60 protein-coding genes (1 of these 60 only partly in view) are annotated in these 54,006 nt (G+C 71.1%); 31 read left to right on the plus strand and 29 right to left on the minus strand.

Annotation, left to right across the window (positions count from 1 at the left end; all coding sequences use genetic code 11):
* Positions 1-933 (plus strand): RNA-guided endonuclease InsQ/TnpB family protein (locus ACSIH6_RS15655; RefSeq protein ID WP_435109028.1); only part of this gene is annotated, 933 nt, incomplete at its 5' end.
* Positions 934-1,206: 273 nt separating this feature from the next.
* On the opposite strand, the gene ACSIH6_RS15660 is transcribed toward ACSIH6_RS15655, so the two are convergent.
* Entirely contained in the window at positions 1,207-3,144 is a 1,938-nt protein-coding gene (locus ACSIH6_RS15660) for a hypothetical protein (RefSeq protein ID WP_435109029.1), read from the minus strand.
* Between the two features lie 118 nt (positions 3,145-3,262).
* Entirely contained in the window at positions 3,263-4,378 is a 1,116-nt protein-coding gene (locus ACSIH6_RS15665) for a winged helix DNA-binding domain-containing protein (RefSeq protein ID WP_435109030.1), read from the minus strand.
* A gap of 209 nt (positions 4,379-4,587) precedes the next feature.
* On the opposite strand from ACSIH6_RS15665, the gene ACSIH6_RS15670 reads away from it, so the two are divergent.
* Positions 4,588-5,184: a GNAT family N-acetyltransferase gene (locus ACSIH6_RS15670; RefSeq protein WP_435109031.1), complete on the plus strand. Its 597-nt coding sequence runs from the start codon at positions 4,588-4,590 to the stop codon at positions 5,182-5,184.
* Positions 5,185-5,505: 321 nt separating this feature from the next.
* The gene (locus ACSIH6_RS15675; protein WP_435109032.1) at positions 5,506-6,081 is read left to right on the plus strand and encodes a hypothetical protein; all 576 of its coding nucleotides are present in this window, start codon (positions 5,506-5,508) and stop codon (positions 6,079-6,081) included.
* Positions 6,082-6,191: 110 nt separating this feature from the next.
* Here the strand turns inward: ACSIH6_RS15675 and ACSIH6_RS15680 are convergent, their stop codons facing one another.
* Positions 6,192-8,552: a trehalase-like domain-containing protein gene (locus ACSIH6_RS15680; protein ID WP_435109033.1), complete on the minus strand. Its 2,361-nt coding sequence runs from the start codon at positions 8,550-8,552 to the stop codon at positions 6,192-6,194.
* 500 nt (positions 8,553-9,052) lie between these two features.
* Positions 9,053-9,709 (minus strand): response regulator transcription factor, encoded by a 657-nt coding sequence (locus ACSIH6_RS15685; protein WP_435109034.1) that lies wholly within the window; start codon positions 9,707-9,709, stop codon positions 9,053-9,055.
* 102 nt (positions 9,710-9,811) lie between these two features.
* Between ACSIH6_RS15685 and alr the strand changes: the two genes are divergently transcribed.
* On the plus strand, positions 9,812-11,020 hold the full coding sequence (alr, locus tag ACSIH6_RS15690) for an alanine racemase (RefSeq protein ID WP_435109035.1): 1,209 nt from the start codon (positions 9,812-9,814) through the stop codon (positions 11,018-11,020).
* Complete coding sequence (locus ACSIH6_RS15695; RefSeq protein WP_435109036.1) at positions 11,013-12,065, plus strand: D-alanine--D-alanine ligase family protein; 1,053 nt, start codon at positions 11,013-11,015, stop codon at positions 12,063-12,065. Before alr ends, ACSIH6_RS15695 begins: the two co-directional genes overlap by 8 nt.
* Positions 12,066-12,151: 86 nt before the next feature.
* Here the strand turns inward: ACSIH6_RS15695 and ACSIH6_RS15700 are convergent, their stop codons facing one another.
* Positions 12,152-12,856: a class I SAM-dependent methyltransferase gene (locus ACSIH6_RS15700; protein WP_435109037.1), complete on the minus strand. Its 705-nt coding sequence runs from the start codon at positions 12,854-12,856 to the stop codon at positions 12,152-12,154.
* Positions 12,857-13,107: 251 nt separating this feature from the next.
* Here ACSIH6_RS15700 and ACSIH6_RS15705 point away from each other — a divergent pair, with 251 nt between their 5' ends.
* The 3 genes from ACSIH6_RS15705 to hisG all read left to right on the plus strand — a co-directional run bounded on the left by ACSIH6_RS15705 (position 13,108) and on the right by hisG (position 15,318).
* A complete protein-coding gene (locus ACSIH6_RS15705) occupies positions 13,108-13,941 on the plus strand; it encodes an SDR family NAD(P)-dependent oxidoreductase (protein ID WP_435109038.1) in 834 nt (277 codons plus the stop codon).
* 183 nt (positions 13,942-14,124) lie between these two features.
* Positions 14,125-14,388, plus strand: a complete 264-nt coding sequence (locus ACSIH6_RS15710) for a phosphoribosyl-ATP diphosphatase (protein WP_013156366.1) — start codon at positions 14,125-14,127, stop codon at positions 14,386-14,388.
* A gap of 75 nt (positions 14,389-14,463) precedes the next feature.
* On the plus strand, positions 14,464-15,318 hold the full coding sequence (gene hisG / locus ACSIH6_RS15715; protein ID WP_435109039.1) for an ATP phosphoribosyltransferase: 855 nt from the start codon (positions 14,464-14,466) through the stop codon (positions 15,316-15,318).
* Positions 15,319-15,455: 137 nt separating this feature from the next.
* On the opposite strand, the gene ACSIH6_RS15720 is transcribed toward hisG, so the two are convergent.
* On the minus strand, positions 15,456-15,932 hold the full coding sequence (locus tag ACSIH6_RS15720) for a DUF6194 family protein (RefSeq protein ID WP_435109040.1): 477 nt from the start codon (positions 15,930-15,932) through the stop codon (positions 15,456-15,458).
* A 63-nt stretch (positions 15,933-15,995) separates the two neighbouring features.
* Between ACSIH6_RS15720 and ACSIH6_RS15725 the strand changes: the two genes are divergently transcribed.
* On the plus strand, positions 15,996-16,841 hold the full coding sequence (locus tag ACSIH6_RS15725; protein WP_435109041.1) for a MerR family transcriptional regulator: 846 nt from the start codon (positions 15,996-15,998) through the stop codon (positions 16,839-16,841).
* On the opposite strand, the gene ACSIH6_RS15730 is transcribed toward ACSIH6_RS15725, so the two are convergent.
* Positions 16,772-17,305 carry a MerR family transcriptional regulator gene (locus tag ACSIH6_RS15730; RefSeq protein ID WP_435109042.1) on the minus strand — a complete coding sequence of 178 codons (534 nt, stop codon included), beginning with the start codon at positions 17,303-17,305 and terminating at the stop codon, positions 16,772-16,774. The genes ACSIH6_RS15725 and ACSIH6_RS15730 overlap by 70 nt on opposite strands.
* 151 nt (positions 17,306-17,456) lie before the next feature.
* Here ACSIH6_RS15730 and ACSIH6_RS15735 point away from each other — a divergent pair, with 151 nt between their 5' ends.
* On the plus strand, positions 17,457-18,182 hold the full coding sequence (locus ACSIH6_RS15735; RefSeq protein WP_435109043.1) for a spermine/spermidine synthase domain-containing protein: 726 nt from the start codon (positions 17,457-17,459) through the stop codon (positions 18,180-18,182).
* Between the two features lie 27 nt (positions 18,183-18,209).
* On the opposite strand, the gene ACSIH6_RS15740 is transcribed toward ACSIH6_RS15735, so the two are convergent.
* From ACSIH6_RS15740 to trxA, 8 genes are all read right to left on the minus strand, one after another.
* Entirely contained in the window at positions 18,210-18,893 is a 684-nt protein-coding gene (locus tag ACSIH6_RS15740; RefSeq protein WP_435109044.1) for an HAD family hydrolase, read from the minus strand.
* A gap of 7 nt (positions 18,894-18,900) precedes the next feature.
* A complete protein-coding gene (locus tag ACSIH6_RS15745; RefSeq protein WP_435109045.1) occupies positions 18,901-19,119 on the minus strand; it encodes an EF-hand domain-containing protein in 219 nt (72 codons plus the stop codon).
* Between the two features lie 155 nt (positions 19,120-19,274).
* A complete protein-coding gene (gene pstA, locus ACSIH6_RS15750) occupies positions 19,275-20,186 on the minus strand; it encodes a phosphate ABC transporter permease PstA (RefSeq protein WP_435109046.1) in 912 nt (303 codons plus the stop codon).
* A complete protein-coding gene (pstC, locus tag ACSIH6_RS15755) occupies positions 20,183-21,190 on the minus strand; it encodes a phosphate ABC transporter permease subunit PstC (RefSeq protein ID WP_435109047.1) in 1,008 nt (335 codons plus the stop codon). Before pstC ends, pstA begins: the two co-directional genes overlap by 4 nt.
* Before the next feature lie 116 nt (positions 21,191-21,306).
* Entirely contained in the window at positions 21,307-22,488 is a 1,182-nt protein-coding gene (gene pstS, locus ACSIH6_RS15760) for a phosphate ABC transporter substrate-binding protein PstS (protein ID WP_435109048.1), read from the minus strand.
* 401 nt (positions 22,489-22,889) lie between these two features.
* Positions 22,890-23,681 (minus strand): response regulator transcription factor, encoded by a 792-nt coding sequence (locus ACSIH6_RS15765; RefSeq protein WP_435109049.1) that lies wholly within the window; start codon positions 23,679-23,681, stop codon positions 22,890-22,892.
* A gap of 235 nt (positions 23,682-23,916) precedes the next feature.
* Entirely contained in the window at positions 23,917-24,789 is an 873-nt protein-coding gene (gene pstB / locus ACSIH6_RS15770; RefSeq protein ID WP_435109050.1) for a phosphate ABC transporter ATP-binding protein PstB, read from the minus strand.
* Between the two features lie 506 nt (positions 24,790-25,295).
* Positions 25,296-25,667, minus strand: coding sequence for a thioredoxin (gene trxA / locus ACSIH6_RS15775; protein WP_435109051.1), 372 nt, complete (start codon positions 25,665-25,667; stop codon positions 25,296-25,298).
* Between the two features lie 282 nt (positions 25,668-25,949).
* Here trxA and ACSIH6_RS15780 point away from each other — a divergent pair, with 282 nt between their 5' ends.
* Together ACSIH6_RS15780 and ACSIH6_RS15785 are read left to right on the plus strand one after the other, a co-directional pair.
* Positions 25,950-26,306 carry a YidH family protein gene (locus ACSIH6_RS15780; RefSeq protein WP_435109052.1) on the plus strand — a complete coding sequence of 119 codons (357 nt, stop codon included), beginning with the start codon at positions 25,950-25,952 and terminating at the stop codon, positions 26,304-26,306.
* Positions 26,303-26,677 (plus strand): DUF202 domain-containing protein, encoded by a 375-nt coding sequence (locus tag ACSIH6_RS15785; RefSeq protein WP_435109053.1) that lies wholly within the window; start codon positions 26,303-26,305, stop codon positions 26,675-26,677. Before ACSIH6_RS15780 ends, ACSIH6_RS15785 begins: the two co-directional genes overlap by 4 nt.
* A gap of 290 nt (positions 26,678-26,967) precedes the next feature.
* Here the strand turns inward: ACSIH6_RS15785 and ACSIH6_RS15790 are convergent, their stop codons facing one another.
* From ACSIH6_RS15790 to ACSIH6_RS15800, 3 genes are all read right to left on the minus strand, one after another.
* Entirely contained in the window at positions 26,968-27,951 is a 984-nt protein-coding gene (locus tag ACSIH6_RS15790) for an NAD-dependent epimerase/dehydratase family protein (protein WP_435109054.1), read from the minus strand.
* A 119-nt stretch (positions 27,952-28,070) separates the two neighbouring features.
* Entirely contained in the window at positions 28,071-28,784 is a 714-nt protein-coding gene (locus ACSIH6_RS15795) for a PIG-L deacetylase family protein (protein ID WP_435109055.1), read from the minus strand.
* Between the two features lie 96 nt (positions 28,785-28,880).
* Positions 28,881-29,612 (minus strand): WbqC family protein, encoded by a 732-nt coding sequence (locus ACSIH6_RS15800; RefSeq protein ID WP_435109056.1) that lies wholly within the window; start codon positions 29,610-29,612, stop codon positions 28,881-28,883.
* A 348-nt stretch (positions 29,613-29,960) separates the two neighbouring features.
* Here ACSIH6_RS15800 and ACSIH6_RS15805 point away from each other — a divergent pair, with 348 nt between their 5' ends.
* Both ACSIH6_RS15805 and ACSIH6_RS15810 read left to right on the plus strand, forming a co-directional pair.
* Complete coding sequence (locus tag ACSIH6_RS15805; protein WP_435109057.1) at positions 29,961-31,490, plus strand: glycosyltransferase family 2 protein; 1,530 nt, start codon at positions 29,961-29,963, stop codon at positions 31,488-31,490.
* Positions 31,491-31,630: 140 nt separating this feature from the next.
* The gene (locus tag ACSIH6_RS15810; protein WP_435109058.1) at positions 31,631-32,038 is read left to right on the plus strand and encodes a DUF3817 domain-containing protein; all 408 of its coding nucleotides are present in this window, start codon (positions 31,631-31,633) and stop codon (positions 32,036-32,038) included.
* Here the strand turns inward: ACSIH6_RS15810 and ACSIH6_RS15815 are convergent.
* From ACSIH6_RS15815 to ACSIH6_RS15825, 3 genes are all read right to left on the minus strand, one after another.
* Entirely contained in the window at positions 32,014-32,772 is a 759-nt protein-coding gene (locus tag ACSIH6_RS15815; RefSeq protein WP_435109059.1) for an SURF1 family protein, read from the minus strand. The two genes, ACSIH6_RS15810 and ACSIH6_RS15815, sit on opposite strands and share 25 nt — an antisense overlap.
* A gap of 381 nt (positions 32,773-33,153) precedes the next feature.
* Complete coding sequence (locus ACSIH6_RS15820) at positions 33,154-33,726, minus strand: type II toxin-antitoxin system RelE family toxin (RefSeq protein WP_435109113.1); 573 nt, start codon at positions 33,724-33,726, stop codon at positions 33,154-33,156.
* Positions 33,723-34,256 (minus strand): DinB family protein, encoded by a 534-nt coding sequence (locus ACSIH6_RS15825; RefSeq protein ID WP_435109060.1) that lies wholly within the window; start codon positions 34,254-34,256, stop codon positions 33,723-33,725. Before ACSIH6_RS15825 ends, ACSIH6_RS15820 begins: the two co-directional genes overlap by 4 nt.
* 158 nt (positions 34,257-34,414) lie before the next feature.
* Here ACSIH6_RS15825 and ACSIH6_RS15830 point away from each other — a divergent pair, with 158 nt between their 5' ends.
* Positions 34,415-35,182 (plus strand): alpha/beta fold hydrolase, encoded by a 768-nt coding sequence (locus ACSIH6_RS15830; RefSeq protein ID WP_435109061.1) that lies wholly within the window; start codon positions 34,415-34,417, stop codon positions 35,180-35,182.
* A gap of 25 nt (positions 35,183-35,207) precedes the next feature.
* Here the strand turns inward: ACSIH6_RS15830 and ACSIH6_RS15835 are convergent, their stop codons facing one another.
* On the minus strand, positions 35,208-35,615 hold the full coding sequence (locus tag ACSIH6_RS15835; RefSeq protein WP_435109062.1) for a VOC family protein: 408 nt from the start codon (positions 35,613-35,615) through the stop codon (positions 35,208-35,210).
* Positions 35,616-35,951: 336 nt separating this feature from the next.
* Here ACSIH6_RS15835 and ACSIH6_RS15840 point away from each other — a divergent pair, with 336 nt between their 5' ends.
* The 5 genes from ACSIH6_RS15840 (at position 35,952) to ACSIH6_RS15860 (ending at position 38,210) form a co-directional block, all read left to right on the plus strand.
* Positions 35,952-36,230: a helix-turn-helix transcriptional regulator gene (locus tag ACSIH6_RS15840; RefSeq protein WP_435109063.1), complete on the plus strand. Its 279-nt coding sequence runs from the start codon at positions 35,952-35,954 to the stop codon at positions 36,228-36,230.
* Positions 36,231-36,256: 26 nt separating this feature from the next.
* Positions 36,257-36,814, plus strand: a complete 558-nt coding sequence (locus ACSIH6_RS15845) for a hypothetical protein (protein ID WP_435109064.1) — start codon at positions 36,257-36,259, stop codon at positions 36,812-36,814.
* Positions 36,815-36,882: 68 nt separating this feature from the next.
* A complete protein-coding gene (locus tag ACSIH6_RS15850) occupies positions 36,883-37,485 on the plus strand; it encodes a hypothetical protein (RefSeq protein WP_435109065.1) in 603 nt (200 codons plus the stop codon).
* Positions 37,486-37,566: 81 nt separating this feature from the next.
* The gene (locus tag ACSIH6_RS15855; protein ID WP_435109066.1) at positions 37,567-37,824 is read left to right on the plus strand and encodes a type II toxin-antitoxin system Phd/YefM family antitoxin; all 258 of its coding nucleotides are present in this window, start codon (positions 37,567-37,569) and stop codon (positions 37,822-37,824) included.
* Positions 37,809-38,210, plus strand: coding sequence for a type II toxin-antitoxin system VapC family toxin (locus ACSIH6_RS15860; RefSeq protein ID WP_435109067.1), 402 nt, complete (start codon positions 37,809-37,811; stop codon positions 38,208-38,210). Before ACSIH6_RS15855 ends, ACSIH6_RS15860 begins: the two co-directional genes overlap by 16 nt.
* Positions 38,211-38,214: 4 nt before the next feature.
* Here the strand turns inward: ACSIH6_RS15860 and ACSIH6_RS15865 are convergent, their stop codons facing one another.
* The gene (locus tag ACSIH6_RS15865) at positions 38,215-38,877 is read right to left on the minus strand and encodes a class II aldolase/adducin family protein (RefSeq protein WP_435109068.1); all 663 of its coding nucleotides are present in this window, start codon (positions 38,875-38,877) and stop codon (positions 38,215-38,217) included.
* Positions 38,878-39,208: 331 nt separating this feature from the next.
* On the opposite strand from ACSIH6_RS15865, the gene ACSIH6_RS15870 reads away from it, so the two are divergent.
* The 5 genes from ACSIH6_RS15870 to ACSIH6_RS15890 all read left to right on the plus strand — a co-directional run bounded on the left by ACSIH6_RS15870 (position 39,209) and on the right by ACSIH6_RS15890 (position 43,379).
* Positions 39,209-40,735 (plus strand): aldehyde dehydrogenase family protein, encoded by a 1,527-nt coding sequence (locus ACSIH6_RS15870; protein ID WP_435109069.1) that lies wholly within the window; start codon positions 39,209-39,211, stop codon positions 40,733-40,735.
* Positions 40,736-40,764: 29 nt separating this feature from the next.
* Complete coding sequence (locus ACSIH6_RS15875) at positions 40,765-42,342, plus strand: GMC family oxidoreductase (RefSeq protein WP_435109070.1); 1,578 nt, start codon at positions 40,765-40,767, stop codon at positions 42,340-42,342.
* 110 nt (positions 42,343-42,452) lie between these two features.
* On the plus strand, positions 42,453-42,770 hold the full coding sequence (locus tag ACSIH6_RS15880; protein ID WP_435109071.1) for a hypothetical protein: 318 nt from the start codon (positions 42,453-42,455) through the stop codon (positions 42,768-42,770).
* Entirely contained in the window at positions 42,767-43,168 is a 402-nt protein-coding gene (locus ACSIH6_RS15885) for a PIN domain-containing protein (protein WP_435109072.1), read from the plus strand. Before ACSIH6_RS15880 ends, ACSIH6_RS15885 begins: the two co-directional genes overlap by 4 nt.
* Before the next feature lie 7 nt (positions 43,169-43,175).
* Complete coding sequence (locus tag ACSIH6_RS15890) at positions 43,176-43,379, plus strand: hypothetical protein (RefSeq protein ID WP_435109073.1); 204 nt, start codon at positions 43,176-43,178, stop codon at positions 43,377-43,379.
* Between the two features lie 3 nt (positions 43,380-43,382).
* On the opposite strand, the gene ACSIH6_RS15895 is transcribed toward ACSIH6_RS15890, so the two are convergent.
* Positions 43,383-43,622, minus strand: coding sequence for a hypothetical protein (locus ACSIH6_RS15895; RefSeq protein WP_435109074.1), 240 nt, complete (start codon positions 43,620-43,622; stop codon positions 43,383-43,385).
* A 231-nt stretch (positions 43,623-43,853) separates the two neighbouring features.
* Here ACSIH6_RS15895 and ACSIH6_RS15900 point away from each other — a divergent pair, with 231 nt between their 5' ends.
* Together ACSIH6_RS15900 and ACSIH6_RS15905 are read left to right on the plus strand one after the other, a co-directional pair.
* Positions 43,854-44,165, plus strand: coding sequence for a type II toxin-antitoxin system Phd/YefM family antitoxin (locus ACSIH6_RS15900; RefSeq protein WP_435109114.1), 312 nt, complete (start codon positions 43,854-43,856; stop codon positions 44,163-44,165).
* On the plus strand, positions 44,165-44,572 hold the full coding sequence (locus ACSIH6_RS15905; protein WP_435109075.1) for a type II toxin-antitoxin system VapC family toxin: 408 nt from the start codon (positions 44,165-44,167) through the stop codon (positions 44,570-44,572). Before ACSIH6_RS15900 ends, ACSIH6_RS15905 begins: the two co-directional genes overlap by 1 nt.
* A gap of 73 nt (positions 44,573-44,645) precedes the next feature.
* Here ACSIH6_RS15905 and purL read toward each other — a convergent pair whose 3' ends face one another.
* The 5 genes from purL to purS all read right to left on the minus strand — a co-directional run bounded on the left by purL (position 44,646) and on the right by purS (position 49,522).
* Positions 44,646-46,940, minus strand: coding sequence for a phosphoribosylformylglycinamidine synthase subunit PurL (gene purL / locus ACSIH6_RS15910; protein ID WP_435109076.1), 2,295 nt, complete (start codon positions 46,938-46,940; stop codon positions 44,646-44,648).
* A gap of 71 nt (positions 46,941-47,011) precedes the next feature.
* Positions 47,012-47,530 carry a hypothetical protein gene (locus ACSIH6_RS15915; RefSeq protein WP_435109077.1) on the minus strand — a complete coding sequence of 173 codons (519 nt, stop codon included), beginning with the start codon at positions 47,528-47,530 and terminating at the stop codon, positions 47,012-47,014.
* A gap of 28 nt (positions 47,531-47,558) precedes the next feature.
* Positions 47,559-48,254 carry a phosphoribosylformylglycinamidine synthase subunit PurQ gene (gene purQ, locus ACSIH6_RS15920; RefSeq protein ID WP_435109078.1) on the minus strand — a complete coding sequence of 232 codons (696 nt, stop codon included), beginning with the start codon at positions 48,252-48,254 and terminating at the stop codon, positions 47,559-47,561.
* Positions 48,255-48,554: 300 nt separating this feature from the next.
* Positions 48,555-49,034, minus strand: a complete 480-nt coding sequence (locus ACSIH6_RS15925; protein WP_435109079.1) for an ATP-binding protein — start codon at positions 49,032-49,034, stop codon at positions 48,555-48,557.
* A gap of 242 nt (positions 49,035-49,276) precedes the next feature.
* Positions 49,277-49,522 (minus strand): phosphoribosylformylglycinamidine synthase subunit PurS, encoded by a 246-nt coding sequence (gene purS, locus ACSIH6_RS15930; RefSeq protein ID WP_013156400.1) that lies wholly within the window; start codon positions 49,520-49,522, stop codon positions 49,277-49,279.
* Between the two features lie 281 nt (positions 49,523-49,803).
* Between purS and ACSIH6_RS15935 the strand changes: the two genes are divergently transcribed.
* The 4 genes from ACSIH6_RS15935 to ACSIH6_RS15950 form a co-directional block, all read left to right on the plus strand.
* Positions 49,804-50,421 (plus strand): sigma-70 family RNA polymerase sigma factor, encoded by a 618-nt coding sequence (locus ACSIH6_RS15935; protein WP_435109080.1) that lies wholly within the window; start codon positions 49,804-49,806, stop codon positions 50,419-50,421.
* Positions 50,422-50,914: 493 nt separating this feature from the next.
* Complete coding sequence (pdhA, locus tag ACSIH6_RS15940; protein ID WP_435109081.1) at positions 50,915-52,030, plus strand: pyruvate dehydrogenase (acetyl-transferring) E1 component subunit alpha; 1,116 nt, start codon at positions 50,915-50,917, stop codon at positions 52,028-52,030.
* Positions 52,031-52,033: 3 nt separating this feature from the next.
* Positions 52,034-53,014, plus strand: coding sequence for an alpha-ketoacid dehydrogenase subunit beta (locus ACSIH6_RS15945; RefSeq protein WP_435109082.1), 981 nt, complete (start codon positions 52,034-52,036; stop codon positions 53,012-53,014).
* Positions 53,015-53,035: 21 nt separating this feature from the next.
* Positions 53,036-54,006, plus strand: partial view of a dihydrolipoamide acetyltransferase family protein gene (locus tag ACSIH6_RS15950; protein WP_435109083.1) — the 5' portion only. Its footprint extends 460 nt past the window's final position; only the first 971 of its 1,431 coding nucleotides appear in the window; the start codon lies at positions 53,036-53,038; the stop codon falls past the right edge of the window.

Genomic DNA, 54,006 nt, shown 5'->3' on the forward strand with positions numbered 1-54,006 from the left:
CAACGCGCCCGCTACCCCCGGTTCAAGTCCCGTACTGGGCGCCAGTCGGCGCACTACACCCGCAGCGCGTTTCGCATACGCGAGGGACGACTGTGGTTGGCCAAGCAGGAAGCGCCGCTTCGCCTGGCCTGGTCCTTCGACGATGTCGACCTCGCCTTGCTGAAGCCGACCACGGTTGTTGTCTCCCGTGAGGCGGACGGGCGCTGGTACGTCGCCTTCGCGGTGGACACCACCGATCCCGAACCCGCCCCGCACACCGGACGCGAGATCGGCCTCGACCTGGGAGTGAAGGACTTCGCGGTCACCTCCGAGGGCGAGAAGATCGCCAACCCCCGCCACCTGGAACGCAAAGCCAGGAACCTGGCCCGCTACCAGCGCCGCATGGCCCGCAAGCGGCGCGGGTCGGCCAACCGGCGCAAGGCCAAGGCGAAGGTCGCCGCCGCCCACCGCAAGGTCCGCCACGCGAGGCAGGATTTCCTGCACAAGACCACCACACGGCTGGTCCGCGACCATGACCTGATCGCGATCGAGGACCTCAACGTCGCGGGCATGGTCACCAACCGGCGTCTCGCACGGGTGATCTCCGACTGCGGGTGGGGTGAGTTCCGCCGCCAGTTGGAGTACAAGTGCGCGCGGGCCGGTCGCACCCTGGTGGTGATCGACCGGTGGTTTCCCTCCTCCAAGACCTGCTCGGCGTGCGGGTACCTGTTGGCCACGCTTTCCCTGGGCACCCGGTACTGGACGTGCCCTGCCTGCCGCACCCGACACGATCGGGACGTCAACGCGGCCAAGAACACCCTTGCGGCTGGTCGAGTCGCAGCCCGGGAGGCAGTCTCGGGTGATGCCTGTGGAGCTGGTGTCAGACGGCAGGGGTCCTCCCTTCCGCGGTCGGCGACGAAACAGGAAACCGCTGTCGTGAGACAGCCCGCGTGAGCGGGACCGTCCCGTCAGGGGCGGTCGGAATCCCCCTCCTTCAGGAGGAGGAAGTCAATGTCGTCATACCCCCAAGCTTGGCTGACCGGGGAGGCCCGCCCCCAGACGCAGGAGTCACCGGGTCGGAGTGAGAGCCGTCAGGGCCGCGGCATGACACCTGTCATACGGCGGCACCGGAGTCGGGGCAGGGTCGGCGGACCCGAACCCGTGCCGGACCCGTGACCGTACCCGGTGCGCGGCCGCGAGCGTTCTCCTCGGCACCACGGGTCGCGCTCAGTCGGAGGAACCGGGCGGCGCGGGCCACTTCCAGCCCGGAGCCCAGGCCCAGCTGTCGGAGACACCCGGCGGCATGGGCGGCAGCAGACGTGCGCCGGGGCGCTTTCCGTCGCCGGAGTCCCTGGGATCCCCGGAGTTCGCCGTATCCGCCGTGTCCTCCGAGTCCAGGGGGCGGGCCGGGCCCGCCGTTCCCCGGTCCTCCGGGGCCTCCGGCTGCCCCCAGGCGCCCAACGGGTCCTCCGAAGCCGCAGGGCTCCAGGGCTGGTCCCGCCCCTCCCGCCCCGACTGCCCCTCGGGTTCGGCGGGGGTCCAGGAGCCCAGGGGTTCGGGGCTCCTCCAGGCACCCAGCGGCTCGGCGGGCTCGGCGGAACTCCAGGAGTTCTCCGACGCCGCCAGGGGCCAGGGATGGGCCTGTTCCGTCCGCTCCTCTGGTCGCCAGGGCTCCTGCGGACCCGAGAGAGGGTCCGAAAGCGGATCCGTGAGCGGATCCGTGAGCGGATCCGTGAGAGGGTCCGAAAGCGGGTCCGTGAGCGGGTCCGAAAGCGGGTCCCCGGCCCGGCGGGCCTCAGGCGGTTCCGGACGCGTGCGGGAGGGCAGCGGGTCGGCGGCCCACGGGTGCGGTTCGGGCGCGTCGGTCCCGGAGTGCCCGCCCCGGTCCTCCGGCGGGGTCCCCCACGGCTCCGGCGGGGACTGCGGTTCCGCGGGAGCGACGCCGGACTCCCCGGGGAGCAGCCCGTCATCGGCCTCCGGGTCCAGCGACCGGAACGAGGCCGACATCGGACCCGAGTCCACCTCGGCGAAGTGGGCGGCGACACCGAAGTGGCGGGGCGCCTGCGTCCGGTGGGTTCCGGTCTCGTCGTGCTCGATCGGCGGCGCCATCGGATGGCGCACCGAACCGGCCAGGTGGATCCGCGTCCACCACACGGCCGCGTCCTCGTGGCGCAGCTCCTCGAGCACCTCCAGCGACCCCGGGATGTGCGGGTGCCTGCGCCCCGCGGGCCAGGAGTGGCTGAGCGACTGCGGCTCCAGCACCAGCACCCGCGTGCCCTCGACCAGCGGGATGTCCCCGGGGTAGGCCTCGTTGCCCACCCACGTGCCGTCGCCGCCGACCAGGTCCCACTCGCCGCGCACCACGTCCGCCAGCGGGTCCACCGGCGCGTCCAGGCACGCGGCGGTCCACCGGGGATCGGGCCGGGTGCCCGGCACCAGCCGTCCCTCCTTGCCGATCAGCGCGTCCGCGAGCAGCGTGTGCAGCTGGAAGTTATCGCCGATCCCGTCGAAGCGCACCCGGAAGCCCCGGCGCGAGGTCCGGTCCAGCACCAGGAGCGTGCCCGCCTCCGCCATCCGCAGCAGCTCGTTCACCTCGATGAACTCGCTGAGCTGCGTGGACAGCGCGTGCACGATCTGGGTCAGCCCCTCCAGGGCGCTGGAGTCGGCGCGCACGGCCGCCCGCACCTCGGGGTCGCCCAGCATGGCCTTGGCGGCCAGCCCGTAGCGCAGGGACGTCCACCAGCCCACGGTGGCCAGCGGGGCGTTATCCCCGAGGACCTCCTCGACGCGCTGCTCGTCGGCCGCCGACACGTCGTTGGGCGCGGGCAGCTGTCCGCCGCCGGTCTTGTCCCACGCGTGCATGAAGGCCACCGCGGCCTGACCGTAACTTCCGAGCTGGCGCAGTACCTCCAGCCCCACCTGTCCCGCGGGCGCTCCGGCCTCCACGAGGGCACCGGCCAGGACGGCGAGGTCGGCCGCGATCCCGGCGACCGGTTCACTGTCGCCCAGAACCGGGGCCAGCGCCTCCATGGCGATGGCGAGTTCTTCGACGGGCACCTGGGAGGACAGCCGGAACACGTCGTGCACGGCCGCCGGAAACGCGGGTGCCTGGCTGGCTGCGGTGTCGAGCACGCGTTGGAACGCGGCACGGAACTCATCGGTCACCTGTGAATCCTTCCATACCCACACGTAGTGTCCGTGGTCCGGTCACATGCGTCGAAGCCGGGTACCGAAAGAATCCCGACAAAACGGACTGGTCCGTGCGTACCGGGGCGGGCGGAGGTCAGGCGGTCGCCGCGAACCGGACCTCGTGCCCGTCGCGCTCCGGTGCCAGGAAACCCAGCAGCCGCAGCCCCTCGGCCTCCGCCTCGTCGCGGTCGGCGGCCCCGAACGGCCGGAACGGCGTCACCTCCACGGCCGCCGTCCCCCTGGTGCGGACCACCTTCCAGGAGCCGCGCACCTCGCCGTCCACGAGCACCGTGGCGGGCGGCATCCCGTGGCGGGAGGCGAGCCGCCTCAGGTCCTCGGCGGAGAGCATCCGGCCGCGGTCGGCGTGGCCGCGCAGCACGTTGTCGAAGTCGTAGAGGAAGCGGACGGGCGCCGGGACGTCCGGACCGGGGCGCGGGGCGTCGGGGAGGTCGAACAGCTCGGCGCCGTCCTCGCCGCGCAGGGCCACGAGCCGCTCGCGCAGGCGGTCGACCACCGCGCGCAGCCGGGTCAGCCCCGACCACGCCTGCACGTCCTTCACGGTGGCCGGTCCGAACGCGGCCAGGTAGCGCAGCACGAGCGCCTCCGGATCGGGCTCGGCGTCCATGGGCAGCCCGGTCCAGGTGTCGGCGGGGGCGAACGCGGGCGGCCCGGAGGAGCCCCACACCCCGCGCGGGGGGATCTGGACGACGGGCAGCAGGGAGCGCACCACGTAGGACAGGTCGTCGCCGGGAATCCCGGGCCACCGCCCGGCCAGGTGCGCGCCCAGCTCGCCGGAGGTGAGCGGCTCCTTCACCAGCAGGGCGCGCCCGGCGTCCACCACGGCGTCCAGGTCGATCCCGGCGGTGGCCCTCCCGTGGCTGCTGTGCGCCAGGCCGCTGGCGATGACGGGACGGACCGTGGGGCGCAGCGCGCGGAAGTCCTCGGGGGTGACCAGGTGCAGGGTGCCGCGCATGAGTGTGGCGCGGACGAGTTCGCCGTCGGTGAGCTGGCGGCCGACGTCCTCGGGGGACGGGTCCTCGATCCGGTTCTGGAGCCCGACGTACCAGGTGTGCGTGGTCTGCGCCTGGAGGCCGACCAGGTGGGTGACGACCTCGGTCACCGGCCGGTCCACGCGCCGGAGGAGGAACTGGCGGGCGAGGGTGGCGCGGTTGAGCGCGCGCCGGGAGAGAACGGTGTCGGTGGCGGCCATCGCTCGGTTCCTCCAGGATTACCGGTCAGTGGGGGGTCACACTATCCACCGGCTCCGACAGGGCGGGGGCCGCACGCGGGGCGGACCGGTGCGCCCCCGGGCGGCGGGCGGAGCGGCGGCTGCTGTGTGGGGTACCCACTCGACGGGCGGTCCGTGGGACGACACTACAATCCGCAACGGACATAACGCCGTATACCGGAGGAGTGCCCATGTTGTGGTCCGAGCAGTCGCGTGTCCGGTTGGAGAACGAGCACGTGCTGCTCACTCCCCTGGTGGAGACGGATCGCGAGGGGTGGCGTGAACAGGCCATGGACTCCGACATCTGGACGCACTTCGTGGCCCGTGTGGACGACGAGGCGAGCTTCGTCCGGTTCTTCTACTCCTACCTGGCCGCCAGCGACGGCGGCCAGCGCTCCACGTTCACCATCACCGACAAGGCGAGCGGGCGCATCGCGGGCAGCATGAGCTACGGGCACATGTCCGAGCCTGACCTGCGGCTGGAGGTCGGCAGCTCCTGGCTGGGGCGCGACTTCCGGGGCCGGGGGGTCAACCACTGGTCCAAGTACCTGCTGCTGCGGCACGCCTTCGAGGAGATGGGAGCCGAGCGGATCGAGTTCAAGACCGACGTGCTCAACGAACGGGCCCGGCGCGGCCTGCGCTCCATCGGTGCCACGGAGGAGGGTGTCCTGCGCAGCTACAACGTCATGCCGGGCGGGCGCCGTCGGGACGCCGTGTACTACTCGGTGCTGCGCAACGAGTGGCCGGACGTGCGCGAACGCCTGGAGGAGGGCCCGAGATTCCGGTGAGGCCGGTGTCCGCGATGGGGCTCGCGAGCCCGGTGGGGTCCGCGTTTCTCGTGGGTTCCGTGTTTGCGGTGGGGTCCGCGTGTCCGACTGGATCCGCGCGTCGGGAAACGATGGTCAGGCCGCGGAGCAGGGGGAAGACACCACTCTCACACCGCCCCCGGTGTCACGGGCGGCTCCCGTCCCCTGGGAGCCGCCCGCTCTGTCGGCGCGGGCGGGGCACGGGTTTCGCCCGGGGAGGGAACCGTTCTCCCCCCGTGGAAGTCGTAGGTCCGAAACATCCTTCGTCCCGCTCACGACCCCGACCGGGAAGGCGTCTCCCCCGTGAACCCCTACGCTCCCGCACCCCCGATGCCCGGTCCGCTCAAGGCGGTCCGCGTCATCCTCATCATCAGGATCGTGCTCGCCGCCATCCTCTACTCCCTGGCCCTGTTCGGCCTCGTCGCCGTCGCCAGCCTGCCCAGCGCTCAGGTCGAGGCCGAGATGGGCATGGGAGTGGGCGGACTCGCGGCCATCCTGCTCTTCGGCCTCGCCCTCACGGCCTTCGAGGTCTACGTCGCCATCGCCCTGGGGAAGGGCGGCGACAGGGCGCGCACTCTCGTGCTCGTGGTCGTGGGCCTGGGATTCGCCAGCGCGCTCCTCAACCTGCTCACCGACTCCTCCAACCCGGCCCTGGGCATAGTCCTGATGGCGGTCATCCTGATCCTCATCCGGACCGAGAGCGCCAAGGAGTGGTTCCGCGTGACCGACCCCCGCTACCAGCCCCTCCAGGGCGGTCACCCCGGCCAGGGCGGTTACCCGGGCCAGTCGGGCCCCGGCGGGTACCCCGGTCACGGCGGCAACCCCAAGCACCCCGGCCCCGGCGGCTATCCCGACCAGGCGGGCCCCACCGGTCACTGACCGACCCCGCCGAACGCCGCGGGTCCGCCCGATGACGTGCGGGACGTCCGTGGGCGCGCTCCCACGGCCCTCACGGGCCGGGGAGGGCACCCACGGGCGCCCGGCAGGGCTCAGAGACGGTCGAGCAGCTGCGCGCAGCGGATCAGGCCCAGGTGCGAGTACGCCTGCGGGTGGTTGCCCAGCGCCCGCTCGGTGACCGGGTCGAACTCCTCCGGGATGAGCCCGGTCGGTCCGGCGCAGTCCACCAGGTGCTTGAACAGCTCGTCCGCCTCCGCGCGGCGGCCGGTCAGCAGGTACGCCTCGATCAGCCACGCGGTACACAGGTGGAAGCCGCCCTCGCCGCCCGGCAGGCCGTCGTCGCGGTGGTACCGGTACACGGTCGGGCCGCTGCGCAGCTCCGCCTCCACGGCGGTCACGGTGGCCTGGAAGCGCTCGTCGGCCGGGTCGATCAGGCCGGACAGGCCGATGTGCAGGGACGCGGCGTCCAGGTCGGTGCCGTCGTAGGCGGTGGTGAAGGCCTGCGCCTCCTCGTTCCAGCCCTTGTCCAGCACCTCGGCGGCGATGCCGTCGCGCAGGTCCGGCCAGGACGGGTCCACCTCGCGGCCGTAGGCGCGGGCCAGGGCGACGGCGCGGTCCAGGGTCACCCAGCACATCACCTTGGAGTAGACGCGCTGACGGGGCTCGTCGCGCTCCTCCCAGATGCCGTGGTCGGGCTCGTGCCAGCGGCGGGCGACCGCCTCGGCCATCGACCGCACCAGGTCCCAGTCGCGGTCGGCCAGGGTGCCGCGCACCGAGGACAGCTTCTCGATCAGCTCCACGACGGGGCCGAACACGTCCAGCTGCACCTGGTGGTCGGCCAGGTTGCCGATCCGCACCGGCCGCGAGCCCGCGTACCCGGACAGCGACTCGATGACCTCCTCCGGGCCCAGGTTGGTGCCCCGCAGCGAGTACAGCGGGCGCAGCAGCTCCGGGCCGGGCAGCGAGTCCACGACCCGGTGCACCCAGTCCAGGAACTCCTCGGCCTCGGCGGTCGAGCCCAGGGAGACCAGCGACCGCACGGTCAGGGCGCCGTCGCGCAGCCAGCAGTACCGGTAGTCCCAGTTGCGGACGCCGCCGATCTCCTCGGGCAGCGACGTGGTCGCGGCGGCCATCACGCCCCCGGACGGGGTGCACAGGCCGCGCAGGGTGAGCGCGGAGCGCGCCGCCAGCTGCTGGGCGGTGTCGGGCAGGGTGAGCCCGTCGAGCCAGTGCGACCAGTGCTCACCGGACGTCCGCTGGCGCTCGGACTCGGGCAGCGTGCCGCGCACGAGGGAGTCGGTACCGCAGCGCAGCTCCAGCACCACGGGCTGCTCCGAGCGCGGGTGGACGACCGCGCGGGCGAGGTCGGAGACGCCGTCGTGGTCGATCTCCCACTCCACACCGGGCGAGTACAGGACCATCGGGAAGTCGGCGCCCTCCACGAGCAGGCCGTCCTCCTGGGGGGTGATGCGCACCGGCACGCGGCCGAAGTCGGGCCGGGGGGCGAACTCCACCGTGGCCGGGGTGACGCCGCTGATCACCCGGATCAGGTCGGTGCGCCCCTGCGGGGTGCCGTGGGCGAGGTAGTCGGTGACGTCCATGCGCGACCAGCGGGTGCGCACGGTCATGGTGCCGGGCAGGTAGCGCTGGCCCAGCGGGCGGCCGCCGTGGGCGGGGGCGACGGCGAACACGCCCGCATGACGGCCGCCCAGGACCTCGGCGAACACGGCGTTCGAGTCGGGCTCGGGGTGGCAGAACCACAGCAGGCGCGCGTCCGGGCCGACGAGGGCCACGGAGCCCTGGTTGGAGAGCATCGACATGCGCTCGATGGGAGTGGGGCGCTCGCCGAAGACCCAGAAGCGGCGCTCGGCGGCCAGCGCGGACAGCAGGGTCGCGGCGGTCGGGGTGTCGGCCACGCGGTGGGAGGCCACGGTGGGCCCCTCGCCGACCCGCACGCCCGCGTCGGCGCCGGTCAGCCGCATGAAGACGGGCTCCTCGCCCTCGCCGCCGCCGATGTAGAGGATGGCGGTGGCCTCGACCTGGTCGCGCAGCAGCTCCAGGGCGGCGGCCTTGTCCGAGGGGGAGTCGGCGGAGCGGTGGGCGGGGTCGATGGTCACGTCGGTGTCGAACTCGGTGCCGTGGGCGCCCACGAGGCGCACCTCGGCGGGCAGGCGCGAGAGCGCGGCCAGGTCGCGCAGGGGGCGGCCGGAGATGACCGCGCACACGGTGCCGGGCAGGTCGGCCAGGTCGCGCAGCGCGCGCAGCGCCTCTGGCAGCGGGCGCCGGTCGGCCGGGTCGACCGTGGAGAGCGCGCCGTCGTAGTCGCAGGCGACCAGGAGCCGCGAGGTCCTGGCGAGGGCGGAGACGCGTTGTCTGACGTCCACGGGCATGAGCGCGGGAGCGGTGTCCTCCGGAATGCCCGGAACCGCTTCGACCGCTTGGGTGACCGTCACGCTGCCTCCTCCGTTGGTCCGCGTTGACCTGGGGAATCGGATGATCTGTAGGACTCCGCGCGCATGCTGCTGGTTCACTCTGATATGGGTGTGCACAAAGGTGAGCCCAGGGCTTGTGGCGCGGGATGGGACTTCCGGGGACGTCAGAGGGATCCTCAGGAACTCTTCACGTGTGTGTGGGCGAGAGGTGGTGCCGAACGCAAAGATCCGGTCCGCAAGAAGTCAACGCGAGACTACCCGCGTCCCACCCGTACCTGCGACCTCAGATTCCAGTGATGCAGGTCACGAATGGGCCGCAAAAGAGGACAAAGGTCGCGGATCCCGATCCGGGCGAGTCCGTGATCACCCACCGTCGCGAAGGATCCGGGCGGCGGAAGGGGATCGCGTGCGCTCCGGCGGCGCGGGACGTGCGATGGGACACGTCGGCGGTCGGCGGAGGTCGGCTGCGGGCTCCGGTCACCGCCCGGTCCGAGGAGTCCCCGTCCGGCCCGGGATCCGGGTCAAATCAGCCGGTAACCCACGCGGGGCACGGTCTGGATGGGGTTCGGGGCGCCCAGCTTGCGCCGCAGGGAGCGGATGGTGACGCGCACGATCGTGGTGAACGGGTCGATGTTCTCGTCCCACACCCGCTCCAGCAACGACTCCGCCGACACCGGGGCGCCGTCGGCGCGCAGCAGCTCCTCCAGCACCCCGAACTGCTTGGGCGACAGGTGCAGGGGCCTGCCGTTGCGGGAGGCCTCGTAGCGGGTGGAGTTGAGCCGCAGACCCGACCGCTCCAGGACCGGCGGGTCGGCCCGGCCGGGCCGCCGGGCCAGGGCGCGGACCCGGGCGATCATCTCCTCGCGGTCGAGGGGCCTGGTGAGGTAGTCGTCGGCGCCCAGCTCGAAACCGGCGAGCCGCTCCTTCGGGCTGGTGGGGGAACTCACCATGAGAACCCGCACCTGACCGTGCAGGGCGGTGGCCGCGCGGCACACCTCGTTCCCGCTCAGCCCCGGCAGCGCTCGTTCGAGCAGCATGACCCCGTACTCGTTGACGGCCAGCTTGTACAGCGCCGTCTCCCCGTCCGGGGCGGTGTCCACGGCGAAACCGGCCGCCCGCAGCCACGAGGCGGTCGGCTGTGCGGGGTCCTCTCCGTGGTCCACGACCAAGACCCTCATACGCTCTTCCTTCTCCCTCCGCGCTCGGCGGGCGCTTCCGTGGAACGTGACGAGGGGGGCGCTCACACTCTGTTCACAGCGCGTCGTGTCTACTTTTTGGTCATGCCGTCGACCGACCCCGGGGAGCACTCGCTCCACCTCCCCGGACACCCGGCCTCACCTCTGGGCGAGGCCCTCATTGATATAAGCGCGATCGCCCACAATGTACGGTTCATGGCAAAGCGGACCAATTCCGAAATTCTTGCCGTCGTCAAGGCGAACGGCTTCGGCCACGGGGCCGTGGAGGTCGCCCACGCGGCCCTGGAGTCCGGAGCGACCTGGCTGGGCGTGACCTCCCTGGAGGAGGCGCTCGCCCTGCGCCGTGCCGGGTTGCGCGCCCCCGTGCTGTGCTGGCTGCACCGTGCGGACCAGGACTTCGACTCCGCCGTCGCCGCCGACGTGGACCTGTCCGTCCCCTCGGTCAGCCACCTGCGCGCCGTGGCCGACGCCGCCGTGCGCACGGGCCGTGTCGCGCACGTCCACCTCAAGGCCGACACCGGTCTCAGCCGCAACGGTGCGCCGCCGGACGCCTGGCCCGGCCTGGTCGGACTGGCCCGCGTGCTGGAACTGGGCGGCCTGGTCCGGGTGCGCGGCGTCTGGTCGCACCTGGCCTCCGCCGACCTGCCCGGCGCGGCGACCACCGCCCAGCAGGTCACCGCCTTCGAGAGGGCGATCTCCCAGGCGCGCGCGGCCGGACTCGACCCGTCGCTGCGGCACCTGGCCAACACGGCCGCGATCCTCAACGAGCCCGCCACGCACTTCGACCTGGTCCGGGCGGGCGTCGGCCTCTACGGAGTGGAGCCCGTCGAGGGCAGGCGCTTCGGCCTGCGCCTGGCCATGACCCTGCGCGCCCGGGTGGCCATGGTCCGCCGGGTCCCCGCGGGGACGGGCGTCAGCTACCACCACACCTACACCACCTCGCGCGAGAGCCTGCTCGCCCTCGTCCCGCTCGGCTACGCCGACGGCGTCCCCCGGGCGGCGGGGGACCGGGCCTACGTGTGGATCGCCGGACGGCGGTGCCCCGTGGCCGGACGCATCGCCATGGACCAGTTCGTGGTCGACGTCGGCGGCATGGACGTGCGCGAGGGCGACGAGGTGGTCGTGTTCGGCCCCGGCGACCGGGGCGAGCCCACCGTCGAGGAGTGGGCCGACTGGGCCGGAACCATCCCCCACGAGATTCTCACCGGCGTGGGCGCCCGCGTGCCCCGCCTCCACCAGGACCTGGCGCGGCCCGTGCCGCGCGAAGCGAGCAAGGAGAGATCGAGTGCCTGAGGCAAGAACACGCGTCGCCGTCGTCTTCGGTGGACGCAACGGGGAGTACGACGTCTCGTGCGCGTCGGCGATGTCGGTCCTCGCCCACCTGGACCGAGACCGCTACGAGGTCGTCCCGGTGCGGATCACGCGCGCCGGGGCGTGGGTGGTGGGCACCGACACCGACGACCCCGCCGCGCTGGACGCCGAGCGCCTGCTGGCCCTGACCCCCGAGCCCGACGGCGAGGGGGAGCGGCGCACGGGCGACGGTCTGGGCGAGGCGATCCTCGCGTTGGGCGAGGCGGACGTGGTCTTCCCCGTCATCCACGGCCCCTACGGCGAGGACGGCACGATCCAGGGGATGCTCGAGCTCCTGGGCGTCCCGTACGTGGGCAACGGCGTGCTCGCCAGCGCCGCCGGGATGGACAAGGCGACCACCAAGACGCTGCTGCGCGCGGCGGGGCTGCCGGTCGCGCGCGACGTGGTGCTGCGCGGACCGGACGACGAGGTCTCGCCGCGGGAGCGCGCCGAGCTGGGGCTGCCCGTGTTCGTCAAGCCCGCGCGCAGCGGCTCCAGCCTGGGGGTGACGCGGGTCGGCGACTGGTCGGAGCTGGAGGCCGCCGTCAAGACCGCGCGGGAGTTCGACACCAAGGTGCTGGTGGAGGAGGCGGTCATCGGCCGCGAGGTCGACCTGGCCGTCCTGGAGCTGCCCGACGGCGCGCTCAAGACCGGGCCGCCGCTGGAGATCCGGGTCGCGGAGGCAGACCGCTTCTTCGACTACGACGCCAAGTACGGGGGCGACACGGTCTTCGACATCCCCGCCGACCTGCCGGCCGGGATCCGGACGCAGCTGAGCGACCTCGCCCTGGGCGTGTTCGAGGCGGTCGGCTGCTCCGGCCTGCTGCGCGTGGACTTCTTCCTGCGCGGGGGCACCGAACCCGTCGTCAGCGAGGTCAACACCCTGCCCGGGTTCACCGCGCACTCGCAGTACCCCCAGATCTGGCGGGCTGCGGGCCTGGAGTACCCCGAGCTGCTGGACAGCCTCATCCGGACCGCGCTGGCCTGAGGGGCACGCCCTTCCGGGCGAACGCACGAGGGCCCGCCACGCGTGTGGCGGGCCCGGTCCGTCGGCTGAGGGGGGGGAGGGGAGGCTCAGTCCTTCCCCGGCTTGCGCAGGTGGTGCACCCACGCGGGAGGGACGTTGGCGAACACCTTCTCGGAGCCGACGCCGTAGCGGTCGATCCACTCCTGGACCAGCCAGCTCGTGCGGGCCTGGCGCAGGTAGTCCTCGCGGCGGGCGATGACCGCCTTGACCTCCTTGGTGTACAGGTACCCGTAGAAGGACAGGGTCCCGCCCGGTTCGAGCACCTCGAAGTAGTAGTCCAGGATCTCCCGGACGGCGTCGACGGTGAAGTTCGCGAACGGCAGGCCCGACACGATCACGTCGTAGGACCGCTCGGTGCCCATGTCGTTGACGAGCTTGGCGTGCACGCGGGAGTCGTCGGCGACCCGCGACATGACCGGGTCGGTTCTGAGCAGTCCCTCCACATGGGCGGCGAACTCGGGGTTGGCCTCCACGAGGTCCAGGGTGTCCCCCGGCTGCATCGCGGCGGCGATCCCGCGGCTGATCGCGCCGGTCCCGGCTCCGGCCTCCAGGATGCGCAGTGGGCGGTCGGGTTCGGGTCGGCGCCGGACGTACTCGGCCATCGCACGCGCCAGCGCACCGCTGCTGGGGAGGATGGAACCGGTGGCGTGGAAGGTGCGCAGCGCCTGGCTGAAGAACAGTCGGGTGTCACGCAGGCGCTCGTCCAACCTCAGGGAGGAAAGGGGTCCGGCAGGGCTGTGGGTCTCGGACATACACGCACGCTAACGCCTCACCCCTCCCCGAAGGGAGTCGGCGCGGCCGCGTTCGGGGAAAACCCAGGTGAAACCGTGTGTGTCCATACCCACCGCGCAAAGGGGAACTTCGGCCCCGCCGGGGGCGCGGGGCGGGCCGGGGCGCTGGCGGGAGATGCCGGACGCCGCCGGGCCGCGACCCCGAGCGCACGCCGCTCCGCCGTCCGCCGGGACCGCTGTCCGTACGGCCGGTGACGACCTACCCTGGGGGGATGAGCGAACCGGCCAGCACCTCCGAGACCCCCGCCCACCCCCGGACCGCGCTGGTCACCGGAGCCTCCACCGGGATCGGCGAGGAGTACGCCCGCAGGCTCGCCGAGCGCGGCTACTCCCTCGTCCTCGTCGCCCGCCGGGGCGAGCTCCTGGAGGCCCTCGCCGAGGAGATCGGCGGACGCTACGGGGTCGGCGTCCAGCCCCTGCCCGCCGACCTCGGTACCGACGAGGGCCTCTCGCCCGTCGTCAGGCGCCTGTCGGCCGACGGCAGCGGCGACGAGGCCCCCGTGGACCTGCTCGTCAACAACGCCGGGCGTGGCGACGGCGGCCCCTTCGCCGAGCAGGAGCCCTCGGAGATCGACGCCATGCTCGACCTCAACGTGCGTGCGGTCCTCCAGCTGACCCGCGCCGTCCTGCCGGTGCAGATCGCCCGCCGCGGGACCGTTCCGAACCGGACCAGGCTCGGCGTCATCAACCTCTCCTCCGTCGCGGGCGAGATCGCCGCCAACCCCGGCGGCTCGGTGTACGGGGCCGGGAAGAAGTTCGTGTCCCTGTGGAGCGAGAGCGTGGCCGCCGAGGTCGCCGAGCACGGCGTGCACGTCACCGCGGTCCTGCCGGGGTTCGTGCGCACCGACATGACCAGGGGCGTCCAGGAGAGCGGACTGCCCGCGTTCGCGTTCGTCCCCAAGGAGCAGGTCGTGCGCGAGTCCCTCGCCGCCTGGGCGGCCGGGCGCTCCAGCGTCGTCGCCGGCGCCCAGTACAAGGCGGCCACGGGGCTCCTGCGCTTCATCCCCAAGCCGCTCGTGCGCGCCGCCGCCCGCAAGGTGTGGTGAAGCGGGGGAGGGGCCTGGTGGACCCGGGGGAGCGGCTGCCCCGCGCGGGGACGGGACGGGCGGAGCGCGGCGCGGTGTGGCGCACGCCGCCGACCACATGCTGAGACATCCTCGCGAGGGTGCGGCATCGGGGCGCCGGACCGCCTACGCTGGTAGCGCATCTGTCGGTCGAGGAAAGACACCATGAAGACCTTCGAAGAGCTGTTCGCCGAGCTGTCCGAGAAGGCGCGTTCCCGCCCCGAGGGGTCCGGGACCGTCGCCCAGCTCGACGCCGGCGTCCATGCCATCGGAAAGAAGGTCGTCGAGGAGGCGGCGGAGGTCTGGATGGCCGCCGAGTACGAGTCGGACGACCAGGCCGCCGAAGAGATCTCGCAGCTCCTCTACCACCTCCAGGTCCTGATGCTGGCCCGCGGCCTGCGTCTGGAGGACGTCTACAAGCATCTGTAGGCCGACGCGCAGCCCGTGCGCATCCGGCCACCGACGCCACGTCCCCGTACACGCAGCCACGAGAAAGCCGTGAACATGCCCGACATGTTGAGAATCGCCGTGCCCAACAAGGGGCAGCTCTCCGAACCCGCCGTGGAGATGCTCCGCGAGGCCGGGTACCGGCAGCGCAAGAGCAGCCGCGACCTGGTCATGATCGACCCCGACAACGACACCGAGTTCTTCTTCCTGCGCCCCAAGGACATCGCCGTCTACGTCGGCGAGGGCATCCTCCAGGCCGGGATCACCGGCCGCGACATGCTGCTGGACTCCGGCGCGGCCGTGGACGAGGTCCTGCCGCTGGGCTTCGGCGGCTCCACCTTCCGCTTCGCCGCGCCCGGTGGCGCCGACATGAAGGTGTCCGACCTCAACGGCAAGCGGATCGCCACGTCCTTCGACGGACTCCTGCGCTCCTACCTGGACCAGCAGGGCGTCGACGCCCGCGTCATCCACCTGGACGGCGCGGTCGAGAGCTCCGTCCAGCTCGGCGTCGCCGACGTCGTCGCCGACGTGGTCTCCACCGGCACCACCCTGCGCCAGGCGGGCATGGAGACCTTCGGCGAGCCGATACTGGTCTCCGAGGCGGTGGTCATCCGTCCGAGCGAGGCCCCCGAGAACCCCAAGTTCGACACGCTGGTGCGCCGTCTGCGCGGCGTCCTGGTCGCCCGCGACTACGTGATGATGGACTACGACGTGCACGCCGAGCGCCTGGAGGCGGCGGTCGCGCTCACCCCGGGCATGGAGGGGCCGACGGTCTCCCCGCTGCACCGGGAGGGCTGGGTCGCGGTCCGGTCGATGGTGCGGAGCAAGGACGCCCAGCGGATCATGGATGACCTGTGGCAGCTCGGCGCCCGCGCCATCCTGGTCACCGACATCTACGCCTGCCGCCTGTAGGGCGTGTCCTGGGTGAGGGACCGGCGGGGGGTGGCCAGGCCAGCCCCCGCCGGTCCCCGTTGTTCCACGGGGCGTTCGCGCGCCTTGGCGTCGCCCCTCAGCCCGGTGCCGCCCGTCAGTCCGGCGCCGACCGTTAATTAATCCGACGCGGTCCCGGTGCGCCGCCGGTGTCGCGAGCGTGCGAGGCCGTGAGCCGTGCGGAGCAGCTCCCGGACCGCCTCCCCGGTCCGCGGTCCCGGGTCCACCACGGCGAGCCAGCCCAGGCCGCCGTAGACGGGGTGCGCCGTCACGACGTCCGCCGCGCTCGGATCCGCGTCCGGGTCGGCCGGTTCGCGCGGCTCGCGGCCCGTCCAGCTGACGAAGGCCTCCCGTCCGGCGGCGACGTTCAGGCGGAAGACGCCGGGCCGGTCCAGGCGCGACGCCCGGTCGTCGGGGTAGTCCTTCGTCACGACGGTCGCGAAGGGCTGGGTCGCGGTGGGGACGGCGCCGTCGGGCGCGTAGTAGAAGAACGCGTCGCCCCAGCTGATCTCGGGCGAGCCGTCGCCGGGTAGCGGCCTGAGGGTCAGCACGCCCCCAAGCTCCTCAAGGAACGCGGTGATCTCGTCGATGCTCATGTGTTCCAGCGTTACATTCATGTGCTTGTGGAGACTTTTCCGCGAAGAGTGCGAGGTGGGGGAGTGAGAAGTCGCAAGTCGGCCGCCATGCGCACGGTTGACGTCGCCCGGCGCTCGGGGTACTCCGTCCAACAGGTGCGCAACCTCGAACGCGACGGCGTGCTGCCCCCGGCGGCGCGCACCGCCGCGGGGTACCGGGTCTACGCCGAGGTGCACGTGTGTTCGGCCCTGGCCTACCGGGCCCTCGCCGCCGGGGCCGGTCCGGTCGAGGCCAGGCGGATCGTGCGCGCCGCGCACGGGTACCCGGCCTCGGACCTGCTCGCCCTCCTGGACGCCGCGCACGCCCGGCTCCACACCGAGCGCCGGGAACTCGGACTGGCCAGGGAGGCCGCGGAGGCGATCGCCGCGGAGCCGGTCGGGGACGTTCGCCCGGCGGACTCCATGGGCGTCTCCGAACTCGCCGACGCGCTCGGTGTGCGGCCCTCGACGCTGCGGCACTGGGACGCCGAGGGGCTCGTCGTGCCCGGCCGGGTCTCCCCGAGGGGAACGCGGAGGTACTCGCCCGCCGACGCCCGGGACGCGCGGATCGTCCACCAGCTGCGCATGGCCGGGTACCGCGTCACCCCGCTCCGGGCCCTGATGCCGGAGCTGCGCCGCGCACGGCGGTGGGACGAGGTGATGACCGCGCTGGCCGCCCGGGACGCGAGCATCGACGCCCGGTCGGCGGCCCTGCTCGAAGGCGCCGCCGCGCTCGGCGTCCTGCTGCGGTCAGCGCGCTCTCCGGGCGCGGGGCCTCCGGATGTGGGACTTCCGGGCTCGGGGCCACCAGACGCGGATCCTCACCCCGGAGCCTCCGCCAGGGGCCGCATCCCGATGGCGAACTCCACGCCTTCGTCGCACTCCGACTGACGGAGGGCGCCCACGTCGGCGAACATGCCCTCGACCTCGTGCCCGAACAGGTGGGTCAGCGCCAGGGTGAGGCCGCCCAGGCTCTCCCGGCCGGGCATCAGCAGCCAGGCCTCGGTGTCCTCCCCGTACTCCATCAGCTCCACGTCCTCCGGCAGCGGGGACGGGGAGGGCCCGACCGCCGCGACCGGGACGCACACCCGGTAGTCCGCGTCGCCCCCCTCGGCTCCCAGCGCGTCCGGGGCCAGGCCGGGGTCGTCCACCACGAGCCGGGCGGTGTCCAGGCCCATGCCCGCGCGGCGCAGGGTGACGATCTGCCCGGCGCGCTCGATCTGGTCGACGGTGTACCAGCGGAACTGCGTGTCCTCGTCCACACGGGCAGGGACCAGCAGCCCGAGCGAGTGGTAGTGGCGCAGTGCCTTGTGCGAGAGGCCGGTGAGTTCGCTGAAGGAACCGATGGGAAGCATGGTTCCGCTGTGGCTCCTCCCCCAAGGGGAGGGGCAAGCGGGCGCTCCGGGTCGGCCGACGCCCCGGCGCGGGCCGCCGCAGGTCGGTCCTCCCGGTCCCCGCGGCGGGAGCGTGGACGTATCCGCCGGACGGGCGGGCACAATGTGGGGTATGGACCAGCCGACGACGTACACCGCCTCCGCTTTCCGCGAGCCCGAGGAGGAGACGGTCACCCTGGCGAGGGTGACCGGGGAGACCGGTGGCGACCTCGTACTGCGCCGCGTGGGCGCGCACTACGAGATCTACTCCAACGGGGTGTTCCTCATGGACACCCGCGACGGCACCTCCGAGCGCGAGATGGTGCGTGCCAGCCTCGCCGCCCTCCCCGCGGGCCGCTCGCGTTCGAGGGTGCTCATCGGCGGGCTGGGCGTGGGCTTCTCCGCCCGCGAGGCGCTGGAGCACCCCCAGGTGGCGGTGGTGGAAGTGGTGGAACTCGAACCCCACGTGATCGCCTGGCACGACGGGGAGCTGGGCGAGGCCGCCGACTACGTGCACCAGGACCCGCGCTGCCGGGTGGTCAACGCCGACATCGTGGCCTGGTTGGAGAAGGCGTCCTCGGCCGCGAACCCCGTCCGCTACGACGCGATCTGCCTGGACACCGACAACGGGCCCGACTGGACGGTGGTGGAGAACAACAACCGCCTCTACGAGGCCGCGGGACTGGACCAGCTCACCCGCCTGCTCGCCCCCGGCGGGGTCCTGGCCTTCTGGAGCGCCAACGCGGTGCCCGACTTCGAGGAGTCGCTGCGGGGCAGGTTCGCGTCGGTGGAGGTCATCGAGGTCCTGGTCGCCAACGGCGTGCCCGACACCGTCTACCTGGTGCGCGAGCCGCGCTGAGGCGGCGGCTCCGCTCGGGGCGCACCGTCAGTTCGGCGCCTCCCCGGGCACACGCACGTGCGCCCAGGGGCCGCGGTCTCTCTCGGGCAGGATCGCGACCAGGCGCCCGAGCACGTCGTCCCTTCCCCAGTGCAGCGCGAACAGTCCGGCATCCTCGGCGGCGGCCACGTTCTCCGGGGTGTCGTCGACGAACAGGATGGGAGCGCCCATGAAGGTGCCCGAGCGCGCTCCGGAGACGCTCTCCTCCGCGATCCGGTAGAACTCCGGGTCCGGCTTGGCCACGCCCACCCGCGAACTGTTGACGACGTGGAGGGCGACCCCGTCCAGTCCGAGCGCCGCCAGGTCGGACTCCAGCCGGGAGGTCGCGTTGGACACCAGCACCACCGGAACGTGCCTGTTCACGGCGGTCAGCAGGGCGGCCACCTCCTGGTTCACCGTGCCGGGGATCGCGGTCCAGTCCGCGACCAGGGCGCGGGCGCGTTCCTGACCACCGCAGCGGTCGGCCAGCGCCCGGGCGACGCCCTCGCGCCACTCCTCGTCGGACACGCGTCCGGTGATCGCGGGCAGCAGGAGGTCGGGGCGGAAGGCGGTGGCCGCCAGTGTCCCCTCAGCGAGCCCGTACGCCCGGTCGACGCCGGGCATGGCGTCCGGGGGCCACAGGCGCAGCACCCCGTCGACGTCGCACAGGACGGCACCGTAGGGCGAGCCCATCGGGGGCTCAGCGCCTGGTGTCGGACATGTAGGCCGTGAACTCGTCCAGGGTGATCAGCCCGTCGCCGTCCTGGTCCATGGCCTCGATCGCCCGCAGGGCCTGCTCCTCGGTGCAGCTGTCCCCCAGGCGGTGCATCAGGTCGGCGTACTCCTGGGTGGAGATGCGGCCGTCGCTGTCGGCGTCGACGAACGCGAAGGTCGTCGCGTACTCGTTGGTGTCGGGCATCTGCGTTCGTCTCCAGGGAGTCGCGGTGGCGGGTCCGGCGCAAGATTACCGGTGAGGGGGCGGTTCGGGAAGCTGCCAGGATGTCGGTCCCCGCAGAGCCGAAGGGGCCGCGCACCGGAGGGCCCTCCGGTACACGGCCCCAAGGGGTCGGGTCGCTAGCGGCTGCCCACGGAGGCTCGCGAGCCGATCCACCGCGCGATCACGGTGAACAGCAGCACCAGCAGGAACAGGCACAGGGCGGCGCCCCAGGCGCGGTCGATACCGGCCTCGAAGGGCTGCATGGCCCCCCGGTACAGCTGCATCGGCACGGCGCCCTGCGGCTCGCCCTGGAAGGCGGTCACGACCAGGCCGGTTCCGAACGCGGTCAGCAGCAGCGGGGCGGTCTCACCGATACCGCGTGCGACGGCCAGCATCGAGCCGGTGGTCAGACCGGGGGCGGCGGCGGGCAGCACCGTGTGCACGATGGTCTGCCACTTGCGCGCGCCCAGGCCGTAGCTGGCGTTGCGCATCTCGTTGGGCACGAGCCGCAGCATCTCCTCCGCGGACCGCGTCACGATCGGCAGCATCATCATGGCGATCGCCAGAGCACCGGCGAAGGTGCCGAAGCCCATGCTGCCCCAGCCGATCACGATCAGGCCGTACACGAACAGACCGACGAAGATCGAGGGGATACCCGTCATCACGTCGGTGAAGAAGCGGATCGCGCCGGTCAGGCGGTTGGGCCCGTACTCCACGACGTAGACGGCCGTGGCGATGCCGAACGGGACCGACATCACGACCGCGAGCGCCATGATGTAGAGCGTGCCGAAGAACCCGGCCGCGTACCCGCCGCCCTCGCGCCGCGGCGGGGGCTCGGTCGCGGTGAAGAACTCCAGGTTGACGACGCCGATGCCGCGCCGGGTGACCTCGAAGATGATGAGGACCAGCGGGATCATCGCCAGGACCATCGCGGCGGTCAGTACCACCGAGGCCGAGCGGTCCTTGAACCTGCGAAAGCCCGAACCGGATGAACGCTCGCTCAGGGGGGCGTGCCGGGCGGCCGGAGGAGTGGTGGTTGCTGTGCTCATACGGCGGAGTCTCCCGTGAACTGCCCCAGGCGCCAGACGATGACGCGGGCCAGGATGTTGACGATCATCGTGACCAGGAAGAGGGCGACGCCGATCGCCATCAGCGCCGTCCGGACCTCGGGCGAGGCCTCACCGAAGGACGCGGCGATGTGCGAGGCCATGCTGCTTCCGGTACCGAACAGGCTGCCGCTCCACCCCTGCGTGCCGCCGATCAGCATCAGCACGGCGATGGTCTCACCGAGGGCGCGGCCCAGCCCCAGCATGGCGGCGGCCACGATCCCGGAGAAGCTAGCGGGCAGGATCACCTTGGTGATGACCTCCCACCGGGTGGAGCCCAGGGCGTAGGCGGCCATCTGCTGATCGACCGGCTGGACGACGACGACCTCGCGGATGAGCGCCGTCATGATCGGCAGGATCATGATGGCCAGCACGATGCCCGCGGGCAGGTAGCCGACGCCGCGCACCGGTCCCTCGAAGAGGAAGAACCAGCCGAACGTGCTCTCCAGCCAGACGAAGAAGGGGCGCATCACGTTCGGCAGGAACCAGTGCAGGCCCCAGAGGCCGAAGATGACGCTGGGCACGGCGGCGAGCAGCTCGACCGTGTACGACAGCGGCTTGGCGAGACGGCGCGGGGCCAGGTGGGTCAGGTAGACGGCGACCATGATCGCCAGCGGCAGCGCGATGACGATCGCGATGGCCGCCGTGACCAGGGTGCCGTAGATGAAGGGCCAGGCGCCGTAGGTGCCGGTGATCTCCGTGCGCGAGCCGCCGCTCTGCCAGTCCTCCCCGAAGAGGAAGCCGAAGAAGCCCTCCTTGGCGAAGACCGGCCACGCCTCGCTGGTGGTCCGGATGACCATCAGCGCCAGGATGACCAGCACGATGGTGCCGCAGGCCGCGACGGCCCACTTGAAGATCGGATCGCCCAGGCGCCCCTTGCCGGACTTCAGCGTCCCCCGCCGGGAGTCCTCGGGGGCCTGGGGGGCCTCGCGGGCCTCGGTGGACATGTGCTTCTCCTCTGTGGCTTTCGTGGGGAGTGGAGAGCGTCCCGCCCCGGGACTGGGGCGGAGGTTGGGAAGGGCGTGCGGGGCCGGGAGAGGTCTCCCGGCCCCGCGGGGCGTTCCTACTCGGTGGTGGCTTCGGCCTCGGGGGAGGCGCCCTCCTCGGCGCCCTCACCGGTTCCGGCCTCCTCCTCGGCGCCGGCGTCGGCGCCGCCGTTCTCGGCGTTGGTCTTCTCCAGCTCGGCGACGACGCGGTCGGTCAGCTCCTCGCCCAGCGGCGCGTAGCCCAGCTCACCGGCCAGGTCGCGGGCGCCCTCGTCGGTCAGGGCCCAGGTCCAGAAGTCGATGATGGCGTCGGCGTTGGCCTGCTCGTAGCCGCAGGTGTAGGTGAAGATCCAGTTCGACCCGGCGATCGGGTAGCCCTCGCCGCCGATGTTGTCGATCGCGAACTGGAAGTTCTCCGGGATCTCGGCCTCCTCGGAGGCCGCGATGGTGGACTCCAGGGTCGGCTCGATCGGGTTGCCGTCCTCGTTCACGATGTGGGCGACGGACAGACCCGCCTCCTGCGCGAAGGACTGGTTGACGTAGCCGATGCCGCCGGGGTTCTGGGTGATGCCCTGGGCGACGCCGTCGTTCTGCTGGCCGCCGACCAGGCCGTCGGCCCACTCGATCTCCTTGCCCTCGCCGTACGTGTCGGCCCAGGACTCGACCTCGGTGCTCAGGTAGTGCGAGAACACGTAGGTGGTGCCGGAGCTGTCGGAGCGGTGGACGGGGATGATCTCGTCGCCGGGCAGTTCCATGTCCGGGTTGAGCTCGGCGATGGCCGGGTCGTCGAACGTGGTGATCTCGCGGTCGTAGATGGCCGCGATGGTCGCCGGGTCCAGGACCAGGCCGTCCAGCTCGGGGTTGTTGAAGGCGATGACGACGGCGCCGAAGACGACCGGGAACTGCACGGCCTCACAGCCGCGGGCATCGGCCGCGGCGGTGAGGTCCTCCTCGTTCAGGGGCTCCTCGGAGGAGCCGAAGTCGACGGTCTGCTCCAGGAACTGCTCCACGCCGGCACCGGAGCCCACGCTCTGGTAGTTGACGCTGACGCCGGGCTGGACGTCGTTGGAGTAGGTGTAGATCCAGTCCTGGAACAGGGGATCGGGGAAGCTGGCCCCGGCTCCGGTCAGGGAGGCGCTGAGGTCGCCACCGCCGCCGCCGCCGGAGCTGTCACCGCCAGTGTCGCCTCCGCTGCTGCACGCCGCCGCGAGCAGGGGGATGGCCGCCAGGACGGCGAGCTTGGAACGCCCGTTGCGCATGTCGTAGTTCTCCTCGTTGAATCACCGCTGTCGGGGCTGACGTGAAACGACAGTAAGCGCGCAGGAAGGCGCGGCGTCATCGAAATGAAGGCGGGATGGTAGAAGAAGGGTGAATGCGAAGTGAATGGTGGTAACCATTTGATAACGGGTGTGTGTTTTCGGCTCTGCGGGGATTCTGTGATGTGCAGGGGACAGGCGGTGATGACCTGCGGGTATGGGCATGCGCACTGGGGCGGGGCGGTGGTTCCCCGGCAGCGAAGGTGACGCGTCGGATTATTCGACGATTCATCTTCGCGTTCGTCTCGAGGCGAGGTGACGCGAAGATGAACAAGGGGTCTCGCCGGTATCACCCGAGGACCCTGTGGGGAATTGACGAACCTCGTCCCGCGATTCTCCTCCGCTCAGGAACCGTTCGCCGTGTCCAGTCGGTAGCCGATTCCGCGGACCGTGTGGATGAACCTGGGCTGTGCCTCGGAGTCGCCCAGTTTGTGGCGCAGGCGCCGGATGTGCACGGCGATGGTGTTGTTCACCGGAGGAAGCGGCTTGTGCCAGACCTCGGTCCACAGCTCCTCGCGGCTGACCACCCTGCCGCTGTGTCTCAGCAGGAAGTCCATGATCCCGAACTCCCGCAGCGCCAGGTTGACCGGGCTGCCGTCCACGAAGAGCCGGTGTCCCAGCGCGTCCAGCTCCAGGGCGCCCGAGCGCAGCGCGGCCGAGGAGACGGCGCCGTCCGAGCCGCCGCCGTCCGCTCCCGGGAGGGAGCCGCGCAGCAGCGCCGCCAGTTCCGGGATCCGGTAGGGGCGGTTGACGCACGCGGTGGCTCCGGCCGCCAGTGCGCGCATCGCCCGCTGGGAGTCGCCGGGGCCCACCCCGATGAGGATCGGGATGTCCGTCGCCCGCCGGGTCACCCGCACCAGCGTCTCCAGGTCCACCTCGGGCGGAGTGGCGCTGGTGAGCAGGGTGTCCGGTCGCATCATCCCCACCCGCAGCAGCGCCTCGGCGCCGTCCACGCACACCGTGATGTCCACGTCGTGCCCGCTCAGCGACAGCACCAGCTGGTGCGACTGCTCCGACTCGGGCTCCACCAGCAGGACCCGGAGCGGTCCCTCCGACCGTTCCGGGCGCTCGACCAGTTCGTCCTCGACCGGGGCACCCGGAAACGGGACGGATGCGGACGTTGTGAGCGCGGGCATGGGAGGTCCACTTCGTCGAAGGAACAGCGGGGCGGGGTCCCGGCGGGTGCTCCGGCCTGACCGAAACGCCACTCCGGTCGGCGGTCGCGACCGGAGGGCGTGCGGCCGTCGGTTCGCCCGAAACGCCACTCCGGTCAGCGGTCCCGGTCCGTCGGGGAGCCGATGACCGGTGGTCTGGCCGAGGCGATCCCCCGATCAGCGGTCCCGGTCCGTCGGAGAGCCGATGACCAGCGGTTTAGCCGAAGCGGCCGCTGATATAGTCCTCGGTCCTCTGGTCGGAGGGCTTGCTGAAGATCGTCGCGGTCTCGTCGAACTCCACCAGGCTGCCGTAGCGGTCGCCCGCGTCGTCCACACCGGCGGTGAAGAAGGCCGTGCGGTCGGACACGCGCGCCGCCTGCTGCATGTTGTGCGTGACGATGACGATGGTGTACTCGCTGGCCAGCTCGTACATCAGGTCCTCGATCTTGAGGGTCGCGATGGGGTCGAGCGCCGAGCAGGGCTCGTCCATCAGGATCACCTCGGGGTTGACCGCGATGGTGCGCGCGATGCACAGGCGCTGCTGCTGACCGCCGGAGAGGGCGAAGGCGCTCTCCTTGAGCTTGTCCTTGACCTCGTCCCACAGGGCGGCCTTGGTCAGCGTCTCCTCGACCAGGTCGTCCATGCTGCCGCGGACGCCGTTGATCTTGGGGCCGTAGGCCACGTTGTCGTAGATCGACTTGGGGAACGGGTTGGGCTTCTGGAAGACCATGCCGATCCGGCGGCGCACCTCGATGGGGTCCACCTCGGAGGCGTACAGGTCCTCGCCGTGGTAGGTGACCTTCCCCTCGATACGGGCGCCGGGGATGAGGTCGTTCATGCGGTTCAGGGTCCGCAGCACGGTGCTCTTGCCGCAGCCGGACGGCCCGATCATCGCCGTGATCTGACGGGGGCCCACCTTCAGGTCCACGTCGCGCACGGCCTTGTTGGAGCCGTAGTAGATGGAGAGCCCGGAGACGTCGAAGACGGGGTCGCCCAGGTCGGGAACCTCGCGGTTGTACCGGACGGTGTCGGGGGCGACGCCGCGACCGGTCTCGGTGCCGCGAGGGGAGGCGGTGTTGCTGACAGACATGAGGCCACTTCCGGGTCGGACGGTGCGTGCGCGAGAGGTGCGCGGCCGGAGCCGCGGAGCGCGGTCGACCCCCATGCAAATATGTCCGTATGAAGCAACGGTGAACGAACCCCGTGGCGAAGGTGAACGTGGGCGGTGAACTCGGAGGCGTCCCGATCGCCAGGCGTTGTCCTCCCGTCACCGAAGGGGGTGCGGACCGCCTCTGGAGTGCGGTTCGTCCCATCCGGAGGGATCGGCTCCCGGGCGGACCGAGGTGCGCCGGACGGGTGGACAGGTGACCGGCCACAAACCCCTTGATGACTTTTCGGTCTTCCTAATCCACCCTTTTCGGTCCCACCAGGGCGGGGCACGGTCCCGCCAGGACGGGGCGGAGCCCCCGCCCGGAGACCGCCGCCGCGGGCGCACGGCCCGGTCCCCGTCCGGACGCGCGAACGCCCCGGACGCCGCCCTCCGGGGGAGGGGGCGTCCGGGGCGCGCGGGTCTGTTCCGTGCTGCTCCGGGGAGCGCTACTCCGGCGCACCGCCCTGCTCGGCGATCTTCTCCCGCACCTCGTCCATGTCCAGTTCCTTGGCCTGCGTGATCAGGCTCTCCAGAGCCTCGGAGGGCAGGGCCCCGGGCTCGTTGTAGATGACGGTGCGCTCGCGCACGATCATCAGGGTCGGGATGGACTGGATCTTGAACTCGAAGGCGAGCTCGCGCTGCGCCTCGGTGTCCACCTTGGCGTGGACGATGTCGGTGTGCTTCTCCGAGGAGGTCTCGAACACCGGGGCGAACTGCCGGCAGGGACCGCACCAGTCCGCCCAGAAGTCGATGAGGACGAAGTCGTTGTCCTTCAGCGTGTCCGCGAAGTTGTCCTTGGTGAGCTCGACCGTGGGCACGTGGTCTCCTGTATCTGTTCGTTGGTTGGTGTCGACCGTCGGCCAACCGCCATCTCTCAGTGCTACAGCGGTCGTGCCCGTTCGTTTGTTCCACATGCCTGCCGGGGCCGGTGAGCCACTCCGCAGACCGGTTGTTTTACGCCATAACACGCCTTACATACCTGTTTGGGAGGAAAGAGGGGTGGCGGCTAGTGTCGACTGGAGGGATGCGGGCCGCGCGCGTCGGGCCCGGGCCGGGTCGGGGGCGAACCCGGGATCTTCCCTGCTGAAAGGGGGCGCGGGATGGGTTCCGAAACCTCTCCGCGGGACACGGCGGGTCCTCCCGTCGACTACCGGTTCACCCTCGCCAACGAGCGCACCTTCCTGGCCTGGGTGCGCACCGCGCTGGCCCTCCTCGCCGGTGCCGTCGCCGTCCTGCACCTGCTCCCGCTCGGCTGGGAGGAGGGGCCGCGTACCGTGGTCGGCCTGCTGCTGGCGGCGCTGGCCGCGGTCATCACCGTCTACGCCCCGCTGCGCTGGTACCGCGTGCAGCGGATCATGAGCCGGGGCGGAGTCCTGAAGCTGAGCGCGCTTCCGCTCGTCACCGCCTTCGCGGTGGGGCTGGTGTGCGCCCTGGTCGTCCTGGGCCACCTGCTGTGACCGCTCCCGTCGAACGCGACGACCCCGGCATGCAGCCGGAGCGCACCCTGATGGCATGGCACCGCACGATCGCCCTGCTGGTCGTGGTGGGGCTGCTGTTCCTGCGCGGGTCCCTGGCCCCCGGCGACCACGCCTTCCCGGAGGCACCGGTCGGGGTGCGCGTGGCAGCGACGGCCGGACTGCTGCTCCTGGCGGCGGTGCTGGCCGCGCACGTGTGGCTGCGGTGGCGGGCCAACGGGCACGGTGCGCGCGCTCCGGGGACCGGGCGGCCTCCGCCGTCCGTGGCGGGCCCGTGGGCGATGGTGCTCCTGTGCGCGGGCGTCCTCGCCCTGAGCTGCGTCCTGGCGCTGACGGTGCTGCTGGCGCCCTGAGACCCCGGTGCCCTTGGGGCCGTGGTGCCTGGTGCCCCGGGGCCGCCGGACGCTCAACCCCGTCGTTCGCGCTGCCCGGGGGCGGACACGACCGTCCATGCCCTTGGCGGGCCTGTGGTCCACCGGTGCCGACCGCCCTCGTGCGGGCATGGGGGAGCACCGGGCCCCGTCGGGGGACAGCGCGACCACCCCGTCGGGGGAAGGGCCGGAGCCGTGGCCCTTCGTCACCTTGTCTCGTGGTCGGTCGGCCGAGGCGGAGAGGGCGCCCCGGACCGGACCCTCCGGTTCGGTTACGCCGGCTGCGGCACGGAGCCGACCGCGCGGCGGTGCTCCATGATCGACCGGATGATGTCGTTGAGGTCGCGCTCGGGCCGGTACCCGATCAGCCGCGCGGCCAGCGAGGTGTCCGGGTAGCGGCGCTGCATGTCCTCGTAGCCCTCGCCGTAGGCCTCCTCGTAGTCGACGTAGGTGACCGCGCTCCTGGAACCCGCCAGCTCCACGACCCGGTCGGCCAGGCCCTTGATGGAGACCTCCTCGTGCCCGCCGAGGTTGACGGCCTGGTTGTAGGCCTCGGGGGTGTCCATGAGCCGCGGGAGCGCGGGCACCACGTCGAACACCGAGCCGAAGCAGCGGCGCTGCGTCCCCGTCCCGTAGACGGTGATGGGCTCGTTCGCCATCGCCTGGTCGACGAAGCGCGGGACGACCATCCCGTACCGGCCCGTCTGGCGGGGGCCGACCACGTTGAAGAAGCGGGTGATGACGCACGGCACGCCCGACTCGACGCCGTGCACGTAGGCGACGAGCTCGTCCAGCCCCTTCGCCGCGGCGTAGGACCAGCGGCTCTTGGTGGCCGGGCCGTAGACGCGGTCGTCGCTCTCCTTGAGCCCGTCGGCGTCGTTCTTGCCGTAGACCTCGCTGGTCGACGCGACCATGTAGGGCACGCGGTGCGCCACGGCCGCCTCCACCACGTTCTCCGTCCCGTGCAGGTTGATCCGCAGGGAGCGCAGCGGGTTGTCGACGATGTTGTACACGCCCACGGCCGCGGCGAGGTGGAACACGGTGTCCGCCGGGGCGACCAGGGAGTCGACCAACTCCCGGTCCAGGACGTCCCCCTCCACGAACCGGAACCCGGGCGAGCCCTGCGCCTGGACCAGATTCGCCAGGGACCCGGTCGACAGGTCGTCCAGGACGGTGACCTGGTGTCCCTGGGCGATCAGGTGGTCGCACAGGTGCGAGCCGATGAAACCGGCTCCTCCGGTGACTACAGCCTTCATGGTTTCCCCTCCACTTAGGTGTTCTCTCTCGCTGCTTCTTGACTGGAAACGGCTTGTGTGCGCGTCGGCGCGCACGGCGAGGCGGCGCGCGGCGCCGCCGGCCGCGGGTTCGGGAGCGCTCAGGCCAGGCAGCGCAGCACGTGGAACCCCTCCCCGAGCGCCACGCCCGCCTGCATGCCCCGCAGGACGGCGAGGCTGCGCAGGGTGGGCTCGGAGCGCGTGTGCGGGTGCTGGTGGGACTGGGACCCGTACAGCTGCATGCCGTGGAGCTTGTCGACCACCTGCACCTCGTCCATTTCCACGATGAGGTTGGGCGGGCACAGCGGCTCCGAGCGCCAGTGGTCGGCGGCCTCCTCGTAGGCCAGCGCCAGGTGCGGGTGGTGGCGCAGTGCGGTGTTGGACGGACGCAGGGCGGTGTGCACCGCCTCGGCCACGGCCCGGTGGTCCTGGTTGTAGCTGGAGTGGTGCGGTCCGAGCACCACGGTCGGGCGGAGCCGCTCGATGGACAGCGGGCTCTCGCGCTCGATCAGCTGGGCGAGGTCCACCCGGGCGACGGAGTCGAGCCTCAGGTGGTACTGGTCGCCGGGCAGTGCCATGTGCCAGTCGTCCCAGCGGAAGTGGTCGGCGACCTTCTTGATCTCCGCGTAGCGCTCCTCCGCGGTGGAGAAGCCCTTGGGAGACATGTCGGCCGTGTCCCCGACGGTGAGGAACTGGACGAACACCTCGGCGCCGGCCGCCTTGGCCTTGCTCATGAGGCCGCCGCAGCCGAGCGTCTCGTCGTCGGGATGGGGCGCGAAGACCAGGATGCGTTCCTGGGACCAGTCCGTCGTCATACCGTTTTCCGTCCTTTGCCTAGAGAGCGATCGGGTTTTTCCCGGGGAGCGACGCCGTGCCCGGTGGCGCGGCGCTGTGGTGGACCCTCGTTCGGGTCAGCTCTGGGTTCTCGCCTGCCTGAGCACGTGCAGTGCCTCCGGGCCGGTGTTGAGGAGAAGGTCGATCGCCGACAGACGAGGGACGAAGTCGGCCGGGTCGCGCCCGTGCTGCGGGTACACCGGGTGGCGGAAGTCCTGCCACCGGACGCCGATCCCGTAGCGGCGCAGGGTCTCGGGATCCAGGTAGTCCCGGGCGCCGTCGCCCGAGAGCATGGTGTGTGCTCCCGTCCTGGCGCAGATCTGGGCGAGGAGCTCGCTCTTGTGCCCGGGGAAGTCCCCGATCTCGCTGGCCAGCAGCAACGGCGTGCCGATCCCGAACCACCGCATCAGCATGCGCGTGGTCGCTATGCACAGGTCCGCGAGACCGTCCCACTCTTCTTCGTACAGGTGGGCGATCTCGTCGCGGTAATCCCTCCAGTAGGGCGCCTTGCGGTAGCAGTGTTCCGCGAGTGTCTTGTAGTGCCTGAGCTTCCAATTCTGGCTGTTGTCAACAATCTTGTCCCGTATGCGGTCGTTCCGGCTTCCCTGGGCGACCGGAACGGTGAGCAGGACGGGTTTTCCGCCACCTCCGACGTAGTTGCGGTTCTGCCAGCCGCGGCGCTCGAACTGGACGTTGTCGAGGATGACGAAACGGTCGCAACGGTCAATTTTATCCAAAAGACCCAGCCACGGCAGGTAGTGCGGCTGGTGCAGTGCCACGGTGCGGACCGCGTCGTCTTGGCTGCTCATGGCGAAGCGACTCCCGGGGCCGGTGGCCTCTGGGATTCGAGTGGAACCGGATGAGGGTGAGGACGGAACGCCGATCACTCCGAGCATTCTCCTTCTCTCCGTTGGTCACTTTCCGCAGATTTTCCCAAGATCTGGACAATGTTGGACAAACCACAGACGAGTCGTAGCTACAGCTCACAAATATCCTCTTATGGTTACCATCTTCCGCAAGCCCGTGTATACGATTTGCGTGGCCTACATAGGACGCGAACCCGGGTGAACCTCTCGGTGTCGTAGGGCGTCAAGATAACACCGACTTTGCGGGTTAATGTCGGTCCGAAACCGAGAACTTCGGAGGGTCCTAGCGCTGTGCGTATCGCACGTTTCATAGGCGGCCTGCTGATCGGGCTCATCGCCCTCGTCCTGGCCGCGGCACTCTTTGTCTACTGGTTCGGCTACGCGACGGACATGGCCGAGGCCGCCGGTCTCGGCGCCCTGGGCTACGCGTTCCTGTGGTTGGCCTTCGGCGCCAACCTGCTGCTGTGGACCGCCATCGGACTCGTGCGCCTGGGCGAGGACTCGGTGCGCGCCGTGTTCCGGTCGCCCAGGGCGGGGCACCGCGGCGCCGTCGGGGGGAAGGCGCGCGAACGCGTCCTGGTGGGCGCGGGCGGACCCGGCGGCGGTACCGCCCTCGCCGAACGGGGCGGTGACGCCGCGGGGGAGGGCGCCTCGGCGGTCGCCGCGGCCCAGGCGGCGGGTCCCGGGCAGGGGGGCGCGTCCCTGGCCGTCATCATCCCGGCGCACAACGAGGAACCCGTCATCGGCGGGGCCATCGCCTCCGCGATGGGGCTGTTCGACCGCTGGGACATCTACGTGGTCTCGGACTCGTCGAGGGACTCCACCGCGCAGATCGCGGCCAAGACCGGTGTGAACGTCCTCGAACTCCTCACCAACCGCGGCAAGGCCGGGGCCATCGAGGCGGTCATCGAGGAGTTCTCGCTGACCGACAACTACGACGGCGTCCTCATCCTGGACGCCGACACCGAACTCGACCCCGGGTACGTGGAGGGCGCCCGGAGGCAGCTGGCCGACCCGTCCGTGGCGGCGGTCGCGGGCTTCGTCGTCTCGGAGTGGAAGCCCAAGGAGCGCGGCTTCGTCGGCCGGATGATCTCGGCCTACCGGGACCGCCTGTACTTCATGCTCCAGTACCTCATGCGCTTCGGGCAGACCTGGCGGCACGCCAACACGGCCTTCATCGTGCCGGGCTTCGCCAGCGTCTACCGCAGCGAGGCGCTCAGGGAGATCGAGGTCAACCCCAAGGGGCTGGTGATCGAGGACTTCAACATGACCTTCGAGGTGCACCACAAGCGTCTCGGCCGGGTCTCGATGAACCCCGACACCAAGGCCTACAGCCAGGACCCGTTCACCTTCCGGGACTACTACAAGCAGGTCACCAGGTGGACGCTGGGCTTCTGGCAGACCGTCCGGCGCCACCGGGTGTGGCCGAGCCTGTTCTGGGCCTGCCTGGCGCTGTACATCCTGGAGGTCGTCCTGGTCTCCGCCGTGCTGCTGGTCACCACCGTGGTCGGCCTGTTCGTCCTCGCGGGGACGCTGGGCGGAGAGTTCTTCCTGAGCCTGCCGTTCGCCGGGGAGGCCTTCACGGCGGTGACGGCCTTCCTGCCGCTGCTGGCGATCGCCATCGGCCTGTTCATCCCGGACTACATGCTCACCTGCCTGATGGCGGCGATCCGGAGGCGGCCGTCCTACCTGGTCTACGGACTGCTCTTCTTCCCGATCCGGCTCGTGGACGCCTACCTCGCGCTGCGGATGATCCCCAAGGCGTGGACCACCGAGTCCGACGGCCGGTGGAGCAGCCCGGACCGCGTCTCGGGCAGGTGATCCGACCTGCGGTGATGTGGGATCGTCCGGCCCCGGGTACCCCAGGCGCCCGGGGTACCGGACAGCGTTTAGGCTGATTTCCGCCCGCCCGTGGACCTGCCTTCCGGGGCGGGGACACAGTCGTCTGAGGGGGATCAGCCGTGGACAAGAGGCGCGTGTCGTTCGCGTTGTACCGGGTGCTCGCGTACGTGACCGGAATCTTCCTGCTGGGCCTGACCTTCGTGGCCATGCCCGCCAAGTACCTGGTCGGGGAGACCGCCCGGTTCTCCCTGGTGGCCGCGCCGCAGGGCCTGGAGCACTGGTTCGGCCCCGAGTCGCCGCTCATGCTCTACATCGCGATGCCGCACGGTTACATCTACATGGCCTACGTCCTCGTGGTCCTGTGGGTGGCCCTGGACCGACGCTGGAGCGCATCCCGCACCCTGGGCGTGGCGCTCGCGGGCACCATCCCCGTGCTCGGCTTCGTGGTCGAGCACCGGATCGTCCGCTCGGAGCAGGCCAAGGACCGCGAGGCCGGACGGGCTCAGGAGCCCGCGACCACGGGCTGAGCCTCCTGGGAGCCGCCCTCGCGCAGCTCCCGGCGCATCAGCAGGATCCAGAAGACCACGGCGGAGACGCCGAACATCGCCCACTGCACGGTGTAGCTGAGGCTGCGCCAGTTGACGGTGAACCCGGTGGGCGGCTCGGGCGGCGGCACCGGGACGAGCGAGGCGGTGGCCGGGTCCGTCTCGGGCAGGGTGACGTAGCCCTCGTAGAGCGGATGGTCCCACTCGTTGACGAGCACGGACGTGGCGATGCGCTCGACCTGGCCCTCGGAGACGTCGACCGGCACGACTCCCTCGGCGCCCACCGGAGGCAGCAGCCAGCCGGTGACGGTGACCTCGCCCCCCGGCGCGGGCGGGATGTCCTGGCCCTCCTCGGCCCAGCCCCGGTTGACGGTGACGGCGGCGCCGCCGTCGGTGACCAGGGGCACGATGACGTCGTAGCCGCGCACGCCGTCCACGACGCGCGGCACCAGCAGCTGGGCGTCGGCGTCGTAGCTGCCGCTGGCCTCCACCGCGCTGTTGGCGAAGGAGTCCGGGTGCATGTACTGGCCCGGTTCGAGCAGGTCCGAGACGGGCACGGCACCGGCCAGGTCCTCGACCGGGTTGGTGATGACCTCGCGGTCGGGTTCGAAGGCGCGGACGAACTGCCAGGCGGTACCGGCGACGCAGACGACGCCGACCAGCACGGCGAGCAGGTGGATGCCGAGCCACCGTGGGCTGAGGAGCGGTGATCTCACCAGACCAGGCTAAGCGCGGTCCCCGAGCGCCCCGCCATGACCCCGGTTTGACGCTCGTCCGCACGCGCTTGGCCCGTTGTCTGCCAAGGAATGACGATCACTTTAAGTAGTTTTCCGTGACTGAGGGTTGTCCTTCGAGGGTGTGGTGGGTAGTGTCTCCATCAACGCGGAACGACGGGGCCGATTCCGCGGCAGGCCTTCAAGGCCGCGACTCCAGGGGGGAGGAGTCGCTGGCCGTTTCCCAGCGCGAGGGTCGCTTCCGTACTTTGAGGGGGGATGCGGAAGCGACCCTCGCCACCTTTTCGGCGGGGCGTTCCCACTGGTCAGTGGGGACGCCCTTCGCCGTTTCCGGTGTCCGTGCGGTATTCCGGAGCGCGAACCTCAACGGGGGCGTGCGCGGAAGTCGGCCCAAAGGTCCACGGCCTGCTCCAGGTCCAGGGCCGCCACCTTCTCGGGAGCCATGCCGACGGTGCGGATGAGGCGTTCGGCCAGCCACTTCGGGACGGGTTCCCTAGGGGGGAGCGGCTCATGAGCCACGCCTCCCGCTGGTGTGCCGAGGCGCTCGATGACGGCCGCGAGCTGTCGGGCTGCGGGGGTTGCGTTCGAGGCCGCATGGACCCGGAGGGAGGCTTCGGCGTAGATCTGGGCGTCCGCACGTTCGCCCACGGCCCAGACCTCGCAGATCTCCACGTTTTTTCCGTCGGTCACGCGGTACACGACACGCCAGGTGTTGCGTCCGACGACCAGCTTGCGGAATCCGGTGAGTTCACCGCCCAGGGGGTATCCGGCTTCCGGGTTGCCCTCCAGGAGGAGAACCTTCCTCAGGACCTTGGGCACGGCGTCCGGGCCGAGCCGCCGCAGATCGTCGATGGCGGCGTCGGGAAACCGAACTCTTCCCGCTCGTGTTTCCCGTCGCCGATACCGCGCTGGATGCCGGGGAAGACGCCCCGTCAGCCCATGCTCTTCTGGCCGTCCAGGGCCTCACGCAGGATGTCGGCGTGCCCGCAGTGCTGCGCGGTCTCGCGGATGATGTGCAGCAGCACGTCGCGGGCGGACCAGGAGGCGCCCTCGGGGAACCACGGCGCGTCCGGGAGCCGGTGGCTGACCTCCAGGTCCGGCAGACCGCCGACGAACGCCTCGGTCTCCCGCGCGGCCAGCGCGTAGTCCGCCAGGACGCTGTCGAGGGTCTCGCCCTCCAGCAGCCGGAAGCTGTCGGCGTGCTCCTCCCAGGTGGCGGGGTCCTCGTAGTCCGCCATCGGGTAGACCTCTCCCTCCCGGACGAACCGGATCCAGTTGCGCTCGGCCTGGGTCACGTGCTTGACCAGCCCGCCGAGGGTCAGTTCGCTCACCGTGGTGCGCCGCGCGGCCTGTTCGTCGTCCAGGCCCCTGACGGTGAAGCGCAGGAAATCGCGCTGGTCCTCCAGGAAGCGCAGGAGGCTCGCGCGCTCCACGTCCACCGTGCTCGTCGCCGTTGTGACCACCATGACCACCGCTTTCTCGCCCTGTCCGACTCGGTACACGAGGACTCTAGAAACCGTGGCGGTCAGTTACTGTCCTCCACTGGACGGAGAACGGGAGAAAACGGTGCGGTCTCGAACGGGGCTCTGCCGATAGCCTGGCGTTCTGGCGACTCGGAGGTTCCATGACCTTGATTCCGCTCCAGTACCGGTTCGACGGACCCCGGCACGCGCCCGTCGTGCTGCTCGTGCCGCCCTTCGGCACCACGATGTCGGTCTGGGAACCGCAGCTGCCCGAACTCACCCGCGACCACAGGGTCCTGCGGGTCAACCACCGGGGGCACGGCTCCTCTCCGGCCCCGGCCGGCCCCTACACCGTCGAAGAACTCGCCCTGGACCTGCTCGGAGTCCTGGAGTCCCAGGGCCTGACCCGGGTCCACGCGGTCGGCGCCGGGCTCGGCGGGGCACTCCTGGTGTGGATCGCGGCCAACTCGCCGCGCACCCTGGAACGCCTCGCGCTGCTGGCCGCGGCGCCCCGCACCCCGCGGACGCACCGGTGGGACCTCCTCGCCTCGCGGGTGCGCTCGTCGGGCCTGGACTCGGTGGCCGGGGACGTGGTGCGGCCCTGGTTCACCCCGGACATGGGCGAGGAGCGGCCGGAGGCCGTGACCCGGTTGACCGAGGAGTTCGGCGGGCTGGACCCGGACGGCTTCGCCGCGACGTGCGACGCGGTGGCCGGGATGGACCAGCGCCACCTGGTGGCCTCCGTGCGGGTGCCGACCCTGGTGGCGTCGGCCGCCCACGACCCGATGCTGCCGCCCGGCCACGGCCGCAGGCTGGCGGACGGGGTCCCCGACGCCCGGTTCGAGGTGGTCACCGGGGCCGCGCACCTGCTCGGGGTGGAGCGCGCGGACCGGGTGAACGAGCTGCTGGTGGAGCACCTGTCCGGCTGAGGAGGACCCGTCCCGGGAGACGGGATCAGACCTCCGCCACGGGGATCAGTGGACTGTTGATCTCCAGCAGGTAGCCGTCGGGGTCGCGGAAGTGCGCAGCGCGGACGCCCCACGCGGTCCAGTCGCGCGGCTCCATCACCTGGCGGGCGCCGTCCGAGACCAGTCTGGCGGCCGTGGTGTCGACGTCGTCCACCTCGAAGATCACCGCGAACCGGTCCTGGTGCGGCAGCGCCGGGTCGGCCGTGTCGGTCTCCAGGGCCTCCGCCATCACCTCACGCTGGTTGATGGCCAGCCGCGTCCCCGACTCGACGTCGAACTCCGCGTAGCGGCTACCCTCGTCCCCGCGCAGCACGGGGAGCTTGAGCACCTCGGAGTAGAAGCGGAAGCAGGCCTCGTAGTCGTTGACGAGGAGCCGGATGTAGCTGCAACGCATGGGGTCTCCTGCCGTTCGGCGTCGTTCTTAGCACCATTGTCCCGTTCCGGGAGTCGCGTGGGGGGTTGTCCACACCCGTTTTTCCTCTTCCCCAGCACCGTGTTCGAAACGCGTTTCCCGCGTCGCCGCCCGGGTTCCTCCGCCTGGGCCACCGGTGCGCCGTGCTTCGTGGTCCGCCTTCGGTCCGGTGTCGTAGCCCCTGTTGTTCATTATGTAGTACATGTACTATCAAAGGCAGTAGTTCGATGACGGGATGGAGAACCGGTGTGATGAGTGCGGATGTCCGGTCGGGCACCGAGGCACAAGCTGAGGCGGCCCGGGAGAAGGCGGTGAAGCGTGCCCGCTGAGAGCGACGGGACGACCGGCCGCCGTCCCAGGGCCGCGGCCGGAGGCGGCGAGGCCGTCCACAACCGGATCGCGATGCTCAGGGCGGAGCGCGACGTGTCCCGCCGCCAGCTGGCCGAGGCCCTGGGCGTGCACTACCAGACGGTCGGCTACCTGGAGCGGGGCGAGTACAGCCCTAGCCTCCACCTGGCACTGCGCATCGCGCGCTACTTCGAGGTTCCGGTGGAGGTCGTCTTCTCCACCGAACCCTTCCCCCGCATCGGCCAGTAGCCCCCCGAACCCGAGGAGACCCCCGTATGTTCGTCAGTAAGCCCAGTCCGCAGAAGCAGGAACGCCTCCGCGCCCTGGTCGAGAACCCGCGCCGCCGCCGGTTCTGGGCCGCGCGGTCCCGCCGCCGCCAGGCGGTGGTCGCGTTCGCGCTCGCCATAGTGCTGGCCGCCGCCCTGTTCTCAACCGCGGTGGTGGCCGGACCGCCGTCGTCCACCGTGCTGGTGATCGGTTTCGCCCTGTCGCTGGGCGCGTCGACCGTAATCAGCACGCACATCAACATCGCCGCGCGCTGGGTGGTCGGCTACGAGGGCGTGGACGAGTTCCAGCGGGCGGAGATGGATCACGCCGCCCACGTGGGCCACAACGTGACCGCGGCCCTGCTGGTCCTGCTGATCGCGGTGACCTGCGGCTTCGGTGGCTGGCTCTCCCTGGGCCACATGGACGCGCGGATCCCGCTCGCCGTCCTGGTGCCGTTGGTGATCCTCGCGACTTTCTGCCACACGGCCTTCCCCGCCTGCTACCTGGCCTGGACCCGTCCGGACGAGATCCCCGACGAGGAAGACACGGACGACGAGGATGCGTGACAGCTGGGGCTCGCAGGGAACGCCCAAGCCCTTCCCCCGCATCGGCCAGTGACCCGAAGGAGTCCCCCATGTTCCTGTCCAACATCCTCCCGAAGCTGCGCTCCACCCAGATCCGGGAGGACCGTGAACGCGCCGCCCGGCCGAGCGCGGAGAACCCGGAGCATCGCGGGTCCGAGGAGAAACCGAAGCTCCGCAGGCTCCGGGCCTCGCGGTCCCGGCGGCGGCGCCACACGGTGCTGGCCGTGCTGCTTTTCCTAGCTGCCACGGTGCTCATGACCGCCACCCTCTTCCAACCCGGCACGACGCTGACGATGACCGTGCTGGTGCCCGCCTACCTCGTGCTCCTCGTCGCCGCGTTACTGGTCAACACGCGGCTGAGCCGGGCCACGGGAGTGGCGGCCGGTTACCGCAACCTGGACGAGCGCCAGCGCGCCGAACTGGACCGGGCCACCCGGCTCGGGCACAGGGCGACGTCGGCGCTCATCTTCGCGCCGTTGCTCGTGATCCTGGTGCTGGAGGGGCCCACACCCGATCACCTGTACTTCCCGGAGGAGCTGTTCATGCCCGTGCTGTGGGTGATCTACGTGGCCCACGTCGCGGTCCCCACCCTGTACCTGGCCTGGACGCAGCCGGACGAGATCCCCGACGACGCGGACGACGAGGACGCGTGACAGTCAAGGAAGCGCGCACGGACTTTCTTCGCTTCCCACATGACCGGGTGAAAAATCTGATAATCAGATACCATGTTGGCCATGCGTACGATCACCGCGACCGAGGCCGCGAGAAAGTTCTCGGAACTCCTTGACGCCATCGAGAGCGGTGAGCGGGTGACCATTACCAGGGGCAAGCGCCCTGTCGCCGTCATGGCGCCAGCTCCTCGCTACACGGGCGCCGACCTGCGTGCCGCCCTGGAGAAGATCGAGCCGTTGGACGACGATTTCGAGCGTGACGTGCTCAGTGCGAGGTCGTTCGTCGACGACAAGGTGAGGAACCCGTGGGACGACGTCTGATCCTCGACACGAACATGCTCATCGCCTACGTGAGGGGCGGGCTCGACCGGTCGGTGTTCGATGACGACGAACTCGCGATCGCCGCGGTCACGGTAGCCGAGTTCCGTGTCGGGATCGAACTGGCCGGTACAGCGAAGCGCGCGGCTGCGCGTTCCTGGGTCCTGGCCGAGATCCTCACCTACACGGAAGTTCTCGACTATACGGAGGCGACCGCCGTTCACCACTCCACGCTGCTCGCGCACACCATCAGTGCCGGACTCAAGCGGGGCGCACTCGACCTCATCATCGCCGCCCACGCGGCGCAGACGGGGAGAACCATCGTGAGCCGGGACGCCAAGGCGCGTTTCGACGGCCTTCCGGGAGTCCTGGCCACAGAGGCCAGCTAGGGAGTCAGAGGATGTCCGGGCCCGCCCAGCCGTAGGTGTCGCGCTCGCGGACCCGGGCCAGCTCGTCCTCCGACAGCACGCGGGGCTCGCCGATCTGCCGGGCCCTCAGGTACGCGCCGCTGAGCCAGTCGAGCAGCCGCAGGTTCTCCAGCGCGTGCCCCAGGTCGCGGCCCAGGGCGAGGCCGCCGTGGTCGGCGAGCAGCGCGGCGTCGCGGCCCTTGAGCGCCTTGACGGCGTGGTCGGCGATCTCGCCGGTGCCGTAGGTGGTGTAGGGGGTGACGGCGATCGCCCCGCCCAGACCGGCGGCGCGGTGGTGGATGGCGGGGAGCTCGGCCAGGACCGAGGACACCGCGACGGTGTCGGCCGTGAACGCGTTCACCACGGCGGTGACGTCGCGGTCGTGCTCGGCGGCCAGACGGTGCACGGCCATGTGCAGGGTGGCCTCGGCGGCGGGGTCGCGCCTTCCCTCCAGCACGCGGTCGTCGAGCGACATCACCGGGCAGTCGGCGGGCTGGATCTGGTCGAGGCAGACACCGTGGGGAGTGACGACCACCAGGTCGCCGCTGCGGACGCTGACGGTCCCCGACTCGCCGGGTGCGGTGCCCGTGCCCGCGGCGAGTGCGCGGGCGGTCAGACACACGTCACGGCGTTCCTGTTCGAGCAGCATGCCTTCCTCAAGGGGTGCGCGGTGGGCGCGGTCCGTGCCGCGGGGGCTCGGGAGTCCGGACGAACCCGCTTAGGTATGCCTCAACTAAGGAGGCACACCTCAATGTACGTCAAACTCTCGTCCCCGTCTTCCCCAGGTGCGGGTGTCCGACCCCTCACCCGGTTGTCACCCGGAGTAGTTGTTGGCCCGGGTGTGACGTGGGCCGGACCACGGGCGACTCCGCTGGGTCAGGTTGTTCGCACAGCTCAGTCCGGTCTCCAGGGCGGATACGACTGAAGAGACTGATGAGACGAGGCTGTTTGTGGCTAACGATCTTGGGCAAACCGGACCCGTGAACGAACTCTACGTAACCCTGCCGTCCGTGCCGTACCTGTCGGAGCCGGGGTCGGCGACGGCCACCAGCCTCTACATCGACGGTCGGTGGCGGGCGGCCGGGAACGGCCGGGTGCGAGAGATCCTGAACCCCGCCGACGCCTCCGTCCTGACCATCGTCAGCGAGGGAGGAAGGGCCGACTCCGAGGAGGCCATCGCCGCGGCCCGCCGCGCCTTCGACGGCGGGGAGTGGCCCCGCACCCCCGCCGGGGAGCGCGGACGCGTCCTCGACCGCATCGCCGACCTGCTCCAGCGCGACCGCGAGGAGATCGCGGTCATGGAGTCCCTCGACACCGGCAAGACCATCGAGGAGGGCGGGATCGACGTCGACGACGTCACCAACGTCTTCCGCTACTACGCGGGCCTCGCCGACAAGGACGCGGGCCGCCTGGTCTCCGCGCCCGAGGGCGTGCACAGCAAGGTGGTCCACGAACCCGTCGGCGTCTGCGGCATGATCACCCCCTGGAACTACCCCCTGCTCCAGCTCGCCTGGAAGATGGCCCCGGCCCTGGCCGCGGGCAACACCATGGTGGTCAAGCCCAGCGAGATCACGCCGGTCACCACCGCCAAGCTGGTGGAGCTCACCACCGAGGCGGGCGTCCCGGCGGGTGTGGTCAACCTGGTCACGGGCAGCGGCCCCGACGCGGGCGCCCCGCTGTCCGAGCACCCCGACGTGGACCTGGTCTCCTTCACCGGCGGTCTGGCCACCGGCAGGCGGATCATGGCGGCGGCCTCCGAGACGGTCAAGAAGATCGCCCTGGAACTCGGCGGCAAGAACCCCAACATCATCTTCCCGGACGTGGACCTGGACACCGCCGTGGACTACGCGCTCAGCGCCGCGTTCTTCCACTCCGGACAGGTCTGCTCGGCCGGGGCGCGCCTCATCGTGCACAACGACATCCACGACGCCTTCACCACCGAGCTCGCCCGCCGCGCCGAGGCCATCCGCATCGGCCGCGGCCAGGACGAGGGCGTGCGCTGCGGCCCGCTGGTGTCGGCCGAGCACCGCGCCAAGGTGGAGGCCGCGGTCGCGCGCGGCGTCGAGGAGGGCGCCCGGATCATCGCCGGGGGCAGGCGGCCCGACGACCCGGACCTCGCGCAGGGCTACTTCTACCGGCCCACCGTGTTCGTGGACTGCGACCGCGCCATGGACATCGTCCAGACCGAGGTGTTCGGCCCGGTCGTGACCGTGGAGCGGTTCGAGACCGAGCGGCAGGCCGTCGAGCTGGGCAACGACACCGACTACGGCCTCTCCGGCGGAGTGTGGACCGACGACACCGCCCGCGGTGAGCGCGTCGCGGCCGCCCTGCGTCACGGCACCGTCTGGATCAACGACTACGGCCCCTACTTCCCCGGCGCCGAGTGGGGCGGCTACGGCCGCAGCGGCATCGGCCGTGAACTCGGGCTCGCGGGCCTGGACGAGTACCGCGAGGCCAAACACGTCTACCGCAACCTGTCCCCCGAACCGCAGCGCTGGTTCGGCTGACGGTGTCGAACGACGAGAGGAACCGGACCGTGGACCCGACCGAGAGCACCTATGACTACGTGATCGTGGGGGGCGGCACCGCGGGATCGGTGATCGCCAACCGGCTCACCGAGGACCCCGGCGTCACCGTGTGCCTGGTCGAGGGCGGTCCCGACGACCGCGACCTGGAGCACGTCCTGCGCCTGCGCGACTGGCTGAGCGTCCTGGACGGGGAACTCGACTACGGCTACACCACCGTCGAGCAGCCGCGCGGCAACTCCCACATCCTGCACTCCCGGGCCCGCGTGCTCGGCGGGTGCTCCTCGCACAACACGCTCATCAGCTTCCGGCCGTTCGCCGAGGACCTCGACGACTGGGTCGCGGCGGGCGCCGAGGGCTGGGACAACGCCACCGTGCAGTCCTACGCGGACCGGATCAAGTGCAACATCGTCCCGGTCGCCGAGAAGGACCGCAACACCATGGTCAAGGACTGGGTGGCCTCGGCGGCCGAGGCGGCCCACGTGCCGGTGGTGGAGGACTTCAACGCCCTGACCTCCCACGGGGGCGGCTTCGCGTGCGGGGCGGGCTTCCTGTCCATCGCCTACGACCCCTACACCGGCCACCGCTCCTCGGCCTCGGTGGCCTACCTCCACCCGATCATGGACGTGCGCGACAACCTCACCGTCATGCTGGAGACCTGGGTCGACCGGCTGCTGTTCGACGGCGACCGCGCCACGGGGGTCAGCGCCACGGCCAAGGACGGCACGCGCGCCACCGTCAGCGCCCGCCGCGAGGTGATCCTGTGCGCGGGAGCGGTCGACTCGCCCCGGCTGCTCATGCTCTCGGGGGTCGGCAACGCCGAGGAACTGCGCGAGGCGGGCGTCGAACCCCGTCACGACCTGCCCGGCGTCGGCGAGAACCTGCTCGACCACCCCGAGTCGATCATCATGTGGGAGACCAGCAGGCCGGTCCCGCGGAACACGGTGATGCACTCCGACGCGGGCCTGTTCGTGCAGCGCGACGACTCCGACCCGCGCCCGGACCTGATGTTCCACATCTACCAGGTCCCCTTCGACGACAACACGAAGCGGCTGGGCTACGAGTCCCCGCCCGACGGACGCGCGGTCTGCATGACGCCGAACATCCCCCGCGCGCGCTCGCGCGGCAAGCTCAGCCTCACCAGCGGCGACCCCCGCGAGAAGCCCGCGCTGGACTTCCGGTACTTCACCGACCCGGAGGGCTACGACGAGAGGACGATCGTGGAGGGGCTCAAGATCGCCCGGGAGGTCGCCGCCACCGAGCCGTTCCGGTCCTGGATCGCCCGGGAGGTCGCCCCCGGTCCCGGCGTCCAGAGCGACGAGGAGCTGTCCGAGTACGGCCGCCGCGCCGCCCACACCGTCTACCACCCGGCGGGCACCTGCCGGATGGGCGCCGCCGACGACGACGGCGCCGTGGTCGACCCGCGCCTGCGCGTGCGCGGGCTGCGCGGCCTGCGGGTGGCCGACGCGTCGGTGTTCCCGACGCTGCCGACGCCCAACCCCATGGTCATGGTCCTGGCCCTGGGTGAGCGCGCCGCGGACCTCATCCGCCAGGACGCCCTGGCCGGGGAGGACACCACGGACGGCTGAGCCGACCAGGGTGAGCGGCCGGGACGGGGAAGGACTTCCTGTCCCGGCCGCTTTCCCGTGATTCCGCAAAAGTAGTACCGGCGGTGCTACTCGCTGCCTATCATGGGGGCATGTCTGCTGAGAAGCTCTCCGTGTCCCTTGACTCCGAGACCGTCGCCCGGGCCCGGCGCGCGGCCGACCGGGACGGCGTCCCGCTGTCCAGATGGCTGGACAGGGCGGCGAGGCGGGCGGCGGACCTGGAGGAGGCCCGGATCGCCCTCGAAGAGCACTTCGCCGTGTTCGGTGAGCCCACGGCCGAGGCGGAGGCGGAGGCGCGGTCGGTGATCGAGGCGACCGGCATCGGCCGTCCGGTCCCGGCGGACGACGACCGCGCCAACCAGGCGGCGCTCGCCCACCTTGACCGTTACGGCGAAGCGGGTGACGAATGAGGGTGCTGCGTCCACGGGGACTCGTGCTCGACGCGGGTGCTCTGCGTGAGGCAGAGGCGAACCCCAGGGGAATGGTGTGGTCACTGTGCCGCGAGGAGAACCGGGCCGGACGCCAGCCCCTGGTTCCCACGACTGTGCTGGCCCAGATCTGGCGGGGCGGCGCGCGCCAGGCCGGACTCGCCCACGTGGTGAAGGGCTGCGAGGTGGTCGGGGTCGACGATCCGACGGCCCGCCGGATCGGCAAGCTCCTGGGCGTCTCCGGCACGAGCGACATCGTGGACGCCATGGTGGTCCTGGTCGCCATGGAGACGGGGGCGACGGTCCTCACCTCCGACCCGGTGGGCATCGGCAAGATCGCCGAGGCCGTGAAGGCCCGGATTCCGCTGGTCACCGTGTGACCGACCGGTGCGCCGCCTCACCGAGCACGGACTGCTCGACGCGTTCCGGGACGCGCGCCCCTTCCCCACCCTGCCGGGGGAGACCGGCTCCGACCAGCAGATCGACCACGTCCTGCACACCGGGGACCTGGTGCCGAGCGATCCGGCCAACCCGGACGTGCCCCACTCCGACCACCGGCCGGTGGCCGTCACGCTGACCCCCGTGACCTGACCGTCAGGGAGAGGGGTGCTCGTGCCTGCGGCGCCTGGACACCCAGTACACGTTCACGCAGGCGGCGACGAAGCCCACGCCGAGCAGGACGACCAGCCAGATCTGGTCGGTCCACACGTACGCGGCGATCGCGCCGACCAGCAGTACCAGGGCGCCGAACACGGCCAGCACCGCACGGAAACCCAGGGCGCTCGCCGGACGCTCGTGGCTGCCCAGGGGGCCCTTCAACCTGTCGCGTCGCATGACGTCCGCTCCCTTCCGTCGCCGTACGCTCCCGGTTCCCGCGTGTGCCGCGGCGGGTCCAGGTTCACCTGTTCCTTCCCGGTCCCCTACCCAGCCAGCGGCAACCACGCGGAAAACCTGAAATGACGAGATTCTCGCGAGTGGTCAGTCGAGGACGGCATAGGTGCGTCATATATTGGAAAACGTCTGACAAGGATGTGGCGCGGTCATACGCTGAGGAGCGTGGACACCATGGTGAGCGACCAGAGAATCACGATTCGCGAACTCCAGCGCAATGCTGCCGACGTCTTCGACCGTGCGCGACGCGGAGAGACCTTCACGGTCACCAAGCACGGCGAGGTCGTCGGCCGCGTCTTTCCTCCCGATCCCGCTGAGGAGGCGCTGACACGGGCAGTGGACCGTGGACTTATCGATCCGCGCGATCTCGAGGCACTACCCGCAGCCGGTGAAGCGGTCGACATGCCCAGAGAGGGCTCACCTCCCCACACCCGCTTGGCCACAGACGCCTTGGCGGAACTCCGTGCTGAGGACGGCGACCGGTGATGTTCGTTTACCTGGACACTTGCGCGGCGCTCAAGCTCTTCAAGGAAGAGGTCGAGTCCGACGCACTGGAGACATGGCTGAACGAACACGCCGAAGAACGCCAGATCACCAGCTATCTGGCCCGCACCGAGCTACGGCGTGCTCTGCACGCGGTCGGTGCCCGTCAGGACACCTTGACGCGAGCGGACGCCTGGCTGTCCCGGACCGCTCACCTGCGTATGCCCGCCGAGGTTTTCGACACCGCGGGAGGGCTGGCCCCGGGGACGCGGTTGAGGTCCCTCGACGCCCTGCACGTTTCCTGCGCGCTGGGGCTCGGAGCCGCGCTGACCGCCTTCGTGACCTACGACAAGCGGTTGGCCGAGGCGGCGGAAACAGCGGGTCTACCAGTGGTCGCTCCTTCCCCCTGAAGAGACGAAGGTCGGCTGAGACGACGCGGCGGGGGCGCCCCGAAGGACGCGCCCCCGCCGCGGACAGGCAGTGCTACACCCCGTTCATCAGGGCGGGCAGGGCCGCCTCGTAGGAGGCGCGCAGCTCGGTCAGCGCGACCTCCACGGCGCCGCCGGGGTGCGTGACCGAGAGGATCTCGCCGCCCACGACGCCGATCTGCTCCACCGGCACGCCGTGCTCGTTGGCCAGCGCCACGAACGCCTCCTCCTCGCCCGGCCGCACCGCGACGACCGCGCGGGCGCCGGACTCGCTGAACAGGGCGGTGAACACGTCCCCGTCCACGGTCACCCGCACGCCCCGGCCGCCGCGCATCGCCGACTCGGCCAGCGCGACCGCCAGCCCGCCGTCGGACAGGTCGTGCGCGGCCTCGGCGAGGCCGCGCTCGGCGGAGGCGGCCAGCACCTCGCCCAGGGCGGCCTCGGCGGCCAGGTCCACCCGCGGCGGCAGCCCGCCCAGGTGGCCGTGGACCGTGTCGGCCCACGCCGAGCCGCCGAACTCCGGCCGGGTCTCGCCCAGCAGGAACACCCGGGCGCCGTCGGTGTCGAACGCCGTCCGCAGCCGGGTGCGCACGTCGTCGATCACGCCGAGCACACCGATCACCGGGGTCGGGTTGATCGCCACGTCACCGGTCTGGTTGTAGAAGCTCACGTTTCCGCCGGTCACCGGGGTGCCCAGCTGCTGGCAGGCGTCGGCCAGCCCACGGGTGGACTCGGCGAACTGCCACATCACCCCGGGGTCCTCGGGCGAGCCGAAGTTGAGGCAGTTGGTCACCGCCAGCGGGCGCGCGCCCGTCGCGGCGACGTTGCGGTAGGCCTCGGCGTAGGCCAGCTGCGTACCCGCGTACGGGTCCAGCCGGGTGAAGCGGCCGTTGCCGTCCGTGGACAGGGCCACGCCGCGGTGGGAGTCGTCGGAGACGCGGATCATCCCGGCGTCGTGCGGGGTGGAGACCACCGTGTCGCCGCGCACGTAGCTGTCGTACTGCTGGGTGACCCACGTCGGGTCGCCCACGCCCGGGGCGCCCAGCACGCGCAGCACCTGCTCGCGCATCTCGGCGTCGCCGGAGGGCCGGGCCAGCTTCCCGGCGTCGTCGGCCTGGAGCGCGTCCTGCGAGGCCGGGCGCGCGTACGGGCGCTGGTAGACGGGGCCCTCGTCGGAGGCGGTCCGCGGCGGCATGTCCACCACGGTCTCGCCGTGCCAGGTCATCACCAGGCGGCCGCCGCGCTCGGCCTCCTCGGGGGTCACGTCGGTGACCTCGCCGATCTCGGTGGCCAGGATCTGCCACTTGTCGCAGATGGCCAGGAACTCGTCCAGCTTCGCGGGCTCGACGATCGCCATCATGCGCTCCTGCGACTCGCTCATGAGGATCTCCTCGGGAGTGAGCCGGTGGTCGCGCAGCGGAACCCGGTCCAGCTGGACGCGCATGCCGCCGGTGCCGCCCGCGGCGAGCTCGGTGGTGGCGCAGGACACGCCCGCCGCCCCCAGGTCCTGGATGCCGACGACCAGGTCCTTCTCGAACAGCTCCAGGCTGCACTCGATGAGCAGCTTCTCCATGAACGGGTCGCCGACCTGCACGCTGGGCCGCTTGGCGTGCGACTCGTCGTCGAAGGTGGCGCTGGCCAGCACCGAGGCGCCGCCGATCCCGTCGGGGCCGGTGGTGGAGCCGAACAGCACCACCTTGTTGCCCGGGCCGGGCGCCTGCGCCAGCTTGATGTCCTCGTGTCGCATCACGCCGATGCACAGGGCGTTGACCAGCGGGTTGCCGATGTACCCGGGGCCGAAGCCGATCTCGCCGCCGATGTTGGGCAGGCCCAGGCAGTTGCCGTAGAAGGAGATGCCCGACACCACACCGGGCAGCACCCGCTTGGTGTCGTCGGCGTCGGCCGGGCCGAACCGCAGCGCGTCCATCACCGCGACGGGACGGGCGCCCATGGTGAGGATGTCGCGCACGATGCCGCCCACGCCGGTGGCCGCGCCCTGGTGCGGCTCCACGTAGGAGGGGTGGTTGTGCGACTCGATCTTGAACGTGACCGCGCGGCCGTCGCCGACGTCCACCACGCCCGCGTTCTCACCCATGCCGACGAGCAGGGCGTCGTTCTCGGGCGCCTTCTCCCCGAACTGGCGCAGGTGCACCTTGGACGACTTGTAGGAGCAGTGCTCGCTCCACATGACCGAGTAGATGGCCAGCTCGGCGGAGGTGGGGCGGCGGCCCAGGATCTCGCGTACCCGCTCGTACTCGTCCTTGGCCATGCCCAGTTCGGCGTACGGCTGGGGTGTGTCGGGGTTGTCGTGCGCCACGGCGACGGTGTCGAGACCAGGTGCTTCAGACATGCGTGGTTCCGTTCGGGATGTGCGGGTGGAAGCCGGGCCGTGGCGTCCGACCAACGGCGCGGAAGGTCGGGTCAGGGCGTTTCGGGCCCGCTCGCGTCGCCGAGCATCAGCGTCGCCGGGGACTCGGGTTCGTCGTGGGCGGAGGTGTCGGCCAGTATGTGGTCGCCGTCACTGAGGAAGATCTGCTCCTCGGGCGCTCCCTGGGGCTCCTGCTCCTCCCAGCCCTGGCCGAGGAGGTGGGTGACCACCGTGTCGACGGTCTCGCGCGAGTCCTCGGTCAGTTCCCCGTCCTCGGTCACGACCATCACCAGCCGGACGCACTCGGCACCCTCGCAGTAGACGTCGGCCTCCGGGTCGGAGACGTAGGTCAGACCGGAGGGCGCCTGGCCGAGCACGTCCACGTCCGGCGGAGGATTCTGGGACGGGGCGCCGTCCTGGCCCCCGTCCGGCTGACCCTGGGGAGGGGGCGAGGCGACGGGTGCCGAGCCGATGGCATTGAACAGGCCGATGCCCGCGGACACCACCAGTCCGACGACGACCAGCCCGACGAGGACGAACATCGTCCTTCTGGAGCGCAGCAGCCCCATCATCGGCCAACCCTCCAGTTCGGGATACGGCTCAGGCGTTCACCGGCGAACCGGCGGCCAGGTGGGCGAGGATCGAGGAGAAGAAGCCCAGGCCCTCGTCGGAGGGGCCGGTGAGCGGTTCGACGGCGTGCTCGGGGTGCGGCATGAGGCCGACGACGTTCCCGTGCTCGTTGGTGATCCCGGCGATGTCGCGGCGGGAGCCGTTGGGGTTGCCGCCGACGTAGCGGACCACCACGCGGTCGGTGGCCTCCAGCTCGTCCAGGGTGTGCTCGTCGGCGACGTAGCTGCCCTCACCGCTCTTGAGCACCACCAGGACCTCCTGGCCCTCGGTGTAGGCGCCGGTCCACGCGGTGCCGGTGTTCTCCACGCGCAGCACCTGGTCGCGGTTGACGAACCGCAGCGAGGAGTTGCGGGTCAGGGCGCCGGGGAGCAGGTGGCTCTCGCACAGGATCTGGAAGCCGTTGCAGATGCCCAGAACCGGCAGCGCGCCCGAGCGGGCGGCCGGGACCAGCTCCGACATCAGGGGGGCGAACCGGGCGATGGCGCCGCAGCGCAGGTAGTCGCCGTAGGAGAAGCCGCCGGGCAGGACCACGGCGTCGACGCCCCTGAGGTCGGCGTCCGCGTGCCAGAGCGAGACGGGTTCGGCACCCGCCAGCGCGACCGCGCGCGCGGCGTCCTTGTCGTCGAGGGAGCCGGGGAAGGTGACGACGCCCACACGGGCTGTCATGAGCACACTCCGAGAGATCGGGTCGAGTCCGTCCCCGCGTGCACGGGGAGCGTACGGCGAGGAGACGCCGTTGCCTGGCCCCGTCGCTGGGGACGGTGCGTCCGCACTTCGCAGCGTACCCGCTCACCTGTGGTCGGGTACGACAGCGGATCCCCTCGGAGGCCCTCCGCTTGGAGGATGCTCCAAGCTCCCGCGGTCACGCACCGCGTCCCGGTGTGGCATTCCACAGGCAAAGCCGACGGCGCGGGGAGGCCCCTGTGGTGTGCGTCACGGGGCCGGGGGACACGCGGCTCGGCCGACTCACATCAGGGCGTAGCGCTGGGCCGGCACCCGCTCGGCGGCGTCTGCCTCCGGCGGTCCGTCGCACGCCGTGAGCCGCTTGCGCAGCAGGACCGTCGTCCTTGGCTCCCCCTCGAAGGCGACCTCGTCCATGAGGTAGCGCATCAACAGAATGCCCCTGCCCGATTCCGCTTCCAGACCGGGGAGGGGCGTGTGGTCGGTGGTGAACCGCTCGGCGAGCGCCACGGGATCGGGCGCTCTCCCGGTATGGGATATCCGCAGTTCACACCATCGCCCGCCCATCTCCGCCTCGACCCTGTAGTCGCGGGCGGGCCCGCCGTGGTCGATCGCGTTGGCACAGGCCTCGGAGACGGCCAGGAGGATGTCGTCGACGCAGTCCCCGCACACCCCCGCGCGAACGAGGAGAGTGCCCAGGACATCGCGAGCGACGGCGACCGTGTACGCCTGCCTAGGGAGGGAGATCGAGAAATCGGCGTCCATTCGTACACCTCTCGTACTCCGTTGTCGTGTTCATCCCGGCATGTTAGGAACCTTCCCCGAGGGTGGACGGAGTAAAACGAACAGCCGTGTCCCCGGCGGGGACACGGCTGGTTTTCTCCGGCACTTCGGGCACGTCGGACACCGTGCGGGCGAATTCTCACGGATTTCCCGCGGGTTGCACGCGATGGCGGACTTCGGGGGGCGGCGCGGCACGAGGGGTGCCCCGGATCACACGCGCGGGGTCAGTCCTCCACGCGCACGCTGTACTCCTCGATGACGGTGTTGGCGAGGAGGGTCTCGGCCAGGCGGCGGACGTCGGCGAGCTTGGCCTCGTCCACCGCGCCCTCCACCTCGACCTCGAAGCGCTTGCCCTGGCGGACCTGCTCGATCCCCTCGAAGCCCAGCCGGGAGCAGGCCCCGGCGATGGCCTGGCCCTGGGGGTCCAGGATCTCGGGCTTGAGCATGACGTCAACAACGACGCGGGCCACAGGGTCCTCCACAAGGAAAAGGGGTGTGCCGCACGTGCCTGCGGCGGGCGGGCCGCCTCCCCGGACCGGCGGGGAGAGGGACGACGCAAGCGTACGGCACGCGCAAACGGGTAGGCATCCTGACCAGGAGGCGCGCCGGGCCTTTACCTCACGTTGAACAGTACGGGTGACCGTTTCGGGGGCCCCGTGACTCGTATCACGTGGATTGATGTCATCATTGGAGGCGTGCGGCGGCGTCTTACACAGTGGAAGTGACCGTCCGGTCGTCCTGAGGGGGAATCTTGACGACTATCGAAATGGACCAGGCCTCCACGACCGGTGGGACCCGCGACGGGGAGCAGACGCTGGACTTCGCCACCGCGGTGACACCGTTCGCCGAGCAGCTCTACCCCACGGCCCTGCGGATGACCCGCAACCCCGCCGACGCGGAAGACCTCGTTCAGGAGACCTTCGCCAAGGCCTTCGCGAATTTCCACCAGTTCCGTGCGGGTACGAACCTGCGAGCCTGGCTCTACCGAATCCTGACCAACACCTTCATCAACAGCTACCGCAAGAAGCAGCGCGAACCGCGCCAGGAGACCACCGACGAGATCAAGGACTGGCAGCTCGCCGCCGCCGAGGCGCACACGTCGTCCGGCATGAGGTCGGCCGAGAACGAGGTCCTGGACCACCTGCCCGACTCCGACATCAAGCAGGCGCTCGCCCGCCTGCCCGAGGAGTTCCAGGAGGTCATCTACCTCGTCGACATCGAGGGCTACGCCTACAAGGAGGTGGCCGAGCGCATGGGGACGCCCCTGGGGACGGTGATGTCCCGACTGCACCGCGCCCGCCGCCAGCTCCGCGAGATGCTCGCCGACTACGCCCGCGACCGCGGGGTACGCGTTCCCAGCGCCGGATAGGGACCCCCGCCGACGGGCCGGAACCCCGTCGTGCGCGCCCGTGTCCAGGACCGCCCCCGTGGCCCGGTCCGGGCCGCGCCGCCCCTGTCCCCGAAATCGTCCGACGACCGGAGGAATCCCGCCCGCCGGGGCCGGTTCCTCCCATCCGCTCCCCACACGACCAGCCCTCGCACTTCCGACACGCCGGGACGGCCCCGTTCGACGGGGCCGTCCCGGCGTTGTGCGCCCGTCGCCGCCCGGCGTCCACACCGCTGTGGTGGAGCCTTGCCAATGCTAGGAAGCCCTGCTAATCGCCCTGGTGGGGGATCGGGGATCATGGGGCGCGCAGCTGAAAAGGTGGCGCTGAGGGCTTGCGCTCTCCATGGTGAGGTCTGTCACGATATGGAGAGGGCTGTCCGACTCCCGCCCACCACCCCGGGTGGGACGAGGACCGTGATTCGGCCGATCAGCGTTCACCCACGCGAATTCGGCCCCGAGAACCCGAGGGAGCAACGTGTCGGACACGACCGTGCACGAGGAACCGGAGCTGATCCAGCTCCTGACACCGGAAGGGGAGTTGACGGGGCACCCCGACTACCCCCTGGACATCAGCGCGGAGGAGATCCGCGCCCTGTACCGCGACCTGGTCCTGGTGCGCCGGGTCGACAGCGAGGCGGTCTCCCTCCAGCGCCAGGGCGAGCTGGGCCTGTGGGCCTCGCTGCTGGGCCAGGAGGCCGCGCAGATCGGCTCCGCACGCGCGCTGCGCGCGAACGACATGGCGTTCCCCTCCTATCGCGAGCACGGCGTCGCCTGGTGCCGGGGCATCGAGCCCCGGGAGCTGCTCGGCATGTTCCGCGGCGTCACCAACGGAGGCTGGGACCCCCACGAGCACGGCTTCCACCTGTACACGATCGTCATCGGCAGCCAGGCACTGCACGCCACCGGCTACGCCATGGGCGTCCAGCGCGACGGCGCCGTCGGCGAGGACGGCACCGCCGTCATCTCCTACTTCGGCGACGGGGCCACCAGCCAGGGCGACACCAACGAGGCGTTCAACTTCGCCTCGGTCAACAACGCCCCGGTGGTCTTCTTCTGCCAGAACAACCAGTGGGCGATCTCCGAGCCGCTGGAGCGCCAGGCCCGCGTGCCCATCTACCGGCGCGCCGCCGGGTTCGGCTTCCCCGGCCTGCGCGTGGACGGCAACGACGTCCTGGCCTGCCTGGCCGTGACCCGCGCCGCCCTGACCAACGCCCGCGAGGGCAACGGCCCCACGCTCGTGGAGGCGTTCACCTACCGGATGGGCGCCCACACCACCAACGACGACCCCACCCGCTACCGCGCGTCGGCCGAGCTCGACGAGTGGAAGGCCAAGGACCCGATCCTGCGGGTCCGCCGCTACCTGGAGCGGGGCGGCCACGCCGACGAGGGGTTCTTCGCGTCCGTGGACGCCGAGGCGGACCGGCTGGGCGAGCAGGTGCGCACCGAGTGCCGCTCCCTGCCCGACCCCGAGCCCCTCGACATCTTCCACGAGGTCTACGCCGAGCCCAACGTCCACATCGATCACCAGCGGTCCGAGTTCGCCGACTACCTGGCCTCCTTCGAGGGCGCGGGCGCGGAAGGGGGCCGCTAGGCCATGGGAACCAACCTCACCATCGGCAAGGCCATCAACGCCGGCCTGCGCGCCGCCATGGAGCACGACCCCAAGGTCCTCGTCATGGGCGAGGACGTCGGCAGGCTCGGCGGCGTCTTCCGGGTCACCGACGGCCTGCACAAGGACTTCGGCGCCGACCGGGTCATCGACACCCCCCTCGCCGAGTCCGGCATCGTCGGCACCGCGATCGGCATGGCCATGCGCGGCTACCGCCCCGTGGTGGAGATCCAGTTCGACGGCTTCTTCTTCCCGGCCGCGAACCAGACCTTCACCCAGCTGGCCAAGATGCGGCGCCGCTCGGCGGGCAAGCTCAGCATGCCCGTGGTCATGCGCATCCCCTACGGCGGCGGCATCGGCGCGGTCGAGCACCACAGCGAGTCCCCGGAGGCCTACTTCACCCACACCGCCGGGCTGCGCGTGGTGTCGGTCGCCAACCCCGAGGACGCCTACTGGATGATCCAGCAGGCGGTGCGCTCCGACGACCCGGTGATCTTCCTGGAGCCCAAGCGGCGCTACTACGAGAAGGCCGAGGTCGACACCGACGCGCCCATCGCCGAGGCCGCCCCCATGGGCGCCGCGCGCGTGATCCGCCCCGGCACGGACGTGACCCTCCTGGCGTACGGGCCCATGGTCAAGACGGCCCTCCAGGCCGCCGAGGCCGACACCGACCACTCCGTGGAGGTCGTCGACCTGCGTTCGCTGTCCCCCGTGGACTACCCGGCCCTCTTCGCCTCGGTGAAGAGGACGGGGCGCCTGGTCGTCGCCCACGAGGCCCCCCTCTCCGGCGGCCCCGGCGCGGAGATCGCCGCCCGGGTCACCGAGGAGTGCTTCTACCACCTGGAGTCGCCGGTCATCCGCGTGGCCGCGTTCGACACCCCCTACCCGCAGTCCCGGCTGGAGGAGCACTACCTGCCGGACCTGGACCGGGTTCTGGACGGGGTCGACCGGGCTTTCGCGTACTAGGGATCGGGGAAACCGAAGGACATGGCGATTTCCAAGAACGAACCCGCCGTCGGCGGAGTGCAGTCGTTCAGACTGCCCGACGTCGGAGAGGGCCTGGTCGAGGCCGAACTCCTCACCTGGTACGTCAAGCCGGGTGACGAGGTCGAGGTCAACCAGATGATCTGCGAGATCGAGACCGCCAAGGCGGTCGTCGAGCTTCCCAGCCCGTTCGCGGGGACCGTGCGCGAGCTGCTGGCCGAGGAGGGCCAGACCGTGGAGGTCGGCGCGGTGATCATCACCGTGGACGACGGCTCCGGCGGCTCCGCGGGGGAGGCCGCCGCGGAGACCGGCTCCGAGGAACGGGAGAAGCCGCTGGTCGGCTACGGCGAGAAGGCGGCCTCCACCCAGCGCCGCCCGCGCCGCCGCCCGGGCCCCTCGGCGCCGGTGTCGCCGCCCGTGCCGCGGATCAGCGAGCCCGCGCCCGCGAACACGCCCGCGGTGCGGGAGACGCGGGCGGCTCCGGCTCCGGCCCCGGCACAGGCGGCTCCGGCTCAGGCGCCGGGCCGCCCGCTCGCCAAGCCGCCGGTGCGCAAGCTGGCCAGGGACCTCGGCGTGGACCTGGCGTCGGTCATCCCCACGGGGGAGAACGGCGTCGTCACCCGCGAGGACGTCCGGGCCGCGGTCGGCCAGGCTCCGGAGGACCCGCAGCAGGCCGCGGCGGCCGCGGATACCGCTCCCGTGGCCCCCGTGGCCCCTACGGACCGCACCGCGCGCGAGCGGCGCGTGCCCGTCAAGGGCGTGCGCAAGCACACGGCGGCGGCGATGGTCGGCAGCGCGTTCACCGCTCCGCACGTCACCGAGTTCCTCCAGGTGGACGTCACCAGGACGATGAAGGCGGTCGCGCGCCTGCGCGAGCGGCCCGACTTCGCCGACGTGCGGGTGTCCCCGCTGCTGCTGGTCGCCAAGGCCCTGCTCATGGCGGTCCGGCGGCACCCGGAGGTCAACGCCTCCTG

Source organism: Nocardiopsis synnemataformans, assembly GCF_965343085.1.
Taxonomy (GTDB): Bacteria; Actinomycetota; Actinomycetes; order Streptosporangiales; family Streptosporangiaceae; genus Nocardiopsis; species Nocardiopsis alborubida.

Coding starts and splice junctions, on each gene's coding strand:
- ACSIH6_RS15740 (WP_435109044.1), bottom strand. CDS start 18,893: ATGGGCTCGCCCTACGGTGCCGTCCTGTGCGACGTCGACGGGGTGCTG.
- ACSIH6_RS15730 (WP_435109042.1), bottom strand. CDS start 17,305: ATGCTTCCCATCGGTTCCTTCAGCGAACTCACCGGCCTCTCGCACAAG.
- ACSIH6_RS15905 (WP_435109075.1), top strand. CDS start 44,165: ATGTTCGTTTACCTGGACACTTGCGCGGCGCTCAAGCTCTTCAAGGAA.
- purQ (WP_435109078.1), bottom strand. CDS start 48,254: ATGACAGCCCGTGTGGGCGTCGTCACCTTCCCCGGCTCCCTCGACGAC.
- ACSIH6_RS15795 (WP_435109055.1), bottom strand. CDS start 28,784: ATGACGACGGACTGGTCCCAGGAACGCATCCTGGTCTTCGCGCCCCAT.
- ACSIH6_RS15685 (WP_435109034.1), bottom strand. CDS start 9,709: ATGAGGGTCTTGGTCGTGGACCACGGAGAGGACCCCGCACAGCCGACC.
- ACSIH6_RS15885 (WP_435109072.1), top strand. CDS start 42,767: ATGAGGGTGCTGCGTCCACGGGGACTCGTGCTCGACGCGGGTGCTCTG.
- ACSIH6_RS15865 (WP_435109068.1), bottom strand. CDS start 38,877: ATGCTGCTCGAACAGGAACGCCGTGACGTGTGTCTGACCGCCCGCGCA.
- ACSIH6_RS15700 (WP_435109037.1), bottom strand. CDS start 12,856: ATGTCCGAGACCCACAGCCCTGCCGGACCCCTTTCCTCCCTGAGGTTG.
- purL (WP_435109076.1), bottom strand. CDS start 46,940: ATGTCTGAAGCACCTGGTCTCGACACCGTCGCCGTGGCGCACGACAAC.
- ACSIH6_RS15830 (WP_435109061.1), top strand. CDS start 34,415: ATGACCTTGATTCCGCTCCAGTACCGGTTCGACGGACCCCGGCACGCG.
- pstC (WP_435109047.1), bottom strand. CDS start 21,190: ATGTCCACCGAGGCCCGCGAGGCCCCCCAGGCCCCCGAGGACTCCCGG.
- ACSIH6_RS15900 (WP_435109114.1), top strand. CDS start 43,854: ATGGTGAGCGACCAGAGAATCACGATTCGCGAACTCCAGCGCAATGCT.
- ACSIH6_RS15845 (WP_435109064.1), top strand. CDS start 36,257: ATGTTCGTCAGTAAGCCCAGTCCGCAGAAGCAGGAACGCCTCCGCGCC.
- alr (WP_435109035.1), top strand. CDS start 9,812: ATGCCGTCGACCGACCCCGGGGAGCACTCGCTCCACCTCCCCGGACAC.
- ACSIH6_RS15790 (WP_435109054.1), bottom strand. CDS start 27,951: ATGAAGGCTGTAGTCACCGGAGGAGCCGGTTTCATCGGCTCGCACCTG.
- pstB (WP_435109050.1), bottom strand. CDS start 24,789: ATGTCTGTCAGCAACACCGCCTCCCCTCGCGGCACCGAGACCGGTCGC.
- ACSIH6_RS15780 (WP_435109052.1), top strand. CDS start 25,950: ATGGGTTCCGAAACCTCTCCGCGGGACACGGCGGGTCCTCCCGTCGAC.
- pstA (WP_435109046.1), bottom strand. CDS start 20,186: ATGAGCACAGCAACCACCACTCCTCCGGCCGCCCGGCACGCCCCCCTG.
- ACSIH6_RS15670 (WP_435109031.1), top strand. CDS start 4,588: ATGTTGTGGTCCGAGCAGTCGCGTGTCCGGTTGGAGAACGAGCACGTG.
- ACSIH6_RS15825 (WP_435109060.1), bottom strand. CDS start 34,256: ATGGTGGTCACAACGGCGACGAGCACGGTGGACGTGGAGCGCGCGAGC.
- ACSIH6_RS15745 (WP_435109045.1), bottom strand. CDS start 19,119: ATGCCCGACACCAACGAGTACGCGACGACCTTCGCGTTCGTCGACGCC.
- ACSIH6_RS15835 (WP_435109062.1), bottom strand. CDS start 35,615: ATGCGTTGCAGCTACATCCGGCTCCTCGTCAACGACTACGAGGCCTGC.
- ACSIH6_RS15735 (WP_435109043.1), top strand. CDS start 17,457: ATGGACCAGCCGACGACGTACACCGCCTCCGCTTTCCGCGAGCCCGAG.
- ACSIH6_RS15915 (WP_435109077.1), bottom strand. CDS start 47,530: ATGATGGGGCTGCTGCGCTCCAGAAGGACGATGTTCGTCCTCGTCGGG.
- ACSIH6_RS15850 (WP_435109065.1), top strand. CDS start 36,883: ATGTTCCTGTCCAACATCCTCCCGAAGCTGCGCTCCACCCAGATCCGG.
- ACSIH6_RS15765 (WP_435109049.1), bottom strand. CDS start 23,681: ATGCCCGCGCTCACAACGTCCGCATCCGTCCCGTTTCCGGGTGCCCCG.
- ACSIH6_RS15665 (WP_435109030.1), bottom strand. CDS start 4,378: ATGGCCGCCACCGACACCGTTCTCTCCCGGCGCGCGCTCAACCGCGCC.
- ACSIH6_RS15800 (WP_435109056.1), bottom strand. CDS start 29,612: ATGAGCAGCCAAGACGACGCGGTCCGCACCGTGGCACTGCACCAGCCG.
- ACSIH6_RS15945 (WP_435109082.1), top strand. CDS start 52,034: ATGGGAACCAACCTCACCATCGGCAAGGCCATCAACGCCGGCCTGCGC.
- ACSIH6_RS15720 (WP_435109040.1), bottom strand. CDS start 15,932: ATGAGCATCGACGAGATCACCGCGTTCCTTGAGGAGCTTGGGGGCGTG.
- hisG (WP_435109039.1), top strand. CDS start 14,464: ATGCCCGACATGTTGAGAATCGCCGTGCCCAACAAGGGGCAGCTCTCC.
- ACSIH6_RS15895 (WP_435109074.1), bottom strand. CDS start 43,622: ATGCGACGCGACAGGTTGAAGGGCCCCCTGGGCAGCCACGAGCGTCCG.
- pstS (WP_435109048.1), bottom strand. CDS start 22,488: ATGCGCAACGGGCGTTCCAAGCTCGCCGTCCTGGCGGCCATCCCCCTG.
- ACSIH6_RS15705 (WP_435109038.1), top strand. CDS start 13,108: ATGAGCGAACCGGCCAGCACCTCCGAGACCCCCGCCCACCCCCGGACC.
- ACSIH6_RS15855 (WP_435109066.1), top strand. CDS start 37,567: ATGCGTACGATCACCGCGACCGAGGCCGCGAGAAAGTTCTCGGAACTC.
- ACSIH6_RS15880 (WP_435109071.1), top strand. CDS start 42,453: ATGTCTGCTGAGAAGCTCTCCGTGTCCCTTGACTCCGAGACCGTCGCC.
- ACSIH6_RS15710 (WP_013156366.1), top strand. CDS start 14,125: ATGAAGACCTTCGAAGAGCTGTTCGCCGAGCTGTCCGAGAAGGCGCGT.
- ACSIH6_RS15925 (WP_435109079.1), bottom strand. CDS start 49,034: ATGGACGCCGATTTCTCGATCTCCCTCCCTAGGCAGGCGTACACGGTC.